The organism is Nocardia arseniciresistens (genome assembly GCF_046764875.1).
In the GTDB taxonomy this organism is placed as follows: domain Bacteria; phylum Actinomycetota; class Actinomycetes; order Mycobacteriales; family Mycobacteriaceae; genus Nocardia; species Nocardia arseniciresistens.
This window is the reverse complement of record NZ_JBKORD010000020.1, coordinates 113,947-164,284: the sequence shown is the minus strand read 5'-3', so window position 1 is coordinate 164,284 and position 50,338 is coordinate 113,947. Positions and strand designations below refer to the sequence as shown.

Genomic DNA, 50,338 nt, shown 5'->3' with positions numbered 1-50,338 from the left:
ATTCTTGCCACCGACCAACTCGGCCGATGTCCTACACCGCTCCCGACACTTCCCGGGAAGCGGAACCGATAAATGACTCCTCAGTGAGCACCACCTCCTGGATTGCCGGGTTCTAACCTGCGTACTTCTCGGTCTTGCTCTTCTTCCTTGCTTCTTCGCCCCTCCCGGCGGTCCGGCCGACTACACCGGATTAGCGCCTCCGCCGGAAGGGACGGCGGAACCTCATTGATCCGGGCAGCTCACCTGCCCGGCCACTGGACTTATCAATTCGAACGACAGTGACTGTATATCAGCCGTCACGGAATGTCTACACCCGACACAACAGATTTTCTACCACCGGTGCATGTGCTTGTTTGCGCTGGTAGACGGGGTTGCGGTAGTGCCTCGAGAGCGTCGGGTCTCGGTCACCCTGGCAAGAACCGGCGAATTCCAGCCCGGTGTCTGGACGCCCTCGGGGGCTTTTTGCCGATCCTGACCAAACTGCGCTCCACGCTGCGCGCAGAAGGTTCCCAGGCCGGGACCTACGTTCCGTTTACGGCAGGGCAACCAACCAGCGGGCAACACCGCCGTGGTGCGAACAGGTGCCCGCGCGGTGTCGACTGGAGCTGTAGGTGCCGTCCTTGCACTGAGCGGTTGCCCCGTCGGGGGCGACGGTACCCCGCTCCGGGCGCGGGACACACACGCTGTCGACGTTTGCGTATTCGCCTGCACTGCAAGCGATGAAGGCCGGGGCGGCGGCGGCTTGCGGAGCCAAGCCTGAAGCCACACCCACGCCGGCAGCGAAAAGCCAGGTCGCGATCGCGACTCGACGCGGCGGTTTGCGCATTCCGGTAAGACCGCTGTGTCGGCCCGCGTCGCTGTTCATTTGTGAGACTCCCTACAGCAGTTCAACTCTCGGCTGGAGGATGCTCCAGCCGAGAGTTGAAACTAGCGCAGAACCCATCCCGGCCTTCCACATCCCGCTTCGATTAGGGGCTGTGGGTAACAGGCAGACCGGTCTTGGACCTGAATCCCCAGGCGACGCAACTCCTTGACCTGCAAGCGGCACCGCCGCGCGGGGGTGTCTACGACTTCCGGATCGATAGGGCCGCCGCGACGGAGGCTGGCGTGGCCATGTCGTGGGCTGTACGAGAAAGGGCCAACAAGAACCGTTGGACAGCACTACTTTTCGACACGTTTATGACAGGCGGCGGGTTAGGTCGACCGAGGCTTCCGGACCACACCACGCCGGGGCGGTGGAGTGTGGGAGAAGCGAACGGTTTACGAACATCTGGATCGGGCGGCGCTGGACTCCGGCCTGCGCTTGCCGCTCAGCTTCTCCAGTGCTCGCTCCCGCTTCATATCCTCAGCCTCGGCGCGACGAGACGGCCCGGTCTCGAACGAACCTCTCGCGGACTCTCAGCTTGACCTCAACTCTTGTTCAGGTCATAGCGTCGCGGCCGGAAGGGAGTTCATCGTGACGATTCTGGTAACGGGCGCAACAGGAAACACGGGACGGCATGTGGTGGCCGAACTGCTACGCAGAGGCCGGGCAGTGCGGGCGCTGACCCGCGCCCCGGAGCGGGCCGGGAGTCTGCTGCCCGCGGGCGCGGAGGTGGTGGTCGGCACGCACACCGAGCCGAGCACCCTCGCTGCCGCACTGGACGGTGTGACCGGACTGCACATCACCGTCACATCGGGGGTAGCCGAGACCGGACCCGAGTTGGTCCGGCGAGCCGTATCCGCCGGTGTCGAGCGCATCACCATCCTCTGGGGCGGGTATGTGGGTCCGGCGGAGACCGCGGTGGCGGAGTCGGGCGTCACCTGGACCAGGCTGGAGCCGCAGGAATTCATGTCCAACGCGCTCACCTGGGCGGAAACCATCCAGGCGGAGGGAGTGGTGCGGGAACCCTTCGATATACCGAGCGCGGTGGTCCATGAGGGTGACCTCGGCGCAGTCGCCGCGATCGCGCTCACCGAGGAAGGTCACGCGTCGCGGGCGTACAACCTCAACGGCCCCGAGGCGCTGACTACCAGCGAGCGGGTGGCCGCCCTTGCCGCAACGCTCGGCCGGGATATCACCTTCGAACGGATCAGCAGGGACCAGGCCGTCGAGCGGTTCCTGCGGGAGGGTGTGTCACCGGCCGACGCCGACTACGTACTCGGCTGGCACGCCGACCCCCCCGAGTCCGCGCGGGTTCCGGACGGCACCGTCGACCGGATACTGGGCCGACGCGCCCGGACTTTCGCGGAATGGGTGACCGAGCACAAGAACCGTTTCTGAACCGCCCGTTCGGCCGACCGCTGTCTTCACGAGCTCGCCGGGCTCCGCCTCGCCGGCGGCGCTGCGTGCGAGCAGAAGCGGTCGGCCACACGGTCACGAAGAGGTGTTCACAAGTCGATGCGGAACCGATCTCGTTGCGCCGCAGGCGTTTCCCGTTTCTGCGCCGACAACCACCGCCACACCGTGCGCTCGCCGACACCCAGCGTCTGCGCAGTCAGCCGGACATGATCACTGGATAGACAGCCGTGCTCCGACAGTTGTGCCAGTCGATCGATAGCAGCCTGCCGCAGCGCGCGTCCGCCCGCGTCGACACTGGCACGGCCTTCCAGATCCCTTGGCCCGCAATGGAAGGCGGACACACCAACAGTGCACCGCGCTTGATTCGATCACATACCCGCCGGTAGCGCCGCCGGATTCACTGACATTCTCATGCGGTCTGGTCGCTGACATTTTCGTGCGGCCTCACAGGTCTCGCCCGTGCGTCTGTGGCTGTTCATTACATCTGTCACTTTTTCACGACAGATGTCACCATAGGTGGTCGTCTCCGGCCGCTGCTTGTGACTCGGAGAGATGGTTGGCCAGTCTCACCGATAGTTGGCCAGGGTGGCAACTTATGACAGACGTCGTTTACCGGTGGTTTCCTTGCTCTGTTGCAGTGTGAAGCGTGTGCCGGTGACGGGGATGTCCGGCGTGGGAAAGTCATCGCTGCTCGACCGTCCGTCCCGTACGGGACGTCCGTTCCCGGAGGTGACGGGACACACGCCGGGATTGTCGGTAGTCCCTGCTTCGATGAGGGGGTGATGAAGGTTGAGTTGGCGGCGGTGCGGGGTGATTTCGAGGCACATATCACCGTTGGGGCGGCCGATCCCGGGACGGCGGCAGCGTTGGAACGGTATGCGGCGCACCATGATATGAAATTCACGCACATCGTGTTGCTGCGCGGACGAACACCTGATCAGCCGATGCTGACCGTGCGTCGATCCGGCACTGCTAGGGCGGTGCGCGATTGGATCGACACGGTGGTTACGGGGCTGTCAGAGGCCGGTTTCGAGGTGACGCGAGTGAAGCTCGAGGCGACGCCGTGGGCCGAGGGCGTCCCCGGCACAGACAACGAGGCCGCGGTCCTGGGGCCGCAGTACTACTTCGAGCATCACATCAAACTGTTGCTGCCCGCCGACGCGGTACCCGAACAGCTGGCCGAAGCGGTCACCGGCCACCGAGCGCACGTGTCCGCGAATGCGCGACGGTTCCGGCCGGACGGCCGGACTGAGCGGTTCGTCACCCAGCGCTGCCGGGGGGTGGGCAACCGGACCGCTGAGGCCCGGCTGGCGGATCTGTTGGCGGTGTTGCCGGATTACCGAATACTGTCCGTCGAGCGGGAATTCGTGGTAATCGACACGAACGAGTCGGTCGACGAGGGCTGGATCGCTGAGTCGGCGCTGCCGCTATGATCGCGCCCCTGCCCTGGTATTTCACCGAGTCCGAGGACGGTGCCGACTGGGTGGCCGCCCGGCGGGAGGCGATCGATCATGTGCTGGCCGCGATCGCGGAGTCGCCGTGGTCGCCGCGTCTGGTGCTGCGCGGCAGCATGCTGGCCAAGGCGTGGTTCGGGGCGTGGGCGCGGGAGCCCGGCGACCTGGACTTCGTCGTGCACCACAAGCGGCAGCGCCCCGACGAGCCATCGGCGGAGGAGATGTTCGACGATCTCGTCTCCGATGCTGTGGCGATGTCCCGTCGTCCGGGCAGTGCGGTCTTCATCGATCGCCGGATGTGGCGCGGCGAGATCGGTGACGATTACCGCTACGGCGGCCTGGATGGCACCCGGTTGATCCTGTCTTGGCACGGGCATGGACGGGTGGGCACCGTGCAGATCGATTTCGCATTCGACGAGCCCCTGTACGACCCGCCGGAACTGACACCGATCCCGCGGTCAAGCCTGCCGGGCCCGCCAATGATGCTGCGGGCCGTGACCGCACGGCAGTCGCTGGCGTGGAAGATCGCCTGGCTCGTCGCCGACGCCCGGAGCCACTTCAACCTCGAGGCGGACGAGGAGGATCACGACGCTGGCAAGCCTGGTCCACTGGGCAAGGATCTCTACGATGCCGTCCTGCTGGCGGAACGGTGCCAGTTACCCGGCAATCTTCTGGACGAGGCTTTGCGGTCCTGCCACCTTCCCGCTCTTTTTGCCCTCGGCGCCCCGCTGGACGCGATCATCCCGGTCGCCAACGATGTCGACTGGCATGCCTTCGCCGGCGAGCACCCGCTTCTCAGCGGCGCGCACGAGCAGTTCGTTTGGCGACTCGTGGTCGGGCTGGCGCCGACGTTCGAGTCCGGCCCGAGCCGGCTCCTGCCGCTGCTGACCGAGCACTGCCGCCACGAACTGCCCGCCCTGCGCGAAGTACTCTCATGCGACGGCATGACCGGCCTCGCCCGATGGTTCGCCGACTCGCGTCATTCGGTCGCCGAACGCATCGTGCTGGTCTGCGAACTCTTCGGTGCGAGTTGCTCGATGAGCCGAGCTGCGGATCTGGTGGCGCGGCTGCCCGCCGACCGGATCCCGGGCGGCCACGCCGATCCGCGCCAAATTGCGCGACGTCTGGCCCCGCAGCCCTGAGTTGGCGGAGCTGCAACCCTCGAAGTGGTCACGAACGGTCCCGTCGCTGGCGAATGCCGGTTCGAGTAGGAAGCCGAGGCAGAAGCCGAGCGAGAGCGAAGAGCACCCCGCCGCCGGTCAAGCCTGCCCGACCCGTGGGGCAGCGCGCCCGCGGTGGGCACCTCCGGGCTAGGCCGAGTAGACGACGAACCACCGTTCTAACTCATAGCCGTCGATTCGGTTCACTTATCGGCAGGCAAGCCACAGTCAAGGCATGCGAGAAGAGCCTTCGGCCTTCGCGATCGAGTTGTCAGGCTTCGTCCTGCCGCGCGGTCGGCCTTGCTGCATCCCTTCTGGATCTGTACTCCGCTTGTCGGCAGGCATCGTGCAGTAGAGGCGCTTGCGTCCACGTTTCCGAGTCCCGTGTGGCGCTACGTTGACTGCGAGGAAGCACGGGCACTGTGTGCACTCGAGTCCCCACAGGTCCGAGAGCCCGGGAAACATCTGTACCGGACTCTCGGGTTTGGGTGCCGGGACTTCGTGCCATCCGTGGCGCGGGCAGTCGATCAGCTCTGCTTTCGGCATCTCCTGCTCGCACCAATACCTGAGGGCTCGCTCGAACTCACTGGCCTGCATCACCGCGCTGCTGTTCATGGTGCCTGCGACAGTGCACGCATCCACCAGAAGCGTGAACTCTCGCAACACCGCCTCGATATTGCCCTCGTACAGCTCGTCGGCGATGACCCTGCGGGTTTCGCCGCGCTGACGGGGCTACTCACCGACGCCGGCGACAACGCCGAGGATCCGATCCCGGTCGCGATCGAGACTCCCCGCGGCCTGTTGGTTGCCGCAATCCGAGCCTCCGGCCGGCCGATTTACGCGATCAACCCTATGGCGGTGGCCCGCTACCGTATCCGGGGAGATCCTTGTCGAGATACCACGTCCAGTCGAACTCGGCGGCCAGGAGCGCGGTTCGAACCGCGCCCTCGATGTCAAAGAGGAATCTTGGAATATTCGACGTTGAGTGGTACGCCCGGTTTGCATTCGGCTGAACCTTATTCAGCCTGTTGTCCGCTCTAGCACTGTCGGGCGCGATAGCCTCGAGCTATGGGTTGCATCTACAGATTCCTGGCCGGAACTGCGGCGATATCGATGGTCGCTGGGAGCGTTTTCGCCGGGGGTGCGCGGGCCGCGCCCGCCGAGCAGCTGTCGTGTGAGGTGTCGTCCGGGCGGGACCTGGAACGGGCGGCTCCGGAACAGGTTGGACTGGATTCGGGACTGCTCGCGGACGCCTTGACGTTCGCCAGTGGGCGTAATCGGTTGAATGTGCAGGTGTTCCGGCACAACTGCCTGATCGGTGAGGGGCCGACGAACGACGAGACCGGCAATGTCGCGTGGAATATCTGGAGTGCGACGAAGAGCGTTGTCTCCCTGCTCGCCGGAATAGCCTGGGATCAGGGGAAACTCGATCTCGAGGCGCCGATCGATCGGTATCTGCCGCCCGGACTCGGTGATGAGAAGCATCGGTCGATCACCGTGGAGAATCTACTGACCGAATCGTCCGGCCTTGCGGCGGATATACTTACCGAGGGTATCACCGGGGTGATACCCATCGATCCGAATGGTGCCGTGCAGGCGCTCGGGGTGCCGTTGAACAATCCGCCGGGTTCGGTATTCAGCTACAGCGAGCGCGATGTCGATCTGCTCGCCTATGTCATCGAGTTGGCCATGGGCGAGCCATTGCAGCAGTTCGCGCAGCGTGAGCTTTTCGATCCGCTCGGCATCGAACGCGGTGATTATTACTGGGCGCGCGATCGCGCCGGGCATACCTACGGTTATGCCCATCTGATGATCCCGCCGAACGATTTCGCGAAGCTCGGTCTGCTGGTGAGCAATAACGGGCGCTGGGGCACACAGCAACTAGTCTCCGAGACTTATCTGCGCATGGCACGCCAGCCGTCACCAGCGAACAAGTGCTTTGGCTACCTGCTCTGGATCGGCCTCGGATGCGAAGAGTCCCAGGACTTCCAGCCCGCCGACGTGTATTTCATGGTCGGACTCGGCATGCAGAACGTCTTCATCGTGCCGAGTCTGGATTTGACGGTGGTGTGGACCGGACTCTTCGGAAGTGTCAGCAACCAGGGCATCGAGGAGGCTCTGGCGGACACCACGGAGCTGGCGCACGAATTCTTCCGCAGATTGTTCGCGGCATTCCAAGACCCTCTGGTGCCCGATCCCGGTCCGTATGTCGAACCGCCGCTGCGCGCGGATTCGAGCCGGTCCGTGGATACGAATCTGCTGATGGCGGTCTTCGGCATCGGGCCCGCGGCATATCCGGGCTGCGATGTCTTCAGCTGCCTGAACTACCCGTTGGCACCGCCGTTCGCGGATACCGCGCCGGGCTGCGTCATTCAAGCCTGCCTCGGTCCGGACCCGCGCACGCCCGGTATCCGCTGAATCACATGCCGAAGAAAGGGATATCGCCTTCCTTCGCGCCGTGCGCGAAGAAATGGTCACCCACTGTTGTGGTCCCCAACCTCGACACACTGGCGGTGCCGCGCTGCGCATCCGTTGAGAGCGCAAACTCAGTCATGACATCTATTCTGCCCGTTAAGCTTTCACTCAGGCCACCAAATGCACGAGTGTCTATGTCCTAATCTACGGGCACACGGGTTACCGCCGAAGTCAGCCGAACACGCACGCGGACCGACTACCCCGCTGACCGAACCGGGTCTTCGCGCGGGCCGCCGAAAGGGCTGAACCCCCACCCAGGAACCGGACGGGGGGCTCGGTAGAGTCTCTACCAGCAGCGATACGTGCGCTGCCCTACTTCTTCGCAGAGGCTAATCCGCTTCGGAATTCGACCCTATTGACAGCTAACAGCACTCTGCGTGTCAAGCGATCGAAGACGGGGCACCACGCAAAGACCGAACACCCTGCCGCGCAACCACTTCGATCCAAATCGTCTACCAGCGACCTGATGCTCGAGCGCTGAAGTCCTACGCTGGGTCTGCGCCGGTCACCCGGGCATCGGGCAAGTCCATTTCGATCAGTTACCGCCGGATCAAGAACGACCGTCTAGCTGCGGTCGGCTGGGTCCGGGCCGCAGTGATGGTGATGAATCCTGGTCCAGCTCAACAGCATTACCGTCAGCGTCGTCAGCATGGTGACCGTCACGCCCCGGCGGTCCGGCATCTGGTCAACAAGATGCTCGGCCAGCTTTATCACTGCCTACAGACCCACCAGGTTTACGACCCGGTGAAGGCCTCGGACACCCCGCCGCCAAACCTGAAACATCGGCCGCGGCTTGACAGTTAGCACGATCGGAGGTCTTCTGCCGCGGATCGCGCGTCGGGCGGTGGTCCAGATTTCGTTGGTCCACACAGCTTCCCGATGCACGCTCATGCCGAATTGAGTTCATCCGGCTGGGTCTGGCGTGCAACGGTGTCAAGTCCGCTCAGATGCCGATGCTGACCCACCTGGTTCGGTTCAATCGTGACCTGCCTTGGCTGTCGAGGGGCTGCGGTGGGGAAGGTAACCCATCCGCGAGCCCGGCTTTGTGGTGGGAGAATTCGTGTAGGTCCGACAGCTTGCCGGATCAGACCCGTAAGGAGTCAGACATGTCCGAGCCCACGCCTGAAACTGAAGCAACGACAATCGATATCGAACCCGCTCCTGCAGAACCCAAGGAGGCAGAGACACCTGTCACCCCGACGGCCAGGGCCCGGTCCTTCGCGGCGGCCGACGGGGTGGCTACTAACGTCGATTTCGCCCAGATGAGCGACGAGTTGACCCGCTAGTCGGTAGATCGTATCGGCTGGCAGCGCACCGCCGAGACGGCCGAGGCTGTTGGCGGCCAACAGCACCACGCGGTGCCGGGTGCCGGCCGGTGCGGCGCGGACCCGAGCACTTTGATTCGACAACGCCGCCTCGACGTAGGCATCTGGATGACTGATCGGGGTGAACCGCCGCGGGAACAGTGGTGACGGCGGTGGAGCCAACATCCGTGTCAGCCAGCGGGATCGGTGCATGCTCGTCGGCTACGCGGTAGCTGCCGTGGGGTAGCTCGGACTGCGCGGCGACGATGTACCCACCGCTGCCTCGGCTGTCGATGCGCCAGCCCAACCGTCCGATGGTGTTGCGCAACAGTCGTTTTCGCGGTGCGCGGTAATAGAGGTGCATTCCCCCCGGCGTTATCGGTGGTTCGAGCTGGGAATCGCATCATCTGTGCTGGTGGCAGCGATATTGCGATCGGTTCAACGATCGACGGCAAGCCGCCACGACTTGGCGGTGACTGCGCGGCGGGGATCCGGCAGAACTTTGCTTTCATGGGGAAGTGCGGATCGAGCTTCGACAGACGAGGTAGGTCAGAGATTGTGACTGCAGGTGCAAGCTGGTCGCGTTAGTCCGGTCAACCGCGTTTCAGTTGGAGTTGTAGGTCGTGGTTGTACCGGTCCGGGTTTGCTGTTTCAGCAGGACCGCGGACGTGGCCGACGCGGGTGCGGGTGAGGCTGCGCGTCTGAAACCTGGGCTCGAGGGGCAGTAGTTTCAACAGTTCGTGCACTGATACGTGAATCGAGGTGGCCACGGACTGCGGGAAATGTCCGGCGGGGCTCGCGTCGGAGGTGCGTGGCGCCGACCGACCGGCCCGATCAGTTCTGGCCTGTTCTAGCTCAAGCCTGTGATGCTCCGAGGTCCGGCATCAGCCATGTTGCGCAGATCCTACCCATGAAGTCCGTACGCAATCGCGGCTAGTACTCCAGCAGGACTTCGTGATCATGTGAGTCGGTCGGTTCGTCGCTGGTAGTGGCTGGTTTTGGCGCGGTGTTGGTGTCGTCGCCGCCACGTCGACCAGTGCAGTCGGTGACCGATTGCCTGGATCGGTGCGAGTAGTAGGACAGTGAAAAGGTGCCGAAGCTCGTTGCGGGTGAAGGTGATTAGATCAGTGGCTGTCGGTTCGGTGGTGTGTTGGCCGATGGCGAGGACAGTGAGGAAGGCGTGGGCGAGCATGGCCAGCAGGGTCCAGCGATGCCAGGAGCCCCAGCGGCGGACCTGGTGCTGGTCGAGCCCGGTCAGTGTTTTGGCGGTTTGGAAGTTCTCCTCGGTGGACCAGCGCCGTCCGGCGACTTTCACCAGCGTGGCCGGTGCCGGGTTGTAGCAGCGGTAATAGGCCAGCTCACCGGTGCGCTGGTTGCAGCGGACCAGCAGCCATCGATACCTGGGCGCCGCGGTGGTGGTGGCGTAGGTCAGATACACCGCGACCTGGTAATTTTCGATGCGACCCGCGGTGCCGGAATACTGCCGCTGCACTCCGACGGTCATCGTGCCCTTCTTCAGATCTCCAGTTTCGTCGACGACCAATGTCGCCTCGCGGTCGCCGAGATACTCGATCACGTAGTCACGCAAGTCATCTCGCAGACCACCCTCGTCGATGACCGCAGCCGACAGCAGATGCTACATCGCATCCGGGGCTCCGATCCCCGGCATGTTCTGCCAAGCTCCAACAGTTCTTGTTCGGCAGCTCCGACACCATCCCGACCAGCATCTTCCGTGCCGTGCGTCGGGTTTCGACCCGGCCGAACCGTGCCCCGATCACGACCTGCCAGATCCTCGAAATCCCCTGCCACCGCCAATTCAGTTGTGTTCCACACAAATACGACTTGATCACGCGGTGGCCGCCCTGCTGTCAGCAGGGCGGCCACAATCACCACAGGACACGAAGTCCTGCTCGAGTACTATGGGGCTATGTTACAAACTTAACCCCGGAGCTGGCCAAGATGCCGGGCCTCTTGCACCAACAGCGCCGCCTCGCGCAATCCACGAAGCTGGCCAGGTTGCCGGTACGCATCACACGCCAGCGCCGCTTCGGGGGCCCTCAGCGCCCAAGGAGAATCTCATGCCGTTTGCACGCATTGATCTACTCAAAGGAAAATCTGACGAGTATCGCGCCGCCGTGGCCGAGGTCGTTTACCAGGGCATTGTCGATGTCCTGAAGGCTCCGAAGGGCGACCGCTTCGTAGTCATCGGCGAGCACTCGCCCGAAAATCTAATTTATGATCAACATTTCCTCGGCTGGGATCGGTCGCCTGACTTCATCTTGATCCAAGTGACCAGCACTGTCGGAAACAATAAAGATTCGAAGCTGGCCTTCTTCCGGTACATAGCCGACGAACTAAAGACCAAGTTATCCGTACGCCCTGATGACATCATGATTAACACGGTCTTCGTTGACCGCTCTGATTGGTCGTTCGGCAACGGCGAACCGTGGGTCTAGCAGTTCCCTCCGTGCAAACCGCGCCCAACACCATTGTGCCACAGCAAGCTTCGGCACCATACTCCCGCGCCAGGTACAACCGCCCGATCCCGTCACGGTGTCGCGAGACGGGAGGCGATCCCGCGTGCCGTCAACCGGAGGTCGCAGGGCGTAGTCGCCCTGAAATGTGCGGCGGGCGCTAAATCAGGTCGGATCGATCCAGTGCTGTCGCTGAGGACCCGGCAGACGGGGCGGCACGGCTTACACCAAGGGTCGTTGTGGTGGTCGTGGGGCCGATATTCCACTGGCTGGTGGCCGCTCTGCTGAAGCGGCGAACCGGCCGACTCACATGATCACGAAGTCCTGCTGGAGTACTAGGTAGCCTTGCTCCGAGTCCAAATATTGGAGAAAAATGGGGATTGGGATTTTTTATTCGAAGAAATTCGTACCTCAGGTCAACTCCCGGCCTTCGCGTTGGATCAGTTTTCGCTGGTGCTCTCGACCGACGAGGTTGCCGCTTGTAACGTAGCTAACATGACGCAACAAAAGCTGTATATCACGCAGCAAGAATCCTACAAGAAAAGACTGCGAGACGCATTAGCTAAACCTGGTGGGGCAACTGTCGTGCTTGGAACTGGCGTTTCTGCGGCACTGAGCGGAAATCATCCGGTTGCTACATGGAAGGGACTCCTCCACGCTGGACTGGATTGGTATGAGAGTGGAAATCCCGAGATGGCTGATAATGTGCAGCATTTCCGAGACGTGCTCAATAACTCGAAGAACCCTCCGAACACGGAGATGCTTGTTGCTATCGCGCAGTTCGTCGGGGGACAGTTCCGAGAAGCGGGTGGAGGTCAATACCAGAAGTGGCTGGACGAGCAAATCGGCAACCTCAAAGTCACTGAAAATAACAAACTTGTCGACGCTCTACCTCACGTGACCCGGATTATGACGACAAATTATGACGACCTTTGGAAGGCGTCATACAAAAATCGTGAATCTATCACATGGTGCACTCTGGGTGCGCATGAGAAATTTGTGAGCGATCCAGAGAAGTATGTGTTCCATCTTCATGGGTCCTTCTCCGACCAGGCATCCGTAGTCCTTACCGGAGAGGACTATGGACGTTTGAGGGAGGTGGCTGTTTCTCAAGAATTACTCCGCGAGCTTGCGAGGCAGTCGTCACTGGTAATGATTGGTTACGGCAAAGGTCTGGACGACCCGAACTTCTCGGAACTTATCAAGTGGCTGCGTTTCGCCCAAGTAACTTCCACCAAGACCCATTACACCTTGGTGACAGATGACGGTCTGTCGAAGTTTAGCTCCCAACATTCCGGGCTAGTCGCCGTGTCCTATGGTGAAACATATGACGATCTAGGTCCTTTTCTTAAGGAAATTGCACCGAGAAGGGAGTCGCCTGCCGGGAGTGAGCGCCGATCCTGTGAACATCCTCCGGCTCTACCGAAAGGGCAGCAACGGTCGGTTCTTCCAAGCCGGAGTACAGGGTTTAACATTAATCCGCAACGGGACAAAGAAAATGATGCTAGTTGGACCAGGTATGCGGATATTCATGTTCGACTTCATGACGATCGGCCGATGGGCAGTGATCGATTTGCCTATCTGATTCCGAGTGGCATTGCACCACTCAGTCTTCATGATCCGGCGCATTGGCTTCCGGGTAACCCTGAACGAAAAATGAAATTCTCCGAAGACTGGTGCAAGCTGAACAAGGGGAAAATTTTGCGTGGGTATGTCTTCGATATGATTACTGCTGATGGACGTAAGAAGACGCGGATATACTGCGACGACTACGACCGATATTTGACTGAACAAGACAAGGAGTACCCCGAGTAATCCTGGATGAGGATCACGATGATGCAGATGTGAAACATTGCGAAATCGATCAGCGATGCAGGTCAGGTCGGGGGCGGCGCGGGGAGCAGGCAGTCCCGCTGTCCGGTTCCAGTAGCGTGGCTGCTGACCATGGGAAGGCTGAGATCGACTGTCCAGGAACGGATGCCGTGCAGGCCGTCGGCAAGATCAGCCGACGATGGTCCGATCTCGCCTGAGTGTCTCGTCGATGTGTGGTTACTGCGTTGACGGTGCTGGGTAAGAGTGGCTCGGCCAGGTGCCTCCGCGGCGGGTCAGCTCTCGGCGGAGGTCGAGGTTCTCGCCGTGGGCTTCTGTGAGAGCGTCGCGTAGCTCGTCGACCTGTTGGCGGTGCAGCTTCTTTAGTTGGGTGATCTGGCTGGTGAGGGCGAGGACGAGGGAGCTTTCGGAGTCCGGGGGCAGAGCTGGGGTGTGGCGAGTGGGTTGGCTTTGGGTGCGCAGGTGCTCGATGCGGGTGCGGAGTTCGGGGTGGTTGTAGAGGAAGGCATGGGAGACGCGGGCTTCGCGTTGGACCGATTGGAAGGTGACGGGGTCGCCGCACCAGCGATGAGGGTTGCGGAGCCACCCGCGCCGACAGGTGCGCCAGCAGTCCCCGCGCGGGCTTGCGCCGTGGTGCGCCACGCGGCAGCCGACCGGCCACCGGCACCGCGGTGACGGTTCCTGCCACCGGCAGAACGAGATCAACGCCGCCAGTCTGGCCTCGAGCGTGTGTGGCGACGGCTCGGTATCGGCGGTGACGAGGTTATGTTCGACGGTGCGGCCATTACGAAGCCACGACACGAATCCGAGCACGGTCGAGACCTCGGCATCGTCCCGGTCGGTCGGCCTCACCGCGTAGCTCGAGGAAGCTCCACCAGTGCGCCAGCGCGGTGGCATATCCGCGCACCGTGTTGGGCGACCACACCGTGCGGTGCGCCTCGAGCCAGCCCTCGATCGGCGCGACCGTGCGGTGTGAACAATCGATCACTGTCCACGTGCGCCGCCCGGACGAGGGCCGCACTGCCAGGGCATACGCCATCCAATTTCCCGCCTCGAAAAGCCGTGGGGTAGAGCCAGATCGGAGCACACGGTAATCCCTGACCGGCGAGCGTGACGGCGGATTCCCTCATCCCGAATGCTGATCTACTGGTGAAGGTGATGTATTCGGGGAGTGCGCTATTTCCTACGTAGCCATGCTGGTGTGTTCCGGCGTCGATCACCGGTCGGCCTGTGCGTCACCAAGCGGACGTTGAAGGGTCGCCAGGCCAGTGAAAAGTCGTGTCAGCGGCGGAAGCGTCCGACGAACGCGCGCTATGCCGAATTCCGAGCTTTCCACGGTGGTGTCGGTCCTGACATTGCGGAAGTCGCATTCGGTGGTGGTAGGGGTCGGCCACGAGTCAGATCCTGGCCTATCTTGCGATGAACGAGGATGGCCTCGCCGATGGCGTGCAGGACGCTGTGTTGGGGTCCGGTACTTCTTGGGAAGAGCTCGCGCAAGCCAAGATGGTGGCCGGTCGGTGGTCCGACGAGGACAGCCGTTTGGCCCCGCTGCCTGAGCGCGTGCGGGAGTACTACGTCAACGACGCCACGCTCAGGGGATACCTGCCGCCCGGGACGGAATGGAGCATGGAGGAACTGCGGCAGGCCGAAGCGAAGTACTACGACGAGAATCTGTAAACCAACTCAATCCTCGCACCCTTCTGCCGCCTAGCGCGCGTTTTGGTGGTCGCTGGGGAGACATCAATGAAGGTCAAAGGTTCCTAATTCGGCGCGGAAACTGCGCGCCATAGGCGATGCCGTCGTCGATCGTGCCCCGCACCTCCTGCTCGGTGTAGTCGGCGACGCCGAGATGTTGAGCGGAAGCATGTTCCAGAACTGCATGGGCCGTTGATTCGGCCAGTTCACCGGCGGCGACCAGCCGTCCCAACTTCACTGCGGCCCTGAGCAGGGCATTGTGGCGGGAACCGACCTGTGCCCGTGCAACTTTGCGCGATTCGCCGTCGAGAATCGCTCGGAGGTAGGCGTCCGCGCGCGGGGACGGTAACTGCATCGGCGGCGTTGCTGTCGGCGGCGGTGCGGGCATCAGCCGATGCGCGAGCCATTGTGGCAGCTCCACGACTTGCGAGTCACGCAGGACACGGTAACGGCGACCATCCACGATCGATCCTGCGGCTACTACATACCCGCCCTGCGCCCGTGTGTCGATCAGTCGGCCGAGCTTACCCGTGGTGTTGCGTAACTCGAACCCGGCAGGAGCGCGGAAATACAAATGCAACCCGCCCGGCGTGACCACGGTGAAAGTGGCGTCGGGGAACACGGCGCCGACACCAGAGGCCAAGGCCGCCAACGTATCACGGCCGTGACTTCTCCCAGAAGAGTGTGGCGGTGAATCACCGGAGAGGTCGTCGTCCAAGTCGACCACCACCAGTCCCGACCTGCCGGTGGCAACGCCGACGTTGTAGCGCGCTGCGGATGCCCAAAGCCGGTGGATCGCCGCGGAGTCGGAGGTCGCGCGATCCTCCCAGGACCGTATTGCCGGCGTCTTCCTGCCCGGAACCAGAGGAAACACACACCACCCACGGGCCCCCGCGGCCAACGCCGCATCGAGGAGATCACGGCTGGACACGCACGACCACCTCTTCCAGCCGCCGCACGAAACCGGTGACGTGATCGTCGTTGCCGCCCTGCTGATAACGCTGCAACAACGAAGCCAAGTCCGGGACAATCGCTTCGTTGATGACGTTGTTGCAATGACCGAACCACCTGCTGATAACGGATGGTGTCGAGACGGTATAGGTGGGGACCGGGATCGGTTGACCGACCTCGGCGGCGAGCTGGGCCAACACGTCGCGGGCAATCGCGGGCGTGGTCCCACGGCGGCGGGGGTGGTTGGCCGTGGCTGGTGTCGAGGTCGAGTACATGCAGGTCCGAGGGTCCGCAGGCCACACGGCGCTCCACGCCGCTCCACGCCGCTACCGCCGGATGCTCCCTATCCCCGTTGGACCGCCCGTACCTTCTGCCTACGACATGAGCCGGTAGTCCGCGATCTCGACTCGGTGGGTGCGTCGGTCGTATTCACTGACCAGTCCGGGCCAGTTCGTCGAGATCCGGCCGGTTTCGGAGCGATACCAGCTCGCACAGGACGCCCATACCGTCGAGGCGAGCCTGCGCTGCACCTCGGTATCGTAGCGTCGCTCGACGTCGGCGCGAACGTCGAGCGCGGTTCCCGGACGAGTGTCGAGATGCTCGATGAGTTGGCGGATGTAGCGCGCTTGGCGTTCGAGCATGTAGATGATCGACCCGGAGCCGAGATTGGTGTTCGGGCCATACATGATGAACAGATTCGGAAACCCGGGAACCGCGATGCCTAGGTAGGCCCGCGCGCCTGCGGCCCACACATCGTGCAGATCGCGACCGTTGTGATCTCGGATCTTCATCGGCGCCAACAGTTCCTGCGCCAGGAAACCTGTCCCGTAGATAATGGCGTCGACGTCGTGCTCAACACCGTCGGCAGTCCGGATTCCTCGGGGGGTGATCTCGGTGATGGCCTCGGTCACCACGTGCACATTGGTTTCGGTGAGCGCGGCATAGAAGTTGTTGCCGAATACCACACACTTGCACCCGATCGGATAGTCCGGCGTCAGCGCCGCCCGCAGTTTCTCGTCCGGAATTTGTATGCGCAGATTCCATTTCGCGATCCAGCCGACAAAGCGTGCGATGCTTCGATTCCCCACAAGGCCCAAGGCGGCAAGTTCCCCGCCCGACCAGCACAGCAGCCGCTCCGCGCTTTGCAGCAGTGGCCTCCGCCGAAAAGTCAACCGGTGCAGACGACCGTACGCGGTGTCCGGCTTCGGCAGGATGTAAGGAGCCGATCGCTGAAAGACCGTCAGATCGGCCACCACCGGCTGGATCCGCGGCACGAACTGGACGGCGCTCGCACCGGTTCCGATGACCGCCACCCGCTTGCCGGCGAGTTCGTAGTCGTGATTCCACTCCGCGGAATGGAAGCTGACGCCCGCAAATGACTCCCGGCCCGAGATTGCCGGAATTGCCGGTCGGGACAGCTGGCCGGTGGCGGGCACGAACACGTCAGCATCCAAAGTCTCGCCAGTGTTCGTCTCGATTCGCCACCGTCGCGTTGCCGCATCGAAGTCCGCGCCGGTTACCTCTGTGTTGAACCGGATGTGCGGGCGCAGACCGTAGTCATCCATCAGCCGGTTCAGGTAGTCCTTGATATCGCGCTGCTCCGAATACCGTCTCGGCCAACTGGGATTCGGGGCGAATGAGAACGAGTAATACGGCGACGGAACGTCGCATGCCGCACCCGGATAGGTGTTCTCCCGCCAGACTCCCCCTGCCTCGGATGCCATCTCCAGGATGACGAAATCATGGTGACCGGAGCGCACGAGCTCCAACGCCATCGCCACCCCACCGAATCCTGCACCGACGATGACTACAGCCACAGACTCAGCCTAGCGCCGCATCCTCTGATGCGCTGGGGCTGTGATGACCAGTCCACCACCGGGATTGGCCGCCCGGTACGGAGGGAGTGGCGGCACTTCGCCCGCTGGTGCGCCGTGCACGACCGACCGATGTTCCCTACCGACACCGATACGCTCACGGGTTATCTCTTACTACGGGAAAGTCAACGCTGATCGGGGGAGGTTTTCGCCCCAAAGGCACTCACCAACCGTCATCACTCCTATGGCGGAGACGTCAAAATTGGCCGTTACCAACATCTTCCGCCTCAGGGTGGTGTCAAATTGCCATTGATCGGCGGTAGATGACCGATGTGCCCAGTCAGGAGTGTTTGCGTGCCACGTGAAATCGATTCGGCTGTCTTCCCACATCTGGATGCGGACCTCGACCGCGTCCGTGACGTTCTCGGCCCCGTGCAGTTGCGGGGCAGGCCCGAACTGACCGCACTCACAGACCAAGGACCGGACACCTCTCGCCGCCTGGTCCGTCCCACCTTGACGTTGCTGTCGTATTACCTGCTCACCGATCCCGCGATCCCGGCCGAGGACCGGGCGGTGCGCGCCGCCGCCGCTGTCGAGTTGATGCATCTGGGCTCGCTGTATCACGACGACGTCGTCGACCACGCGTACGAGCGTCGAGGCCGGCCCAGTGCCAACGTGGTTTGGGGTTCGCATATGGCCGTATTGGGTGGGGACTCGGTGACGTTCTCGGGCATCCGCATGCTGGCCGAACTCGGCCAGCGCGAAGTTCTCGCGGCGACGATCGCGGGCGAGGAGATGTGCGCGGGCATGGTGATCGAGGCCGCCGACCTCTATGTGGCCTCCCGCAGCGAACAGTCCTACCTGGACACGATCGACGGCAAAACGGCGGCAGTGCTGTCGTTGGCATGCCGAGTGGGTGCGATGCAGGCTGGCCGCTCCGCGGATGAAGAAGAGGCGTTGGCGCTGTTCGGCCGCCACTTCGGGCTGGCCTACCAGCTGTATGACGACATCCTCGATCTGACTTCGACCGCAGAGGAAATGGGCAAGCCCGTCAACGCTGACCTGCCCGAGGGCATCTACACACTTCCCGTGATCCGCGCCGCTGCCCGCAATCGGGACCTTGCCAACCTGCTGCGCAGCAGAATGACGGGTGAGCAAGCCGCACGCGCTCACGAGCTGGTCATCGCCTCCGGCGCTGTGGACGAAGCACGGGCTGTGGCCGAGGAATTCATGCAGCAGGCCGCCGGTCACCTCGCCGCCGTGGCCGCTGCACCGAGCGCCCGCCACGCTATGACCGCCTACGTCCGGTCCATCCTCGACCGGCGAACTTCTGGTCACGCGGTCCCCGCGCAGGTGACGCAGCCGCCCGGGGCCCACAGTGATGGGCTTCCGCCGCAGCTCGCGCAATGGCTGAGGAGCTGGCTGGTGGACACCGGCCTTGCCGTCACCCCGGCCGAGGCCGACTACCACCGGTGGATAGGAGCGATCTGGAGCCCGGCACAAACCTTGGTCCCAGCGGCGGGCCCGGCCCGTGAACAGACCGCCTACGCCATGGCCGTGCTGACCCTTATGTGGGACGACCTCTTCGAGGATCCGCAGCTGAGGGACCCGGAAGCCGTGACCGCGCTGCGGCGTGGCCTGGTAGCAACGCTGCGCCAGGACCCGGAGAAACCGTGGCGGCCCGGCGCGATCCCGACGGCGTGGGCGCGTTTATGGCCGCGCCTGCGCGAGGGCCGCAGCACCCGCTGGCAGGAACGGTTCCTCGACGGCATCGAGGAATGGTGCGAAGCCGCCGAACGCGAAGCGCACCATCGCCTCAACGGCTACATCCCCTCCACGGCCGACTACCTGCCGTTGCGGACGTCGACCAGTGGGGGCGAAACCGCCCTCGCCACTGTGGAGGTATACCAGGACCGGGAACTGCCGTCGAAGCTGCGCAACCACCCCGTGATCCGTCGTCTCGAGGAACTCGTCTTCTTTGTGACCTTCGTGGAGAACGACCTGGTGGGGTTGGATCAGGACGAGGCAGACCAAGTCCCCTACAACCTGGTGCGGGCGGTCCGGCACGAGACCGGCTGCACCCGCCGCGAAGCCGTGGAGCAGGTGCAGCGCCAAGTGGCCGAGCAACGCGCCCAGCTCGAGGCGCTGATCCGCTACGTCCCCGCACTCTTCCGCGTGCTTCCCGGCATGTCGGGCCGGGGGAAGAACTACGCGGAGATATACGTGAACCTGGCGAACGTGGGGCTCTGGGGGCGTGAGAGCGGTCGGTACGAGCAAACCTCCGCTTCCGCGGCGCCGGATTTGGAACGCTTGCGGCGTGAGATCTACCTCCCGGCCGACGACCTGACTCCTACCGCGGGTGTTTAGAACGATGACCAGGCAATCAAGTGCGATCGGATGAGTGGGGGATAGTCGCATGCCGAGTCAGAGCATCGCCCGAATTCGGTCACCCGTGCGGATAGCGTTCTGGGGTACGAGTTCGACCGAGCACCCTGCGGCCGTCGGCGCCCGTTTCATAGATCAAGCCAACCTGCCAGGAGTCGGAGACGCCGTGGTTGTCGAGGCCATCCAGTGCCGAGGCTATGTTCACCGCGTCGAGGTGGCTCTGCGAATCCAATTTCCTACCAAGGTATTTCAGATCAATCACGGCAGTCCTGAGCGATATGTCACACCCCGGGGTTACCGCCTGTTCTCGGATGTCGCGCAGGCCTCGGAGACCGTCCTCGAGACGCGGTCCGGCAAGACGAAGATCGTGGCCTTGCCCGATACTTCGACGGTGCGCTCGCTTCCGGTCACGAGGGTGTGATGATCAAGTCGTTGAACGCGGGTGGTGGGTCAGGGGCGGTAGACGTGGATGTAGTCGACCTGCGTCGACTCCTGGGTGACTGTGGGTGGGACGCCAGCGTAGACGAAGAGGTCGAAAATCAGGGCGTCACCCGTGCCGGAGTACGGGCCTTGTTCGCAGATCTGGCGGCCGTCGAGGTACCAGGTGGTTTTGTTCGGGCCTAGGCGTTCGGCGATCGTGTGCCAGTCGGTGGTGAGGTCGGTCGGGGATTCGTACGGGCAACTGCCACCGCCCGACTGGTGATTGGTCAGGTACAGCTTGCGGTGGTTGTCGCTGTAGAACTCGTAGGTGTCCTGTTCGTTCGAACCGTTCCCGTTCCACGTCCAGGTCGACGGCCAGAACCCCGTCGCCGCCGGGAGCTTGAGCCGGGTCTCGACGTAGTCACCAGGCTTCACCGCGAACGAGTGGGCCGGGTCGTGCCCGCACGTCTGCCCGGTGGTGATCAGCCCGCTCGACCACTCGTACCCCGGTTGCGGGTTGTCCTTGCGCGCAGTGACCGTCAGTACGCCGTTGCCGACCGACAGCGCGTCCCAGGTGTGCCACTCGAGCTGCTGATTGCCTTTGTTCCCGAGGCACTGGTCGGGCTCCGCGTTCGAGTGGATGGCCCATTTCGACTGGTCGATCACAGTACCGTCGAACTCGTCCGCGAACACCAGTGCTCCGGGGCCGTCCGCCGCCGGCTGGTCGGCCGACGCAGCCGGGCCGAGGATGGCGACTGCGATCGCCGCGCTGGCCAAGCCCGCACCAATGGTCCGTAACGTACGTATCAAGGATCACCTCTCATTAGAAATCAACGGTCAAACGTTCGCTTGATGCTCGCGGATTGTCAACTGGCCGAGGAGGTCAGGGACTGGGTGTCGATCACCTCGAGAAGCCTGATGGTGATCGGAAGGGGAGCCGATAGTCGTGCTACCCAGTTGCGGTGGTCCAGGATTCGTGCCGGCCGTGCCGACGAGCACCTGATCGTCTGCACTTCGAGTGTTCCGGGAGCTAATGGATCAATGATCACCAGACGGCGGCCCGATGTCCAACGGACTGTCCGCGCGCGCCAAGGTGTCCAGCGCAGCGTCCAATAGCGCTGGTACAAGCCGGTTTTCGTGTTGGTGCTGCATACGCCCCCGGCGCCACGAACCACAACCTCCACCGCGCCGACCATCATCATCGGCAGCCGAGCCAAGCACCAAACATACTGCCCCATAGCCCAAAACGACGGACCACTCCTGACCAGGGCTATGCCACATCCGTTGTTTTTCGGCGATTACTCGACCGTCAGTTGAACCCAAGCGGGTCGAGCAGTTCCTGCTCGCCCGTCGGACGGATTATCAGCGCGCGGAACCGCTTTCGATGAATTCACGGATGAAGCAGAGCGGGCAGATGGGGTCGAATGGCGCGGTGATCTCGGTCGAGGCGGTGGTTGATGGTGCCACCGAGGGTCCGTTCGGCGCGGCCGCGGCGAGCGCGGGCTGCAGGGCGAGCGTGACAGCAAGCGCGCCGCCGGCAATGACATTCAGCACGGGACGGTACAAGAGATCCTCCACGTTGATGCGATGAGCCGTGAGGGTAGCAAGGCCCGTCGCTGTGGTCATGCCCCCAATCCCAGGTGCAGCGCTGCCGGTGCAGCTCTCGCACCGAGGCCGCCGCATTCGAGGGTGGAGAACATGGTCAGCCGGCACGAACATCCGCTACTGCCGCTGATCGCGTTGACCGAACCGGTCGGCGTGTGATCGCTTACGGGATACAGTCGTAGCCGTTGACGTAGGCCGGAGCATTCGCGATGTTGCCGGAGATGGTGACGATCTCGATGGGTTTGCCGTCGAGGCCAATGATCGCTGGAAGTTGCTTTCCGCAGTTGTAAGTGATCGGTGTCGGGCTGCGTTGGGTGATCTGCCAGGGACCTCTCATCGTGTTGTCTTGTCCGACAGTGCCTTCAGTAGGTTGGCAGTCGCCTCGGCCGGTGATCACGACGGTGTCTCCATCCTTGTACCCCAGCGGTCGCACGACGATGGCCTCATCGCATACGTACGTGGGGATGTGGGCGGGTCCGGCGTGGCTGTCGTCGGCTGGCGCGGTCGCGGTGGTGGTTGGTGCGCCGAACTTGGCCGCGGTCGTCGTCGTGGATGTCGGGGCTGCTATCGGTGAGGTGCTGGGATGCGTCGAGCAGCCGGTGAGCGTGACCGCGAGTAGGCCGAGGGCGAGGTAGGCGGGTTTGGTCACGAGGTGGTACCCCTGTCGTTGAGTGCGAATGCCGGGCGATGCTAATCGAGGCCGTCACAAAATCCCATGTCTGTCAGAAGGTTGCGGGTTCGGTGACCGATTCCGATTGCCCAGCTCTGCCGCCGCGCCGATCACGGTTCGGTACCTGCCAGCCCTTGCCGGCACAAGCTTTGGCTGGCAGTAGCGTCCACGCATGCCGCTTACCGCGCATCGGATCAACGGTGCGTACTGGGCAGCCCGCCGGTGCCGCATCAGCCGGAGTTCGCCGACTGCGTTGTCCGGGCCGGTCGGCGTCTGCGCGATGGAGCGGCGTAGTTGGACCATCGAATAGGCAAGGGTGACATGGCGTTCGCTGTCGATGAGGTCGGCCTCGAGCAGCGCGTCCCGGGCATAGGCGAGTTCCGAATCGCGCGCAACCAACTGCTCGTAGGTGTCGGGCACAGCTTTGAGGAGGTCTTTCATCGCGGCACGGAAGGTTTTGTAGCCGCGGTGCTGTCGGCCACTCAGCGGGGTCGCAACCTCTGGCGGCTGCATGGTGGGGCGGACAGCCGCCAAATAATAGTCCACCGGAATCGTGCTGGCGTGAATCATCGCAGTAGTAGCTCAACGGCGGTTCGCCGGAGGGAGCCCGGCAACGTGGCCCTTTCCGTGCGGGCCAGCGGCGTTCAGCATCGACGTCCGCTCATCAGCGTAAGGCGTTTTGTGTCAAGCGGTTGGTCTGTGCCTCGCCCGTGTCGTCCCTGCATAACCGATGTCCGCTGTCACTGGGCGCGTGCAGCTCTCTTCGTCAGGGGTCCGCGCAACCGCAGCCTACCGTGAAATCGCCACTAGGCGTGGCAGTCCCGGTTCGCTGCGCGATCGCCCGGTTCCGCTCCAGCGCGGCGTGCAGCAGGTCGAGTGCGTGGTCGACGTCGGTTGCGGCGATGGCCCCGTATCCGACGATAAGGCCGTCGGGACCGTCGCCCATGCGATACCGGGAGATCGGGAAGATGCCGACGCCGTCCGCCCGTACCTGGGCGGCGACGGCAGCCGCGTCGACACCGGGCTGGGTCCACGCCGACACGTGCAGGCCCACCGCTGACGGAATGACCGTCAGCAGGTCGGCGAAGCGCGTGGTCAACAGTTCGACTATCCGGTCGTGGCGGGCCTGGTACTCCCGGCGCATCCGCCGGATGTGTTTGGCCAGCATCCCTTCTTCGATGAAGCCGAGCAGGGCGACCTGCGCGGGCTGCGGCGAATGCCAGTCGGTCACGAACTTCGCGGCGCGCAATGCCGTGAAGAGCGGCGCGGGGGCGGCGACGAAACCGATCCGCAGCACCGGAAGCATGACCTTGGAGAATGTTCCCACGTAGATGACCCGGCCTGCTGGGTCGATGCTGTGCAGCGGCTCGAGCGGACGGCCACCGTAGCGGAACTCGGTGTCGTAGTCGTCCTCGATCACCACTACGTCGCGGCTACTCGCCCACTCCAGCAGCGCCCGCCTGCGCTGGGCCGACATCGGCATACCGAGCGGAAACTGATGCGACGGAGTGACGTACACGATCCGCGTGCGATCGGGCAGCAGGTCGACCCGCAAACCCTCCGAGTCCACGTCGACTCCCACGACGTCGGCCCCGAGGCTGCGAAACAGCTCCCGCACGAGCGGATAGCACGGATTCTCGATGACCACGCAGTCGCCCGGACGCAGCAGCACCCGCCCCACCAAGTCCAGCGCCTGCTGGATGCCCTGCGTGATGATGATGTCGTCCGCGGTCACCTGTACGGCCCGCGAGACCCCGATGTGCCGGGCGATGGCCGCCCGCAGCGCAGGTAGCCCCGCCGGGTCGATGGGCATTCCGGTGCCGATCGAGGACGCCCGGAACGCCTGCGAGGTCAACCGCCGCCACGCCTCGTACGGAAATAGCCGCACGTCCGGGATGCCGGGCCGTAGGTCGTACGGCGGCGCGTCGGTGAAGAAGCCGGGCTGGGGCACCCTGATGTCCGCCCACGACGGCGACGGGTGGACCATCGCGACCGATGTGGGCGTGGCCGGGTGAGGCCGCTGCCGCGCGGCTATAGCGCGCACGAAAATGCCTGCGCCGACCCGGCTCTCGGCCAGACCGTCGGCGACCAGTCGGTCGTAGGCGCCGGTCACGGTATTGCGCGACACCGCCAGCCTGCGCGCCAGTTCCCGGGAAGGCGGCAATGGTTGGCCCGGTAGCAGCCGCCCGTCCAGCACGGCGGCCTTGATCTGCCGGTATATCTGGGCGCCGAGGTCCCCGCGGCCGGTGAGGCTCACGTGCACATCCACGGGCGATCTCAGCGGTGGGTCGACTGCGGAACATGGGCAAGGCCGGTAGCCCGCAAGGACTGCCCGGCCTCGCGCGGGGCAACCGACAGTGCCGCGATCACGCGTGAATCCAGCCGAGCATGCCTGAGAGTAATCAGGCATGCGTTGGCGACGCAACTTCTCGGCTATGCCGGGCTATGCCGGATGCGAAATTCGACGATTCCCTAATGCTGCTGGTGGCGCGACCCGCCCGTCACCATCGGTGATCGCGGAGTAGACCCAGGTCCACGGGAGACCGCAGGCACCAGATACGAGGCGACGCTGCCCAACTTCTCACAGGTTTCCTCGAATTCCCGATCCGGCCGTGACTGGGCGACGATGCCGGCGCCCGCTCGCAGCCATGCCGTGTCCTCGTCCTGGTATACCGCGCGCAACACCAGGGTCGCCTCCATCGAGTCGTTTTCCGAAAGTGCAACCACCGCACCGGAATACAGTCCGCGGGCAGCGTCGTGGCGGAATACGGCGTCGACACCCGCCCGCTTGGGGATGCCGGACGCGGTGACCGCCGGGAACAACGCGTCCAGCGCATCCCACCGGGTCCGGTGCCGGGCGAGTCTGCCGCGCACCGTGGAGGCCAGGTGCTGGACGCTGCCGCGCTCGCGCACCGCCATGAACTCGGCCACCGCCGTGGAACCCGGTTCGGCGACGGCGGCGATTTCGGTGAACGACGTCTTCACAGAGACGGCGTGTTCCACGATCTCCTTCGGGTCCGACTCCAGCTCATTGCGGGCGGCCAGATCTGCCGCGACGCCCCGCCCCAGCGCCCGGGTGCCCGCCAGCGGTTCGGTGGTGACGACACCCTCGTCGTCGACCGACACCACCAACTCCGGGCTGAATCCGGCCGCGGCCAGGCCACCGAGCCGCAGCAGGAACGACCGGGCGGGTGTGTTGTGCGCCCGGCCCAGGCGGTAGCTGGCAGGCAGGTCGACCCGGAAGGGCAGCTCGACCCGGCGAGACAGGATCACCTTCTGGTAGTCGCCCGCAGCGATCTCCGCGACGGCCGCCGCTACCCGTGCACGGTAGCCACTGGCGTCGGCGCGCACGTCGACCGGATGCGGTGTCGGCAGCGGCTCGGCCGGTGGCAGCAGCAGTTGCTCGATCACCTCGATTTCGGCAGCGGCCGCGCCGTCGACGGTGACCTCCGATTCGGTGACCGTCACCTCGATTCGCGGAATGATCATGTGCGCCAAGCTCGTTCTCTCGGTGAGGTGCCGTTGCGCGCCGAGCGCGTTGGCGCAGAACTCGAAGGCGATCCAGCCGTAGGCGGTGCCCGAGGCTCCCGCGCCGCAGGCCACCCGCAGCGAGTCGAACGCCCGCTCCAGAGCGTCCACGGGTCTGCCGGTCCAGCGTTCGCGAGTGGACCCTCCGGCCGCGCTCACCCGCAGCTCGTCGCTGTCGAGCTCGATCCGGCCGAGCGGGTCGGCGGCGAACACCCATCGGCCGGGCCGCTCATAGACGATGTGGTCACCGAAGCGGCCGGAGCCGGCCAGCCGCGACACCGCGGTCACGGGATCGACCGCGCTTGTTATTCGGACGGATTCCGGGGTGGTCACGTGGTTCTCCATCTTCAGGAATTCGGGTCCGCACCGCGCATGCGGTCGACGAGTTCGCGGACATTCGCCAGCGATGTCAGCGAAGCGACCTCGGTCTCCGGAATCGCGACGCGGTAACGCTCCTCGATGCGGGTTGCGAGCTCGAGTTCGAGCAGCGAATCGACGTTCCATTCGTCGACGAAGTTTGTGTGGTCACCGATTTCGGCGGCAGGCACTTCCAGTACGCGCGCCACCAATTGCCGCAGGTCCTCCGGGTCTACCCGCTCGGGAATGCTCCGTGTCATCGTTCCTCCAGGTCGAGTTCGTGGTTTCCGACCCTGCTTCCGGCCGAGACGGATGCCGCCGCGTGCGGTGCGCGCAGCTGTAGGGTCACGGCCTCGTCGCCGTGCGGATCGCTACAGGTGGCGTACACCGGGTTCCGGTCGCCGCCGTCCAACTGCGCTACCGCCGCCACGCACTGGAGCACTCCGAGCGCGCCCGAGCACTCCCCGAGCCGTCGGGTCAGATCCAGGACCCGGATCGGCGAGCCGAATTCCGGCAACACATCCGCCGGTGTCAGCCACAGTCGCGGCGGCCGAGCCGCCGTGCGGATCGCGGCGACCACCTGGTCGACACTGTCGCTGTGGCAACCACCGTCGATCAGCGCCCGGACGATTGCCTGCCGATTCGCCGCGTGCGCTTCCGATTCCAGGATCACCGCCGCGGCTCCGTCGAGGACCCGCCGACCCGGTCCGTGCAAGCTGCGCACCGGTCCGGTGTCCGGTTCGACCCCGACGACGACCGCAGCGTCGGCCCGGCCCGCCCCGATGAGCGTGGCGGCCCACACCAGCGCGTCCAACCCGCTGGTCCGCCCGCTGCACAAGGTGAGGTTCGGTCCGCGCAGCCCGTGCCGGATCGCGATCCACCCGGCGATGGCGTTGGACGACACGTGCGGCAGACCCAGTGGGCTGAGTGCGGCAGTGGAATGCTCGGCGATCCGGTCGGTGAACTCGCAGACGCTGTCGAGGTTGCCGAAGTTGGAGCTGACCACGGTGGCTAGCGTCGTGTGCTCGCGACCGGTCGACTCGGCGGCCAGACTCGCGTCGTCGAGCGCCTGCTCAACCGCGCGTAGCGCCAGTCGCGACGCACGGTCCTTGTGTCTCATGTGCCGTCCCGTGAGGTCGGGTGACGGTCCGGCTCCCGGCTCGACCGGATCGGTCGACAGCAGATCGGCAGCGGTCCGCAGGCCCGTGACGGCGAGGCCGACTCCGGTGACCACCGTCGCACGGCCGGTCACCGGGTCCCCTTCCCGATGACGGCGACCGCATTGATGCCGCCGAAACCGAACGCGTCGATCTGCGCCACGGCCAGGTCCGCCCGCACGACGTCGCGAGCCAGGTGCAGCCCGGCCGCCTCGGCGATGGGATCGGTGAGACCCAGAATCGGCGGTACCAACCCGCGACGCATGGCGACGGCCGCGACGATCAGACTCAGCAGCCCGGACCCGCCGAGTGTGTGGCCGGTCATCGACTTGATCGCGGTCATCACCGGTGGCGCGGCGGGCCCGCCGAACACGTCGGTAAGAACGGACGCTTCGACGGCGTCGTTGAGTCGCGTTCCGCTTCCGTGCAACATCACCAGGTCAACGTCGGCGGCGTCGATGCGGGCCCGTTCGTGGGCGTCGGCGATGACCTCGCGGATGCTCTCCCGGTCCGGCGCCGTGGCATGGTGGGCGTCGCAGTTCATGCCGACACCGAGCAGGCGCGCGTGTCGTGCGGTGTCGGTCCCGGCCCGGCCCACGACGACTGCCACCGCACCTTCGCCCATGATCATGCCCGCGCGCGCGGCGTCGAACGGCCGCAGCGCCTGCGGCGTCCCGCTCTGAACGCGGTCGATGGTGCCGAACGCGCTCTCAGTGATCGAGTCGGTGCCTGCGACCACCACGGTCTCGGCGAGCCCCAGTTCGATCATGTCGGTCGCCATTCCCAGCGCATACAGCGACGCCGCACAGGCGCAGGCAACAGTGTGCACCCGTCCGACCTGGGGAAGGTCCCGCAAGGCGGCCGAGAAGTCGAGTCGATCGGGATCGATCCCATTTCCGGGCTTTCCGCCGGTCTCGCGCCACCAGAGTTCGGCGGAGCGTTGTTCCCGCAGGGTGGTTCCGACCACCACCGGATACCGCTCGGCAGCCGCCGCGAGGCCCGCGTCGGCCAGCGCCGCCTCGATCACGGCGCGAAGCCACTCGGTGGCCCGGAACGGCCGGTCACCGTCTGCCGTGCGGTTGTCGACCTCGTACGCGTGGCACGTCCGGTACTTCGCCGCGTCGAACGCGCGCAGCTTCGATATTCCGCTCCGCCGTGCGCACAGCGACTCGAAGATCGCGTCGGGCGTCTCCCCGATGGACGCGACAGCCGCCATCCCAGTGACATCCCACGGCATCAGTTCGCCCCGATCGCCCGAAGCCGGTTTCGCGCAAGCTTGCCGGTCCACGTCGTCGGCAGGGCATCGACCAGTTCGACGCGGCCGGGGCGCTTGAACGACGCGACCTCGGCACGCAGACAGGCGATGACAGCGCGACGGACGGCGTTGGGCTCCCGGTCACCGTCCACGACGACGAAAAGCACCGCCTGCTGCAGCCCGTGGCCGTCCGCCACCCCGACTACGGCGCAATCGCGGACCCCTGCGACAGCGCGGACGACACCCTCGATCTCGGCGGGCGCCACCTTGTTGCCGCCGAGATTCAGAAAGTCGTCGGCTCGACCGAGGTAGTGGATCGGACCGCCGCGGGCGCGCTGGACAATGTCACCGGTGTACGCGCCGCCGTCGGCGAAGGTTTCCCGAGTCGCTTCCGGCCGGTCGAGATAGCCGGCCGCGACGGACGGACCCGCGATGTGCAGGCGACCCTGCACATCGTCACCGTCGAGAATCCTGCCGTCCTGGTCGCGCACCGTGGCCCGCACCCCGGCAACGGGCACGCCGATGGTGCCGGGACCGGGTTCGGCGGGTGTCGTTGCCAGCACGATGTACAGCGCTTCGGTCGTCCCGAGACTGTTCACCAGCGGAACCCCGAGTCGCCGCATGACCCGTTCGCTCAGGTCCGCAGGCAGTGCTTCGCCCGCCGAAACCGCCAGCCGCAGCCTACTGTCGCGGTGGTCGAACGATTCGGCCAGAGCGGCGTAGAGGCGCGGCACCGAGAACAGCACGGTCGGACGGTGACGGCGCAACGCGCTCGCGACGACCTGGGCGTCCACCCCGCCGTTGAGCAGCACGGTCGTCGCACCCGCGCGCAGCGGCAGCAATAGGGAATTGCCGAACCCGTATGCGAACGAGAGTTTGGCCGTCGACAGCACGATGTCACCGGGGGCCAGCGCGGCTACCCGCCCGAACCCGGACGGCACCCACTGCAGTGCGCTCGCCCGATGCGCGACACCCTTCGGCGCGCCGGTGCTGCCGGAGGTGTACTGCACCAGGGCTTCCTGATCGAGCAGCCACTGCTGCTGCGGTGCGGGCAGCTCGTCGGAGCGCTGTTGCCGCAGTATCGACTCGCGGATATGGTCCCCATCGAGCTGCCCGATGTCCGGCAGCACCGCGGCAAGTCTGTTCCGACGCGTCCCGGACACGTCGACGTATCCGAACTTCACCCCGCTGTCGGCCGCGATGAACCCGATCTCCTTATCCGACAGCGCCGGATTCACCGGTACCGCTGCGCAGCCGTGCCACCACAGCCCGAGCACCGCCACCACCGTGGCAACCGAGTCGTCCGCCAACACCATCACCCGGCTGCCCGGCACGACTCCATTGTCGGAGAGCAGATTCGCGAATGCGCCCGCGGCGCGGAACAGTTCGGTGTAACCGACCTCGCCGAGGTCGGAATCGATATAGGCGGGCACGTCCTTTCTGGGCGAATCGAGGTGCCTTCCGACAAAGAATTCGACGAGGTTCACCGGCGCGCCACAATCCGAGCCGTCGATGACCGCCAACGCGTCGCCGACCGAATCCAGGCGCGCAATCGAACCGTCCGAAAGCGTAACCGAGAATTCACGTTCTATACGAGCGAGTATTTCGGCCTTTTCCAGCGAGGACGCGCCAAGATCCTCGTAGAAATGCGCCCGAACATCGACACCGTCGACGTCCATCTCGAGCACTTCGGCGGTAATGGCGCGAAGCCGGTCGCAATTCCTGTCACTGCCGCGGTACCACTCTTCGGATCCGACCATCTTCATATCCTGACAATTGTTCATGCCACCATTGACGAGGGACCCGGACTACGGTCTCGTACCGGATAGTACGACATTGTTTCCCGCAGCGGTGAACAAGAATTCGTCCACCCGATCGGCTATTTCTTTCCTCGTATGGTTGCACCATATATTTCCGAACCTGCACGGCAAAGTGCCAATATCGACGAACCGCAGTGGTCCGGTTGCGTACCGAATGAACGCAGGGGTCCTGACAGGCCGCCATGCGACCGAGGGTGGATCGGACAGAGCAGTCGGCGGCCGGGATCCGGCAGTTCATGGAACGGTTGGAGGCGAGGGTCGCTGAGATCAACACCGATCCCGTCCAGCGGGCCGAACACGACCGTGAATCGGAGCTCATCGATGCAGCCGAGCGCGCACTTCGAGCGGGCCGGGCGGCCGAAGCTTGCGGCGAGTACGCTGCCGCCGTCGGCTTTTACGGACAGGCCGCCGAGAAGCATTGGGGCGAAGCGGCACTGCGTGTGGTGGTCTGCCGGGTTCGGCGATCGGCACCCTTGTCGAACGCTCGACCCGCTACGCCATGCTCGTCGACCTGCCCGACGGCCGAAGCTCCGAGCAGACGCGAGAGGCCTTGCAGCGCACCGTTACTCGGCTTCCACCGCATTTGATGCGGTCGTTGACCTGGGGCGTGATCCGGGATCGGCGTGACCCGCGTTTCTGCAGTCGATACAGGGGTACGCCTGCATCCGCGAACCATGTCGATCCCGTATGCCATAGATCGTGCCGACGAAGATGTACGTTCGTAACCGAGTTCGGCCACCACGTCATCCCAATGCGTTGCCCTCCGCAAGACACCGGGAGCCCTGCGAGGGTGCTACTCAGGTCCGTTCGGCCTGTTGCTCGGCAACCCACCTTGCGATCTGGGCCCGGTTCACGAAGCCGAGTTTCGTGAGGACCTTTTCGACGTGGTGTTCGGCAGTCCGGCGTGAGATGACCAGTGTTGCCGCGATCTCCTTGTTCGACATGCCCTGGGCCACCAGGTCGGCGACCTCGCGTTCGCGGCGGGTCAGTGTCGGCGCGGGACGGGGGGCTTCGGGTGCCGGTTGCGGTTGTTCCCGCAGGGCCAGCGCGATTGTTTCCTCGGTCGTCAGTGTGCTCCCACGCCGGACTGCCGCCTCGAATTCGGTGTTCCCGATCGCTTTTCGTGCCATCTTCTCGAACCGGTCACGGTGCGCGAGCAGGTGCACCGAGCCGTGGAGCAGGGGGCCGATGGTGTGCCACAGCATGCTGGCCCCGCCGAACAGGGTGGCTGCTCGCTCGGCGTCGCCCTCGGCCGCCGCTGTCCAGGCGAGTGTCTCGAATGCGTGCGCCAGGCCGAGGGTGTCGTGGAAGGCCCGTTTGATTTCGATCGCTTCGCGGAGGTCGGTTTCGGCCCGGTCGAGTTCGCCGTGAATCAGCTCCAGGAGGCCACGTATCCACAGGGCGTAGGACAGTTGCCAGCGTTCGCCAGCGGCGTGGCAGCGTTCGAACAGGTCGTCGACGACCGCGGCGGCCCGATCGTCCTGGCCTAGGAGGACAAGAGCCAATGCCAGATCGATCAGCAGCAGATTCGGGTAGCCGATCGGCACGTCGGACTCGGCGTAGAGCTCGAGTGCCTTTGCGTACAGAGGGATCGCGCTTGCCAGGTCGGCGTCCAGGAATTGGAGTAGGGCGCGGGAGTGGGTGACGTAGGCGGTGACGGCGGGGTCGCCGAGCCGGGCGGCGATGTCGCGGGCCTCGGCGAGCAGTGCCGTGGCGGCCTGGGCGTCTCCCAGATGGGTTGAGTTGTAGGAGATGGTCGCCAGGGCCCAGGCACGTTCGCGGGTGGGTTCGGTGTCGAGTGCCAGCGCCCGCTCGAGCCAGAGCTGGCCCTCGGTGAGCTGTCCCATGGCCATCCAGAGCCATGGGACAGCGGCCATGCGCAGGCCGGTGTGTGCCTTGTCGAGGTGGGACACGCAGTATTCGAGCGCCTGTCGCAGATTCGGGTGTTCGAGTTGCAGCACGCTCGCCAATTCCTGTTGTCGCGGGCCCACCCACTCCACGTCGACGATTTCGATGAGCTGCAGGTACCAGTCACGGTACCGCTGTGCCAGCGCGGGGTCGTCTCCGTATTCGGTGAGCCGCGCCTGTCCGTAGGTGCACAGGGTTTCCAGCATCCGGAAGCGGGCGTGTTCTGCGTTTTCTTCGCGGAGGAAGATCGATTTGTCGAGCAGTCCGGCGACGCTGTCGAGGACGTCGTATGCGGGCAATGTGTCGTCGGTGCATACCGCTTCGAGGGCGTCGGTGGTGAAACTGCCGGCGAAGACGGATGCGCGGGCCCAGAGTGTCTTTTCGGCTGGGCTGCACAGGTCGTAGCTCCAGTCGATGAGTGCTTGCAGGGTGCGGTGTCGTCGAGGGAGGTCGCGGTTGCCCTGCTGGAGGAGGTGGAATCGGTCGTCGAGGCGTCTGATGAGGTCGTCGACGGTAAGTACCCGCAGTTTCACTGCGGCGAGTTCGATGGCGAGGGGGATGCCTTCCAGGCGCTGGGAGAGACGGATAACGGTGGCTTCGTTGCCGGGGGTGAGGGTGAATCCGGGGGCGACGGCGGCGGTGCGTTCGGCCAGTAGCAAGACCGACGGGTACTGGATGGCTGTGCCGGGCCGGGCGCCGGCGTCGGAGTGGGGGACGGGCAGGGGCGAGACCCGGTAGACGTATTCGCCGGAGCCCCTGAGTGGTTGTCTGCTGGTCGCCAGGATCCGGACCTGTGGTGCGGCGCGCAGGATGTGGTCGGTCAGGTCGGCGACGGCGTCGATGAGGTGTTCGCAGTTGTCCAGGACGAGCAGTGTGTGCTTGGGCTGTAGGTGGTCGCACAGGACGGTCAGTGGTGGCCGGGCGGATTGGTTGCGGATGGCGAGGGCGTCGAGCACGGTGTGCGGTAGTAGGGCGGGGTCCTTCAGCGAGGCGAGCTCGACCAGGCACACACCGTCGGGGAAGGCGCGTTTGACCTGGCCGGCGACGCGGAAGCCGAGCCGGGTCTTGCCTACCCCGCCCATTCCGGTCAATGTCACCAGCCGGGTGGTGGACAGCAGTTGCCGTACGGCGGCCACATCGTGGCGGCGGCCGACGAAACTGGTCAGATCCGGGGGCAGGGTGTTGGGATGCAATGCAGCGGCTGTCTTGGGTGCCGGTGGCCGGTCGGTTCGGCGGGGTGAGTGTGTCACCAACGCCATTTCGTCGACGGGTAGGTCGAGCGCTTTTTCAGCGGCGCGGAGGAGGTCGCCGAATTCTGCGGCGGTGGCAGGTCGCAGGTCGGGGTCGTGGGCCATGGCGTGTTCGATGGCAGCGGACACGATGTCGGGTATGCCGTTTTCGTGGAGGTCGGGCAGGGACGTGGAGGTGATGCGCACGAATTGGGTGACCAGGCGTTCGCCGGTGTGGCGTTCGAAGGCGGCGTGACCGGTGATGAGGCAAAACAGGGTCGCGGCCAGTGCATAGACGTCGGAGGCGACGCTGGGTGGTGACCCGTTGATCAGTTCGGGGGCGGTGAAGGCGGGGGTGCCGGTGAGCACCCCGGAGGTGGTGTGGAAGCCGCCGGGGATGCGGGCGATACCGAAGTCGGTGAGCAGGGGTTCACCGAATTCGGACAGCAGCACGTTGCCGGGTTTGACGTCGCGGTGCACGATCCCGGCCTCGTGCGCGGTCTGCAGCGCACCGGCGAGGCGGACGCCGATGTGCATGGCTTCGGAGACGGTGATGGGTCCGCCGGTGCGCAGGCGGGTGTCCAGGGATGTGGGGTAGAACGGCATGACGATGAACAGGCGGTCGCTGGTAGTGGTGCCTGCCTGGTAGACGTCGACGATGTTGGGGTGGCCGCTGACCCGGCCCATCGCTTGCTGCTCACGCAGGAACCGCGCCCGGTCCTCGTCGTCGGCGTCGCCAGTGAGGACTTTGATCGCGATGACGCGGTCCAGGGACGGTTGCGCGCACCGGTAGACGACACCGAACCCGCCGCGGCCGACCTCGGCCGCGGCGGCGAATCCCAGCCGGGCCAGCTCTGCGGGTATCGGTGGCCGGACATCGGGTTGTGTAGCCCCAGGATCTTCGTCCGTCCTGCGCTCAACGCCCCGCATCGAGCGCCGTACCATAGACCAAGGCTAACCCCCGATCCGATATCGGACACGGCAAAATAGCTGGTTCACTGGGGACAAACCATAGGCAGGTTCCCTGATCATCCGTTGCGCCGCCGAGGATTTGCTCGGCTTCGCTCGATCCCGGCTGCCGCGTGCGTCGGTGCCGCGGTACGTGGAGGTCGTCGACGACATGCCGCGCACCCCGACCGGCAAAATACTCGAGCGAACCCTCCGTGAGGACTGGCGGACGTCTACGACGTACGACGGCGAAACCGGCGACCTGATGAGTGCTACTGAGGTGCCCTGATGATCGCGGCCGTGTCTACGAGCCACCGCATCTCGGTCTGTCCTTTCACGCGGGCACCAGCTGCGATGGCAATGTCGGAACGTACCGGTGAACTCAAAACCGACCGAGAAGAGCGCGCGAACTCGACAGCAGGCATCCGAGGGTGGCCGCAGGCGGGACGGTCCATCCGACCAGCAGAACTTTCAGGCCAAGTGCGCTGACAGTAGCCAGGCTGGTATCGACTTGCGGCCGTTGCTCTCGTCCCGAATATCGGTGCCGACGAAGTCCTGGAAGCCCTCGAAGTTCTCGAAGTTCTCGGGGATATTGGCGTGGATGCGGGCCGGCCGGATCTCGTCGATTGCCCAGTACCTCCCCACTACCTCGCGCAACTCTTCAGCGGTGACAGGGTTGATCGGGCCTACGGGCACGGTGGTTCTGTCGAACACCAGCACGAAGTAGGACGCGCCGGGTGCCGCAGCGCGCACGATCGACTGTTGGTAGCCCTCACGCAGTTCGACCGGGATCGAGTGGAACAGGGTGCTGTCGATGATGGTGCCGAAACGGCCGTCGTAGCCGGTGAACGCGCTGATGTCGGCGACCTCGAAGCTGGCGTTGATCAGGCCGCGCTTGGCGGCCTCGTCACGAGCGAGCTTGATCGCAGTCGGCGATTGGTCAAGGCCGACGGTGGTGAAGCCCCGCTCGGCGAGATCGAGCGACACCGCGGCCTCACCGCAGCCGGCGTCGAGGATGTCGCCGTGGAACTTGCCTGCTTCGCCGAGCGCGGCGATCTCGGGCTGCGGTTCGCCGATACTCCACGGCGGCCGGATACCCAGCCCTATCTCGACCGCCTCGCCGCGATAGGCGGATTCGAATACCGCGTCAGAGGAAGGAGTTGTCATAGTTGCCATGCTAGGCCTCGGGGGTCAGCCGCTGGGCTATCTTCTACATCGGGGTTGCCGGAACGTTGCGCACTGAGGTGACGGCCACGGTGTCAGAGCCGTCGGGTTGGCATTCCCGAGTACAGGTGGTTGAGGAAAACTTGCCCGAGAAGTAGCTATATCCAGGGGCCGCCCACCCGCACCAAGAAGCGGCGTCGGGCTAGGTCGAGAACTCGTCGGCCAGGGTGTTCCAGAACATGAGCTCGTAATTCTGGAAGAGCCTGGCGTATAAATGCGCCTCGTTCGGCTTCAGCCGCCCGGTGTCGAGTCCGGCTTGGATGGCGGCGAGGGCTCGCTGTTCGATCTCGGGGACTTCGGCGGCGAAGAAGTCGAAGAACGCGCACGCAAGGTCGTCGAAGTCGTAGTGGGTGCGCATCGCTTCGGCTACGGCCTTGCAGTAGCGGCCCCATGCGGTGAAATTCGAGTAGATACCCGCTGCGGCGGCGGAGGGTTCGGCGTGCATCGCCAACCAGGCGACATAGGCCGGATACGCCTGGCAACCCGCCCTCGGCAGCTCCATACCTTGGTCGGGTCCCGCCGCGGCCACCAGCGCGTCCAGCATGCCGTTCGCCTGCCGTTCGCCCGGTGGGAGCCCGCCGAAGAAGACTCTGGCGTGCGGTTCCTCCGCCCGCGCCGCTATGGCGTGGAAGCTGCGCCAGTCGCTGCTGGTGATGCGCTGCTCCTCCGCCGCGATCGCCGCGAAGACCGCCAGCGGCGCCTTACCCGCCGTGATCAGCGGGATCAAGCGGTTGTCGTCGTCGTGCGGGCCCAGCTCCGCCTGGATCCCGTCGAGCAGTGCGCGGGCGGAAACAGTCATCGGAACCTCCCTGTCGGACGAGTATCTCTGTCTATTCAACCGCCCGGCGACAACTATCGCGGTCATTCGCGGGGCCGGGGCGGCTGGGCGTGCTGGGCTGGGCGGACATCGCGATCATTCGCATCATCAACCGAGCCGTCGGACTCGGGCGGCAGTGAAGCCGGTCTGCACGGCTGGTCATTAGAACGAATCAGCGTTGGATTCGATCACGTCGTTGCGCGAAGGTAAAAGGACAAGTAGTGCGACCGAACACCTGGCACCGAAAAGGAGGAAGCCCTGATGGTGCGCGACGACGACCTCGCTAGCGAATCGCCGACCGCGGTCGCCTTCCATGACAGCGTTGATGTGATCGTGGTCGGCGGCGGCCCCACAGGCATGACCGCTGCCGGGGATCTGGCGCGGGCGGGCCGGTCGGTCGTCGTGCTCGAGCGGTGGCCGCAGATCAACCCGGCCAGCCGTGCCTTCGCGACCATGGCCCGCACCCTCGAAGTCCTCGACGCGCGCGAGCTGGCCGACGATCTGCTCGCCCTCGGGGCCACCACACCCGCGGTGCACCTGTTCGCCGGTGTCACAGTCGATTTGACCCGATTGCGGTCGCGGTACCGGTACGGGTTGATCATTCCGCAAACCAATGTCGACCAGGCCCTGGCCCGCTACGCCGAGCAACATGGCGCCGTGATCCACCGCGGCGTCGAGGTCGTCGCGCTCGACCAGGACACCGACGGCGTCACCGTCACTACTCGCCCCAAAGACGCTTCTTTTCGTGATGGCGAAACACGCTGGCGAGCAAGGTATTTGGTGGCCGCAGACGGCGCGCACAGCAGCGTCCGCGGCTTACTGGGCATCGAGTTTCCCGGCAAATCGGTGCTGTCGTCGGTGGTGCTGGCCGACGTGCGCCTCACCGCCGGACCGACCGGCGGCGGGCTGACTCTCGCCAGCACCAGAGACTGCTTCGGATTCCTCGTCCCCTACGGCACGGGGCCCGCCGCCGGTTGGTACAGGTCGATGACCTGGGACCGCCACCACCAACTCCCCGACACCGCACCCGTCGAACCCGCCGAGATACGGGATGTCCTCAACCGCGCGATGGGCCGCGATGTCGGAGTCGCCGAAATCAGCTGGCACTCCCGGTTCCACTGCGACGAACGACAAATCCGCCAATACCGGTGTGGGCGCGTATTTTTTGCCGGAGACGCCGCGCATGTGCACTCCCCGATGGGCGGGCAAGGCATGAACACCGGCATCCAGGATGCCGCTAACCTGGCCTGGAAACTCGATGCCGTCCTCGGCGGCGCCGACGACCGAGTGCTCGACACCTACCACACCGAGCGCCACCCCATCGGCGAACGAGTGCTGCTGCAGAGCGGGGCGATGATGCGCGGTGTCACCCTGCACCCGCGCCCAGCCCGCTGGTTACGCGACCGCATCGCCCGCATCGCCCTCGGATTCGGGCCCATCGCGAACACGATCGCGGGCAGCTTCGCTGGAACCACGCTGCGTTACCCCCGCCGCCGCGACGAGCACCGACTGGTCGGCACTCTCGCCACCGAAACACCCCTGACCGGCGATCGTCTCACCGTGCTGCAACGCACACCGGGATTCGTCCTCATCCGCGAGCACGGTGCTCCACCCGTCGACATCGATCTACCGCAGGCCGAGCGGACCGACCGCGGTCCGGCGCTGTTGGTCCGCCCCGACGGCTACATCGCCTGGGCCGGACCCTCTACCCACAGCCGGGCTCTGCGGCAGGTGTGGCAACGGTGGACCGGCTCGCACGCCCCGACACCGCATGACCCTCCATCAACGCGACCACCACGGAAGGGATCACCATGACCGTCACCGCCATCCAGATCGGGCTGCACCCCGATGCCATCGACTACACGTCGCCCGACTTCATCCAATTCCCCGGGCTGACCAAGGAAGTCCTGCGCCGCGCCAACGACGATAACGTCGCTGCACTGCGCTCCGCCGGATACGAAGTCGACAACTGCCTGATCGAGTTCGGAACCGCTGGGGCCGAGACCGCCCGCCGCGCGCTGGCGGCCAAATCCTACGACGCGGTCCTCATCGGTGCCGGAGTCCGGCTCGTCGCCTCCAACACCCTGCTGTTCGAGACCATCGTCAACGCCGCCCACACCCTGCAACCGTACTGCCGGTTCGTGTTCAACTACTCCGTCACCGCCACCCCTGACGACATCCGTCGCTACTACCCCACACCTCACGACAGCACACCCGCCCACTGACCGAACTGATGAAAGACGGCGGGCGGAGTAGCAACCGGTGGGCGTTCGGACCGGTCGGCTCGACCTTGCGATCGTCGACAAACACCATCGTCCGATGCGTGTAGGCCGTACTCTCGAAAAGCTTCTCCTGCACCGGATTTCACTGGAGGTCTACGCCTTCGATCCCCGCGCGACCCACCGGGGCCATCCAGTCTCCTCGGGCTGAACCGAACTAGGGGGTGGGTTTCGATCGACGCTCCAGCACCGCCATCGCGACAGTCGGCACGGTTGCCACAACCGCGGCGGCGAGCACCCAGGCGAATGTCGTGCCGAATGCGGAGGCCTGGTCGCCACGTTGAACTCCGTTATCGCGCAGGTAATTACCGAGGACGGCCACGAATACCGCGGTGCCGATGGAGCCACCGATCCGCTGCATGATGTTGAGTTGCGGTGTGGCATCACTGAACTGATCCGGCCGCAGGGTTTGCAGTGCGACTGTCATCGCGGGCATCACGGCCAGTCCGATTCCCGCGCCGCGCACCACCATGGCCGCCCCGAGCAGCCAGTAAGAGGTACCGGCGGTGATCAGCATGAACGGCAGCGTGGCGACGACACTGACAACACTGCCGAGCACGCAGATCCGGCTACCGATTCGGTCGAAGATGCGGCCCGAAACGGCCATCGCCACCGCCGCGCCGATACCCTGCGGCGCAAGCAACATCCCGGTGTGTGCGGCGTCTTGGTGACGGACGAGCTGAAAATACAAGGGCAGCAACACCATCGCACCGAAGGTGGCCGCACCGAAAACGAAAGTGGCGACCGAGGCCGAACTGAACAGCGCGTTCCGGTAGAGCCGGATATCGAGCACCGGGTTCACCACCCGCAGCGAGCGCACCACGAATGCGGCGATCATCACGATTCCGGCCGACAACGGAATCAGAACCTGGAGCGACGAAACCCCCCGCGAGCCGACCTCGGTCAGGGCGTAGGTGAGGCCGGTCATCGCAAGCGAGGCGAGTGCCAGACCGAAAACATCGAGCGGCCCGGCGGATTCGGTCTTTTTGTCGGCGGACAACAGCCGCACGGCGAGCACGAGCCCGAGCAATCCGAGTGGCGCGTTGATCAGGAAGATCCACTGCCAGCCGGCATTCTCCAGCAGGAGACCGCCGATCGTCGGGCCTACCACGGGGGTCAGCACCATCGGGATCCCCACGGCCGCCATCACTCTCGCGAGCCCCCGGGGGCCCGCGGCGGTCATCAGGATCATCTGTCCTGCGGGGACCATGAGACCGCCACCGATCCCTTGGAATACCCGGGCACCGATGAGCTCACCGACATTGCCGGCAAGGCCGCAGCCGATCGAGGCGACAACGAACAGCAGCATGGAAACGACGTAGAGCCGTTTGGCACCCATCCGCCGCACGGCCCAACCGCTGAGCGGCAGGATCGCCGCCTGGGCGAGCATGTAGACGGTCACCACCCATTGGATGGTGTCGAGCGAACTGTCCAACGTGGTGGACAGCGATTTCAGGGCGACATTGACGACGGTGGCGTCCAGGAAGGCGAGTATCGCGCCGATCAGCACGACCACCACCGCTTTGCGTGCCTGCGGCGTGAGCCCCGGTTGTTCGGTAACGCCGTCGCTGAGGTCGGAGACTGTCATCCCGGAAGTGTCATCCCGGAAGGCGATTGTGTCAACCCGTGGGATGATTAAAACATCCTTCGGGATGACCGGTGCGGTACCATCACTGCATGACGTCCGGCCACGCATCCGATCGCCGCCAACGCCGCTCCCCGGCCTCCGCGGAGCGCATACGCGATGCCGAACGCTCGCGGCAGGCACTGCTGAGCGCGGCGTTGGACGAGTTCTCCGAGAAAGGGTTCGATCGCACGCGCATCCAGGACATCGCCGACCGGGCGGGTGTCAACAAGCAGCTGATCGCCTACTACTTCGGTGGAAAAGAGAATCTCTACCGCGAGATTCAGCGCAGCTGGCAGGAGAGTGAGGCCATCTTCGCCGATCCGGCGCTCCCATTGGAAGAGGTGGCCGATCGCTATTTACGTGCCGGGCTCGCCGATCCCCGCGCGGCCCGTCTGATGGCGTGGCAAGGCCTGACCGGCGGCGATCCTGGAACCGACGAGACCGCCGAAACCGACTTGGCCAATCTGAGCAGGGCGGGGGAGCGCGGCGAGATCGCCGCGGAGCTCGACCCCGCCTTCGTTCGAATCGCCTTGACAGCCCTCGTGATGGCCCCCGCCGTACTTCCCGATGCCATCCTCGCATCGACCGGAGTGCGTCCCGGCACACCAGAATTCGAGGACTACTACCGCACCCAGCTACGCCGGCTCACGCGGCGGCTTGCCGAGGATGCCGGGCCCGAGCGCTAGTCGATTCGGACCGGTAGGGTCCGGTTCTGGGACCTACCGCGCGCTCAGCGGCATTTCCATGTGTTGCCGGTTGACAGAATCATTGCCGCGAGCGCACCTGGATGCACCGATTTCGGTAGCGCGGCAAGAACATTCGACGATTTGTGGAACCACCGGTTTCGACCGTCCTCGTCGAACTGGTCGGCGAACCGCTCGACATACGCGGCAACCTCGGCCGGAAGGTGCGTCGATGCTCGAAATAAACGACGGTGGCGTGCGGGAGAGCCCCGCCGTTGCCCGAAGCGGTGTTGCGCCCCGGGCGGCACTCACGCGGTACTTCGGCGCACTCACCGCGTTCCACAATCGGCGCTCTTCGAACTCAGGTCGGCGAAATCGGCTGGAAGGGCCGGATTTCGTCAGCGCCGGCTCGGACCAGCCTCGCCGATGATTCCGGCACTTCGTTCCACGCACCTGCCAGGTCGCGAAGCAGCGGCTCGGAGACCACGAAACGGGTCTGCTCGCCCAGGTGGCGCAGAACCCGCACTTCGGGATGGAGAGCACGCAGCTTCGAGATCTCGCTGGAGTAGAACAGCGACCTCGTCCGCCCCTCGCTGGAGTAGCGGAAGATCCAGAAGGATTCGCCGTCGCTGGTCGCGACAGTCATCTGTACGGGGTGGTCGATCCCGTACGTACGGCCGACATCTTCGACGAAGCCGACCGCACGGGCAACACCGCTGAAGGGATCGTTTTCGAGACCGAACGTCAGCGCGAGGAAGAACAAGGCTTCCGAGTCCGTCGAACCTTCGATGTCGGGGAACAGAGGCGGGTCGACAGCCATCAGCAGGTCGCGCTTGATCTCTTGAAAGCCGTGGAGGAGACCGTTGTGCATCCACAACCAATGCCCGTGCCGGAACGGGTGGCAGTTGCTGCGCTGCACCGGTGTGCCGGTCGAGGCCCGCACATGCGCGAACAACAGCGGCGTTCGCATCTGACCGGTGATCTCGCGAAGGTTCCGATCGTTCCAGGCTGGTTCGACGCTCTTGTATACCGCCGGTTCGCTGCCCTCGCCGTACCAGCCGACACCGAAACCATCGCCATTCGTAGTCGTCGCCCCGAGATGGGAATGCAGACTCTGGACGATCAGCGAATGTGCTGGACGGAACAGCAGATCCTCGGCAAGGATCGGCTCACCGGAGTAGGCCATCCACCTACACATATATCCATTGAAGCAGCACCATCACTGGTTGCGCCAGCAAACCGGGAGCGCGCCATCCGCACGCCGAACGGCCCTGCATTGACCCTTGGCTCTGATCGAGCCAGGGCCCTATCTGCCTGACTCGTGCGAGACATGGTGACCGAGTAGTTCCCTGAAGATATGGGCGAGACGGCGCAATTTCACCGCCGAGTACAAGATGGCGATCGTCGCCGACAGAGTCAGCCCGAGCCGGATATCGGACGTCCCTGTCAGGCGGCGATACAGTGAGAGTTAGGAGAGGTGGGCGCATGAGTGACTGTCGTGCTGAGACGGGCATATCGGGTCTCATTTGATCAATGACCAGCGATGATCAGCTGCGGACACAACGTGAGTTGCCGACGCTTCTCACGGAGTTGGATGCGGCTGGTTTCGAGGACGCTGTCGAGATCGGGCGGGGTGGTTTCGGTGTCGTGTATCGCTGTCGGCAGGTAGCGCTGGATCGGATGGTGGCGGTGAAGGTGCTGACCGCGGAATTGGATGAGGATAATCAGTCACGATTCCTGCGGGAGCAGCGGGCGATGGGCCGTTTGACCGGGCACCCGAACATTGTCACCGTGTTGGAGGTGGGTACCACCGCCAGTGGGCGCCCTTTTCTGGTGATGCCTTATCACCCATTGGATTCTCTCGATGTGCGGATACGTCGACATGGTCCGCTCTCTGCGGAGCGTGTGCTGTGGATCGGGGTGAAGATCGCTGGCGCACTCGAGACCGCGCATCGCCTCGGGATTGTGCATCGGGATGTGAAACCGGGAAATATTCTGCTCACCGCATACGGTGAGCCGGCTTTGACCGACTTCGGTATCGCGCACATCGCCGGTGGGTTTCAAACGGCCGCGGACACGGTGACCGGCACGCCTGCGTTCACCGCACCAGAGGTGCTGGAGGGTGAAACACCGACGGCGTCGGCGGATGTCTACGGACTCGGAGCCACTTTGTTCTGTGCGCTCACTGGTCATGCGGCCTTCGAACGTCGTAGTGGTGAGAACGTGGTGACGCAGTTCTTGCGGATCACGACCCAGCCGATGCCTGACCTGCGCGACGACGGCATCGCCGACGACGTGTCGGCGCTGGTGGAAAAGGCGATGAATCGAGAGCCCCGCGAGCGGCCCTCTGCCGCGGAGTTGGGGGAAGCCAGTCGGGAGGTTCAGCGGCGTCGCGGATTCTCGACAGGCGAGATGGCTCTGCAGAACGAACCTGTTCCCGAACACGAGGTCCGCAAAATACCGGCGCCGGGACGGCGCAGGCTGGCCGCGGTTGGTCGCAATGGCGGCGGCAATCTTCCGCTCGAGCTGACCGGGCTTGTCGACCGGCGTGCCGAGTTGGCGGAGGTGAAGAATCATCTGTCCGCTTCCCGCTCAGTGACATTGACCGGAGCCGGAGGCGTCGGAAAGACGCGTTTGGCACTGCGGGCGGCCGCACAGGCGCAGCGCGATTTCTCCGATGGGGTGTGGCTGGTGGAACTGGCCGATGTGTACGACACCGCGCTATTGGTCGATGTCATGGCGGCGACCTTGGGTGTGCGGGACGACTCTACGAGGCCGTTGCTCGAGGTTTTGGTGCATTATCTGAGCTCGCGCGAAACATTGCTCGTCCTGGACAACTGTGAGCAGCTGGTCGAGGCTGTCGCCGAACTGAACGAGACCCTACTGCGGTCCTGTCCGGAGGTACGAATTCTCGTTACCAGCCGTGAACCGCTGAATACCGCTGGGGAAGCGGTGGTGCGTGTAATGCCGCTGAGCGTCCCGGATTCGGATCGCGATACGTCGCTGCAAGCACGGCCACGCTTCGACGCGGTGACACTGTTCGTCGAGCGCGCCGCGGCAGCCGTGCCAGGGCTCGAGCTCGACGAGGGCAACAAAGACACGGTGACCAGGATCTGCGCCAGGTTGGACGGCGTGCCGCTGGCGATCGAGCTGGCCGCGGCTCGCATGCGCACGATGTCGCCGGAGCAGATCCTGCACCGGCTCAGCGATCGGATGGCGCTACTCACCACCGCCATCCGCACCGCGCCACCGCGGCAACAATCACTGAAGCTGTGTATCGACTGGAGCTACGAGTTATGTTCCCCGGCCGAGCAGCGACTGTGGGCTCAGCTGTCGGTATTCGCGGGCAGTTGCGGACTGGACGCCGTAGAGCAGGTGTGCGGCGATGCCCAGGCGCCACTAGGTGTGCTCGATGTGCTGTCTTCCCTGGTGGACAAGTCGATCCTGGTCCGGGAGGAATCGGGCCCTGTCGTACGGTTCCGGATGCTGGAGATGCTGCGGGAATACGGCCGGTCGAAGCTGCAAGCCTCCGGTGAGTACCAGGAGTTGCGCCGACGCCATCGCAACTGGTGTCGGCGGTTGGCGCTGGACGCGGAAGCCGGGTGGATCAGCAGTCGGCAACCCGACTGGGTTGCCCGGCTCACCCGTGAGCAACCGAACCTGCGCGAGGCGCTCGAATGCTCCCTGTCCGAGGACACCGAGGAGGCAGCCGATGCAGGGCTACAAACGGCTTCGGCATTGTGGGAGTTCTGGGTCTTTCGCGGTCTGTACGGCGAAGGACGATCCTGGCTCGACCGCGTCCTCGCTCATCCCCGTGCACGATCAATCCCTCACCGTGTGAGCGCACTTCGCGTCAGCAGCCAGCTGGCCACGTCACACGGCGATTTCCCGTCCGCGGCATCCTTGCTGGAGCAGGGACGAACACTTGCTGAACAGGCTCCTACCCCCATGGCCCAGGCGCAGATGGACCATGCCGCAGGCGCCCTCGCCCTTGGCCGCGGCGAACCCGCGCTGGCGGCCTCCTTCCTCGAGCGTGCCATCGAGGTCTTCAGTTCGGATAGGACCGGACATCTCCATGTTCATGCATTGAACTTGCTCGGTTGGACATACGAACTGCGCGGCGATACGTCGAAAGCGATCGTGCATCAGCGAAATATCATCTCCATCACCGAAGAGTGCGGTGAATTGTTCTATCGCTCGTTGGCTTTGCGGGGTATGGGCGTTGCCGAATGGCGGCGCGGCGATACCGACCGGGCGCAAGAGCTGCTCGAACAGGCGCTACGCGTCGATAAGCCGCTGAGCAGTTCGATCGTGATGGCGTTCGGGCTGGAGGCACTGGCATGGATTGCCAGTGACCGCAACGATATCGAGCGGGCGGCGGTCCTCATGGGAGCCGCACGCGAACTGTGGCCGGTGAGAAGCAGTCTCAACAGTGTCTTCGATAATTTGTCGCGCTTTCATGAGGGATGTGAAAAATCGGCGCGAAGAGCCCTCGGTACGGGCAAATTCGAGGCGGCCTTCCAGCGCGGCCGGGCAATGGATACTGCCGCCGCGAGGGCATACGCACTCGGTGAACAGGGTATCGACACGGCACCCGCAACAGACCCGACCACGAAGTTGACCAAGCGTGAACGGCAGGTCGCACTCCTCATCGCACAAGGACTCAGCAACAAACAGATCGCCAGCGAATTGTTCATATCGCCACGCACCGCCCAAGGTCACGTCGAACACATTCTGACCAAACTAGGGTTCACCTCGCGCGCCCAAGTCGCGGTCTGGATAGTGGATCAAGCGAATCAGGGCAGCTCTCGGCAGTGATTGTTCGAGGGCGTCGGCAGCGCGTTCGGAGCGGTCGTTTCTCATGCAGGTCGGTCAGCATGTTCATACACGTCAACGCATCAGGTGACAGCAACGCGGATTCGGCCCGGGACTCTTCCGAACGAGCAGTACCTTCAATGTGGAACTACACCGACTACCCCGCATGAAAGGACTTGCCATGACCAGTTCCCCCGCCGACCTCATGCGACGCAACCTTCTCGACGTCTTCAACGAGCCCGACCCGGCTCGCCGGGCCGCAGCCATCGCCGAGACCTATACCGAAGATGTGGTGTGGCACGAATCGGACCGAATTGTGCACGGGCGCAAGGATCTCGAACGCCGCGCCGAAGAGTTGCGTGCCGAAAACCCGGACTGGGTCTTCCAGCCCGCAGGCCCTGTGTCGGAGCTCGACGACATCGGCCACCTCGGCTTCCAATACGGCCCTGTCGACCAACCGCCGGTGGTCAGCGGCATGGACGTCGCTCGTATCAAGGACGGCGTCATCATCGAGCTCTACACCATCGTCACCGAGATGCGTCAGCCGTCCTAGCTCGAGGCCGTGCGAGACCCGTTCCACGGGTCTCGCACCCAGTCGGGGGTTCATCGGCGCGCAAGCCCGCAGGTCTGCAACGGTGTACCGGGCTCACCGAAACCCTGTTGTGACGCCGCGTGCTCAGGAGAATGGGTTCAGGCTTGTAGGCGTGCGCCCAGCTGGTGAACCAGCGAGAACAGGTCGGCAACACCCCAGTGCTCGACGATGCGGCCGTCGCGCACGCGCATGGCATCGACGGTTTCGAACTGCACCACGCGTCCGGTCGGCGCGATACCGAACAGCGACCCGAGATGGGTGCCGTGGTAGGTCTTGTAGGTGGTGACCACGTCGCCTTCGACGGTCTGCCAATGGATTTCCGGGCGGAAATCCGGAAAGGCTTCGCGTAGGCGCTGATACAGCACGCGCACGCCGTCTTTATCTGGAGTGGTATTCGGCTGTGGAGTGTGGTCGATGAAATCGTCAGCGAACAACTCTTCGAATAGGGTGAAGTTGCCTTGTCCCTGGACCTGTTCGGTGTTGCGCCGGACGACGGCCTTGGCCGCTTCTCCGAGGTTCGTCCGGTTCATGACTTGCCTCTCCTCCTTGTTACAGGGCTGCGGTCGAGTAGCCAGGCGATTCATTCGAGAACCTCCGGCTGGGCGACCGGTGCCCGCGCCGCCGGGCCATCCGGTTCGTTCCGCACCACCGCCACGGCGGCCGGATACCCAGCCCTATCTCGACCGCCTCGCCGCGATAGGCGGATTCGAATACCGCGTCAGAGGAAGGAGTTGTCATAGTTGCCATGCTAGGCCTCGAGGATCAGCCGCTGGGCTACCTTCTACAACGGGTTGCCGTAACGTTGCGCACCGGTGTCAGAGCCGTCGGGTTGGCGTTCCCTCAGTAACCCTCGATGTTCGAACCGACACCAATACCGTCGCGATCAGCTGATCTCGGTGAGTCCTTTGGCTGAGCGGTCGTGGACGAATCCCTTCACCGCCCTACACAAGAAGCCAAGTTTCAGAGAGGGTCTATCTCACTAAAGTCCAGGGACGAGATGAACTGCTCCCACGCGTTCTCCCAAAGCCCGCTGGACGCGATCGAACCAGAAGATGATGCCTAGGCGAGAGAACTGGCAGAATTACATACAGAATCACGCATCCGCCGCCTCGTCGCCCTACGTTTGGAGCTCCGTGATCGATGAAGGAGACCGATAACTGTCCGGCCCCGGTGACCGTCGAGTCGCTCGCTTCTGCCGTCGCAAGACTGGCCGACGAGGTGTACCTGTCGCTAGCAACCATCGGGACCGCGTTGACGACCCTGTGGGATGGTCTCACCGAGAAGCTGGGGTCCGTTCCTCGGTCGACTGATCTAGCACCGCTGCGCGAGACCATTGTCGGAGAGCTCGAGCGGCGTGGGAATCTGTTCGACGGGGCAGGCGTTGTGCTGGCCGAGGGCCTTCTCGTGGATCAGCCCCGGCATCTGGAATGGTGGCTTCCGGACGTGCAACGCGGACCGCGACGCCTGATGCTCGAATTGAATCCGCAGAGTGAATACTTCTACGACTACACCGGAATGGATTGGTTCGTGATCCCGCGCGACCAGGGTAAGCGGTGGGTGGACGGGCCGCACCGCGATTACGCGTGCACCAATCGGTGCGTGTGTACGTTCGCGATACCGGTCACGACCACATCGGGAGCCTTCCTCGGAATCGCTGGTGCCGATGTGTCGGCTGCCTCGATCGAGGAGGTCCTGCTTCCGCGTTTCCAGGTATTCGGTCAGCGGCTAGTGCTGGTCAACAGCGAAGGCTGCGTCATTATGGGGACCGATTCCGAATTCAGGACCGGGTCCAAGACGAGCCGGACGGACCGATCTGCTGCGGCAGTGCCGATCGAGGCGATGCCCTGGTTGTTGCAGCCGCTGGGATCCATACCGTCCCACTGACGCGCAGCACGCTACCTACCGATGTCGCGGCGATCTCGCCGCACCTGGCGCTGGTGGTAGCCGGAGCCCGAGCCTTGGTTTCCGGACCCGAGGACTGGCGCGGCTCGATATCGAAAGACGATGGGACCGCCTTGGTCAGCGACGTGCCTGGTCGATCTCGGCGCACTGCGCGCGGACTCGATCGCCGCGCTCGCCGCTGCCTGCGATGTGGTGATCACCATGCTGCCCGGACCGGCACAAGTGGAGGCGGTCGTCCGGGAGATGGCACCGCTGCTGCCGACCGGTTCGGTGTGGGTGGATATGTCCACTTCCACGCCGGCGGCGGCCCGGGTGGCCGACGAAACCCTCACCGAGCGTGGGGTTCACCGGCTCGACGCACCGGTTTCCGGTATGGCCAAGGGTGCGGCCGCGGGTCTGCTGCAAATCTTCGTCGGCGGTGCGGCCGAGGTGCTGGCCCGGGTGCGGCCGCTGCTCGAGGTGATGGGCGATCCCGAGCGGGTGCTGCACGTCGGTGGTCTCGGCGCCGGGTACACCGTCAAGCTGATGATCAACCCGCTGTGGTTCTCACATCTGGTCGCCAGCGCCGAGGTACTCACCGTGGGGATGAAGGCCGGGGTGGACCTGGCCGTATTGCACCGGTCGCTGCTGGCCAGCCCCGCCGCGAGCGCATTCCTCGCCAACGATCTGCCGTCGGTCTTCGGCGGTGATTACGACGATTCCTTCGCGATGAAACTGGCCTGCAAAGATCTCGGCCTGTCGATCGATCTGAGCCGCGACGTCGGCGTCCCGGCACCGCTGTCGGCGCACGTCGAGCAGATTTATCGCACCGCGCTGGCCAAATGCGGTCCCCACGCCGGAGAGATGACGCCGATCCGGCTGGCCGAGGACAACGCCGCGCTGCAACTGCGGCTGACGGTAGCGGCAGAGGGGACGGCGGCATGAGCGAGTCAGGGCCGCGGGCGGCAGCGGATCGAATGCCTGACCAACACGGCGTAATGTCCGAACACTATTGCGGCTACGCGCGTTCCGTGCACGCCGAGAATTGGGATATCAGCACCCACACCCGGGTGATCGCCGGTGCCGGATCGGTCGCGCGGCTCGGCGGGTTGCTGCACGAGCGCGGTGCCCGGCGGGTCGTGATCGTCACCGATCCGGGCCTGCGCAAGACCGGCATGGTCGACGATATCGCCGCCGCGATCGGCGCGGCCGGGCCCACCGTGACCGTGCACAGCGAGATTCCGGCGAACCCATCGACCGCGTCGCTGGATGTGGCCACCGCCGTCGCGCGCGATGCCCGCGCCGACTTCATTGTGGCGATCGGCGGCGGTTCCGCGCTGGACGCCGCGAAGGCCGTCGCATTGCTGACCCATACCGCGCTGTCCGCCGAATCGCTGGACGGTTCAGAGGAATTCGACGCACCGCCGGTGCCGTTGGCGGCGATTCCGACCACCGCCGGAACCGGTGCGGAGACCAACGGCTTCGGCGTCATGGAAAGCGCCGATCACCGCAAGGTCTATATCGGCACCGCGGCGACCACCCCCGAGTTGGTCGTTCTCGATGCCGAGCTGACGGTCGAACTGCCTGCCGCGGTGACCGCCGCGGCAGGTTTCGACGCCATCATCCATGGCGCGGAATCGCTACTGTCCCAGGGTGCTACGACGCTCTCGCGCGCTTATGCCACCGAATCGCTGCGGCTG

43 protein-coding genes and 2 pseudogenes (1 of these 45 cut by a window edge) are annotated in these 50,338 nt (G+C 64.6%); 20 read left to right on the top strand and 25 right to left on the bottom strand.

What is annotated here, in order from left to right; all coding sequences use genetic code 11:
- Window positions 1–532: 532 nt before the first annotated feature.
- Window positions 533–865, bottom strand: a complete 333-nt coding sequence (locus tag ACLMAJ_RS32005) for a DUF3761 domain-containing protein (RefSeq protein ID WP_412017605.1) — start codon at window positions 863–865, stop codon at window positions 533–535.
- A gap of 591 nt (window positions 866–1,456) precedes the next feature.
- Between ACLMAJ_RS32005 and ACLMAJ_RS32000 the strand changes: the two genes are divergently transcribed.
- Window positions 1,457–2,263 (top strand): NmrA family NAD(P)-binding protein, encoded by an 807-nt coding sequence (locus tag ACLMAJ_RS32000; protein ID WP_412017604.1) that lies wholly within the window; start codon window positions 1,457–1,459, stop codon window positions 2,261–2,263.
- A gap of 107 nt (window positions 2,264–2,370) precedes the next feature.
- On the opposite strand, the gene ACLMAJ_RS31995 is transcribed toward ACLMAJ_RS32000, so the two are convergent.
- Window positions 2,371–2,622 (bottom strand): hypothetical protein, encoded by a 252-nt coding sequence (locus ACLMAJ_RS31995; protein ID WP_412017603.1) that lies wholly within the window; start codon window positions 2,620–2,622, stop codon window positions 2,371–2,373.
- 441 nt (window positions 2,623–3,063) lie between these two features.
- Here ACLMAJ_RS31995 and ACLMAJ_RS31990 point away from each other — a divergent pair, with 441 nt between their 5' ends.
- From ACLMAJ_RS31990 to ACLMAJ_RS31980, 3 genes are all read left to right on the top strand, one after another.
- A complete protein-coding gene (locus tag ACLMAJ_RS31990) occupies window positions 3,064–3,714 on the top strand; it encodes a hypothetical protein (RefSeq protein WP_412017602.1) in 651 nt (216 codons plus the stop codon).
- Window positions 3,711–4,877: a nucleotidyl transferase AbiEii/AbiGii toxin family protein gene (locus tag ACLMAJ_RS31985; RefSeq protein WP_412017601.1), complete on the top strand. Its 1,167-nt coding sequence runs from the start codon at window positions 3,711–3,713 to the stop codon at window positions 4,875–4,877. Before ACLMAJ_RS31990 ends, ACLMAJ_RS31985 begins: the two co-directional genes overlap by 4 nt.
- Window positions 4,878–5,963: 1,086 nt before the next feature.
- Complete coding sequence (locus ACLMAJ_RS31980; RefSeq protein WP_412017600.1) at window positions 5,964–7,313, top strand: serine hydrolase domain-containing protein; 1,350 nt, start codon at window positions 5,964–5,966, stop codon at window positions 7,311–7,313.
- Window position 7,314: 1 nt separating this feature from the next.
- Here the strand turns inward: ACLMAJ_RS31980 and ACLMAJ_RS31975 are convergent, their stop codons facing one another.
- Window positions 7,315–7,449, bottom strand: a complete 135-nt coding sequence (locus ACLMAJ_RS31975; protein ID WP_412017599.1) for a hypothetical protein — start codon at window positions 7,447–7,449, stop codon at window positions 7,315–7,317.
- A 308-nt stretch (window positions 7,450–7,757) separates the two neighbouring features.
- Here ACLMAJ_RS31975 and ACLMAJ_RS31970 point away from each other — a divergent pair, with 308 nt between their 5' ends.
- Together ACLMAJ_RS31970 and ACLMAJ_RS31965 are read left to right on the top strand one after the other, a co-directional pair.
- The gene (locus ACLMAJ_RS31970; protein WP_412017609.1) at window positions 7,758–8,174 is read left to right on the top strand and encodes a transposase; all 417 of its coding nucleotides are present in this window, start codon (window positions 7,758–7,760) and stop codon (window positions 8,172–8,174) included.
- A 302-nt stretch (window positions 8,175–8,476) separates the two neighbouring features.
- Entirely contained in the window at window positions 8,477–8,656 is a 180-nt protein-coding gene (locus ACLMAJ_RS31965) for a hypothetical protein (protein ID WP_412017610.1), read from the top strand.
- On the opposite strand, the gene ACLMAJ_RS31960 is transcribed toward ACLMAJ_RS31965, so the two are convergent.
- The gene (locus tag ACLMAJ_RS31960; protein WP_412017598.1) at window positions 8,613–9,038 is read right to left on the bottom strand and encodes a bifunctional DNA primase/polymerase; all 426 of its coding nucleotides are present in this window, start codon (window positions 9,036–9,038) and stop codon (window positions 8,613–8,615) included. The two genes, ACLMAJ_RS31965 and ACLMAJ_RS31960, sit on opposite strands and share 44 nt — an antisense overlap.
- Window positions 9,039–9,632: 594 nt before the next feature.
- Window positions 9,633–10,494 (bottom strand): annotated as a pseudogene (locus ACLMAJ_RS31955) (transposase).
- Window positions 10,495–10,752: 258 nt separating this feature from the next.
- On the opposite strand from ACLMAJ_RS31955, the gene ACLMAJ_RS31950 reads away from it, so the two are divergent.
- Window positions 10,753–11,130: a tautomerase family protein gene (locus tag ACLMAJ_RS31950; RefSeq protein ID WP_412017597.1), complete on the top strand. Its 378-nt coding sequence runs from the start codon at window positions 10,753–10,755 to the stop codon at window positions 11,128–11,130.
- Window positions 11,131–11,511: 381 nt separating this feature from the next.
- The gene (locus ACLMAJ_RS31945; RefSeq protein WP_412017596.1) at window positions 11,512–12,963 is read left to right on the top strand and encodes an SIR2 family protein; all 1,452 of its coding nucleotides are present in this window, start codon (window positions 11,512–11,514) and stop codon (window positions 12,961–12,963) included.
- A gap of 234 nt (window positions 12,964–13,197) precedes the next feature.
- On the opposite strand, the gene ACLMAJ_RS31940 is transcribed toward ACLMAJ_RS31945, so the two are convergent.
- A complete protein-coding gene (locus ACLMAJ_RS31940; RefSeq protein ID WP_412017595.1) occupies window positions 13,198–13,830 on the bottom strand; it encodes a hypothetical protein in 633 nt (210 codons plus the stop codon).
- 567 nt (window positions 13,831–14,397) lie between these two features.
- On the opposite strand from ACLMAJ_RS31940, the gene ACLMAJ_RS31935 reads away from it, so the two are divergent.
- Window positions 14,398–14,655 (top strand): hypothetical protein, encoded by a 258-nt coding sequence (locus tag ACLMAJ_RS31935; RefSeq protein WP_412017594.1) that lies wholly within the window; start codon window positions 14,398–14,400, stop codon window positions 14,653–14,655.
- A gap of 73 nt (window positions 14,656–14,728) precedes the next feature.
- On the opposite strand, the gene ACLMAJ_RS31930 is transcribed toward ACLMAJ_RS31935, so the two are convergent.
- From ACLMAJ_RS31930 to ACLMAJ_RS31920, 3 genes are all read right to left on the bottom strand, one after another.
- Window positions 14,729–15,604, bottom strand: a complete 876-nt coding sequence (locus ACLMAJ_RS31930) for a bifunctional DNA primase/polymerase (RefSeq protein ID WP_412017593.1) — start codon at window positions 15,602–15,604, stop codon at window positions 14,729–14,731.
- Complete coding sequence (locus ACLMAJ_RS31925; RefSeq protein WP_412017592.1) at window positions 15,591–15,899, bottom strand: hypothetical protein; 309 nt, start codon at window positions 15,897–15,899, stop codon at window positions 15,591–15,593. Before ACLMAJ_RS31925 ends, ACLMAJ_RS31930 begins: the two co-directional genes overlap by 14 nt.
- A 99-nt stretch (window positions 15,900–15,998) precedes the next feature.
- Window positions 15,999–17,441: a flavin-containing monooxygenase gene (locus tag ACLMAJ_RS31920; RefSeq protein WP_412017591.1), complete on the bottom strand. Its 1,443-nt coding sequence runs from the start codon at window positions 17,439–17,441 to the stop codon at window positions 15,999–16,001.
- A gap of 351 nt (window positions 17,442–17,792) precedes the next feature.
- Between ACLMAJ_RS31920 and ACLMAJ_RS31915 the strand changes: the two genes are divergently transcribed.
- Together ACLMAJ_RS31915 and ACLMAJ_RS31910 are read left to right on the top strand one after the other, a co-directional pair.
- Window positions 17,793–19,805 (top strand): polyprenyl synthetase family protein, encoded by a 2,013-nt coding sequence (locus tag ACLMAJ_RS31915; protein WP_412017590.1) that lies wholly within the window; start codon window positions 17,793–17,795, stop codon window positions 19,803–19,805.
- A 49-nt stretch (window positions 19,806–19,854) separates the two neighbouring features.
- Entirely contained in the window at window positions 19,855–20,244 is a 390-nt protein-coding gene (locus tag ACLMAJ_RS31910) for a hypothetical protein (protein WP_412017589.1), read from the top strand.
- A gap of 29 nt (window positions 20,245–20,273) precedes the next feature.
- Here ACLMAJ_RS31910 and ACLMAJ_RS31905 read toward each other — a convergent pair whose 3' ends face one another.
- From ACLMAJ_RS31905 to ACLMAJ_RS31860, 10 genes are all read right to left on the bottom strand, one after another.
- Window positions 20,274–21,053, bottom strand: coding sequence for a glycoside hydrolase family 16 protein (locus ACLMAJ_RS31905; RefSeq protein WP_412017588.1), 780 nt, complete (start codon window positions 21,051–21,053; stop codon window positions 20,274–20,276).
- Between the two features lie 552 nt (window positions 21,054–21,605).
- A complete protein-coding gene (locus tag ACLMAJ_RS31900) occupies window positions 21,606–21,869 on the bottom strand; it encodes a hypothetical protein (RefSeq protein WP_412017587.1) in 264 nt (87 codons plus the stop codon).
- 142 nt (window positions 21,870–22,011) lie between these two features.
- Entirely contained in the window at window positions 22,012–22,497 is a 486-nt protein-coding gene (locus ACLMAJ_RS31895) for a hypothetical protein (protein WP_412017586.1), read from the bottom strand.
- A 54-nt stretch (window positions 22,498–22,551) separates the two neighbouring features.
- A complete protein-coding gene (locus ACLMAJ_RS31890) occupies window positions 22,552–23,088 on the bottom strand; it encodes a hypothetical protein (protein WP_412017585.1) in 537 nt (178 codons plus the stop codon).
- Between the two features lie 196 nt (window positions 23,089–23,284).
- Window positions 23,285–24,775: a MocR-like pyridoxine biosynthesis transcription factor PdxR gene (gene pdxR / locus ACLMAJ_RS31885; protein WP_412017584.1), complete on the bottom strand. Its 1,491-nt coding sequence runs from the start codon at window positions 24,773–24,775 to the stop codon at window positions 23,285–23,287.
- 215 nt (window positions 24,776–24,990) lie between these two features.
- Window positions 24,991–26,391, bottom strand: a complete 1,401-nt coding sequence (locus tag ACLMAJ_RS31880) for a salicylate synthase (RefSeq protein WP_412017583.1) — start codon at window positions 26,389–26,391, stop codon at window positions 24,991–24,993.
- Between the two features lie 2 nt (window positions 26,392–26,393).
- The gene (locus ACLMAJ_RS31875) at window positions 26,394–26,663 is read right to left on the bottom strand and encodes an acyl carrier protein (protein WP_412017582.1); all 270 of its coding nucleotides are present in this window, start codon (window positions 26,661–26,663) and stop codon (window positions 26,394–26,396) included.
- Window positions 26,660–27,655, bottom strand: coding sequence for a beta-ketoacyl synthase N-terminal-like domain-containing protein (locus ACLMAJ_RS31870; RefSeq protein WP_412017581.1), 996 nt, complete (start codon window positions 27,653–27,655; stop codon window positions 26,660–26,662). Before ACLMAJ_RS31870 ends, ACLMAJ_RS31875 begins: the two co-directional genes overlap by 4 nt.
- Entirely contained in the window at window positions 27,652–28,797 is a 1,146-nt protein-coding gene (locus ACLMAJ_RS31865) for a beta-ketoacyl synthase N-terminal-like domain-containing protein (RefSeq protein ID WP_412017580.1), read from the bottom strand. The genes ACLMAJ_RS31870 and ACLMAJ_RS31865 overlap by 4 nt, the downstream gene beginning before the upstream one ends.
- A complete protein-coding gene (locus ACLMAJ_RS31860; protein ID WP_412017579.1) occupies window positions 28,797–30,575 on the bottom strand; it encodes an AMP-binding protein in 1,779 nt (592 codons plus the stop codon). The genes ACLMAJ_RS31865 and ACLMAJ_RS31860 overlap by 1 nt, the downstream gene beginning before the upstream one ends.
- 517 nt (window positions 30,576–31,092) lie before the next feature.
- On the opposite strand from ACLMAJ_RS31860, the pseudogene ACLMAJ_RS38050 reads away from it, so the two are divergent.
- Window positions 31,093–31,239, top strand: a pseudogene (locus ACLMAJ_RS38050) (IS30 family transposase); the annotation flags it as partial.
- Window positions 31,240–31,432: 193 nt separating this feature from the next.
- Here the strand turns inward: ACLMAJ_RS38050 and ACLMAJ_RS31855 are convergent.
- The 3 genes from ACLMAJ_RS31855 to ACLMAJ_RS31845 all read right to left on the bottom strand — a co-directional run bounded on the left by ACLMAJ_RS31855 (window position 31,433) and on the right by ACLMAJ_RS31845 (window position 36,743).
- Window positions 31,433–34,702, bottom strand: a complete 3,270-nt coding sequence (locus tag ACLMAJ_RS31855) for a protein kinase domain-containing protein (protein WP_412017578.1) — start codon at window positions 34,700–34,702, stop codon at window positions 31,433–31,435.
- Window positions 34,703–35,191: 489 nt separating this feature from the next.
- Window positions 35,192–35,887: a class I SAM-dependent methyltransferase gene (locus tag ACLMAJ_RS31850; protein ID WP_412017577.1), complete on the bottom strand. Its 696-nt coding sequence runs from the start codon at window positions 35,885–35,887 to the stop codon at window positions 35,192–35,194.
- A 199-nt stretch (window positions 35,888–36,086) separates the two neighbouring features.
- Window positions 36,087–36,743 (bottom strand): hypothetical protein, encoded by a 657-nt coding sequence (locus tag ACLMAJ_RS31845; RefSeq protein WP_412017576.1) that lies wholly within the window; start codon window positions 36,741–36,743, stop codon window positions 36,087–36,089.
- Between the two features lie 279 nt (window positions 36,744–37,022).
- Here ACLMAJ_RS31845 and ACLMAJ_RS31840 point away from each other — a divergent pair, with 279 nt between their 5' ends.
- Together ACLMAJ_RS31840 and ACLMAJ_RS31835 are read left to right on the top strand one after the other, a co-directional pair.
- Window positions 37,023–38,576 (top strand): FAD-dependent oxidoreductase, encoded by a 1,554-nt coding sequence (locus tag ACLMAJ_RS31840; RefSeq protein ID WP_412017575.1) that lies wholly within the window; start codon window positions 37,023–37,025, stop codon window positions 38,574–38,576.
- The gene (locus ACLMAJ_RS31835; protein ID WP_412017574.1) at window positions 38,573–38,986 is read left to right on the top strand and encodes a hypothetical protein; all 414 of its coding nucleotides are present in this window, start codon (window positions 38,573–38,575) and stop codon (window positions 38,984–38,986) included. The genes ACLMAJ_RS31840 and ACLMAJ_RS31835 overlap by 4 nt, the downstream gene beginning before the upstream one ends.
- A 211-nt stretch (window positions 38,987–39,197) precedes the next feature.
- Here the strand turns inward: ACLMAJ_RS31835 and ACLMAJ_RS31830 are convergent, their stop codons facing one another.
- Window positions 39,198–40,628 carry a DHA2 family efflux MFS transporter permease subunit gene (locus ACLMAJ_RS31830; RefSeq protein WP_412017573.1) on the bottom strand — a complete coding sequence of 477 codons (1,431 nt, stop codon included), beginning with the start codon at window positions 40,626–40,628 and terminating at the stop codon, window positions 39,198–39,200.
- Between the two features lie 89 nt (window positions 40,629–40,717).
- Here ACLMAJ_RS31830 and ACLMAJ_RS31825 point away from each other — a divergent pair, with 89 nt between their 5' ends.
- Complete coding sequence (locus ACLMAJ_RS31825) at window positions 40,718–41,353, top strand: TetR/AcrR family transcriptional regulator (RefSeq protein ID WP_412017572.1); 636 nt, start codon at window positions 40,718–40,720, stop codon at window positions 41,351–41,353.
- Between the two features lie 358 nt (window positions 41,354–41,711).
- On the opposite strand, the gene ACLMAJ_RS31820 is transcribed toward ACLMAJ_RS31825, so the two are convergent.
- The gene (locus ACLMAJ_RS31820) at window positions 41,712–42,548 is read right to left on the bottom strand and encodes a class II glutamine amidotransferase (RefSeq protein ID WP_412017571.1); all 837 of its coding nucleotides are present in this window, start codon (window positions 42,546–42,548) and stop codon (window positions 41,712–41,714) included.
- A gap of 335 nt (window positions 42,549–42,883) precedes the next feature.
- Here ACLMAJ_RS31820 and ACLMAJ_RS31815 point away from each other — a divergent pair, with 335 nt between their 5' ends.
- On the top strand, window positions 42,884–46,168 hold the full coding sequence (locus ACLMAJ_RS31815) for a protein kinase domain-containing protein (RefSeq protein ID WP_412017570.1): 3,285 nt from the start codon (window positions 42,884–42,886) through the stop codon (window positions 46,166–46,168).
- A 178-nt stretch (window positions 46,169–46,346) separates the two neighbouring features.
- Window positions 46,347–46,718: a nuclear transport factor 2 family protein gene (locus ACLMAJ_RS31810; RefSeq protein WP_412017569.1), complete on the top strand. Its 372-nt coding sequence runs from the start codon at window positions 46,347–46,349 to the stop codon at window positions 46,716–46,718.
- A 137-nt stretch (window positions 46,719–46,855) separates the two neighbouring features.
- Here ACLMAJ_RS31810 and ACLMAJ_RS31805 read toward each other — a convergent pair whose 3' ends face one another.
- Window positions 46,856–47,341 carry an ester cyclase gene (locus ACLMAJ_RS31805; RefSeq protein ID WP_412017568.1) on the bottom strand — a complete coding sequence of 162 codons (486 nt, stop codon included), beginning with the start codon at window positions 47,339–47,341 and terminating at the stop codon, window positions 46,856–46,858.
- A 556-nt stretch (window positions 47,342–47,897) separates the two neighbouring features.
- Here ACLMAJ_RS31805 and ACLMAJ_RS31800 point away from each other — a divergent pair.
- From ACLMAJ_RS31800 to ACLMAJ_RS31790, 3 genes are all read left to right on the top strand, one after another.
- Complete coding sequence (locus tag ACLMAJ_RS31800; protein ID WP_412017567.1) at window positions 47,898–48,641, top strand: PDC sensor domain-containing protein; 744 nt, start codon at window positions 47,898–47,900, stop codon at window positions 48,639–48,641.
- 120 nt (window positions 48,642–48,761) lie between these two features.
- Window positions 48,762–49,583, top strand: a complete 822-nt coding sequence (locus ACLMAJ_RS31795) for an NAD(P)-dependent oxidoreductase (RefSeq protein WP_412017566.1) — start codon at window positions 48,762–48,764, stop codon at window positions 49,581–49,583.
- 53 nt (window positions 49,584–49,636) lie between these two features.
- A protein-coding gene (locus ACLMAJ_RS31790) for an iron-containing alcohol dehydrogenase family protein (protein WP_412017565.1) crosses the window boundary here: on the top strand, window positions 49,637–50,338 show its 5' portion. Its footprint extends 465 nt past the window's final position; the window shows 702 of its 1,167 coding nt (coding positions 1–702); it begins with the start codon at window positions 49,637–49,639; the stop codon falls past the right edge of the window.

Bases quoted from the DNA above. Each gene is read 5' to 3' on its own strand.
- ACLMAJ_RS31925 (WP_412017592.1), bottom strand. From the start codon at position 15,899: ATGTACTCGACCTCGACACCAGCCACGGCCAACCACCCCCGCCGCCGT.
- ACLMAJ_RS31855 (WP_412017578.1), bottom strand. From the start codon at position 34,702: ATGCGGGGCGTTGAGCGCAGGACGGACGAAGATCCTGGGGCTACACAA.
- ACLMAJ_RS31875 (WP_412017582.1), bottom strand. From the start codon at position 26,663: ATGACACGGAGCATTCCCGAGCGGGTAGACCCGGAGGACCTGCGGCAA.
- ACLMAJ_RS31950 (WP_412017597.1), top strand. From the start codon at position 10,753: ATGCCGTTTGCACGCATTGATCTACTCAAAGGAAAATCTGACGAGTAT.
- ACLMAJ_RS31910 (WP_412017589.1), top strand. From the start codon at position 19,855: ATGCCGAGTCAGAGCATCGCCCGAATTCGGTCACCCGTGCGGATAGCG.
- ACLMAJ_RS31980 (WP_412017600.1), top strand. From the start codon at position 5,964: ATGGGTTGCATCTACAGATTCCTGGCCGGAACTGCGGCGATATCGATG.
- ACLMAJ_RS31820 (WP_412017571.1), bottom strand. From the start codon at position 42,548: ATGTGTAGGTGGATGGCCTACTCCGGTGAGCCGATCCTTGCCGAGGAT.
- ACLMAJ_RS31960 (WP_412017598.1), bottom strand. From the start codon at position 9,038: ATGCACCTCTATTACCGCGCACCGCGAAAACGACTGTTGCGCAACACC.
- ACLMAJ_RS31840 (WP_412017575.1), top strand. From the start codon at position 37,023: ATGGTGCGCGACGACGACCTCGCTAGCGAATCGCCGACCGCGGTCGCC.
- ACLMAJ_RS31890 (WP_412017585.1), bottom strand. From the start codon at position 23,088: ATGATTCACGCCAGCACGATTCCGGTGGACTATTATTTGGCGGCTGTC.
- ACLMAJ_RS31835 (WP_412017574.1), top strand. From the start codon at position 38,573: ATGACCGTCACCGCCATCCAGATCGGGCTGCACCCCGATGCCATCGAC.
- ACLMAJ_RS31865 (WP_412017580.1), bottom strand. From the start codon at position 28,797: ATGCCGTGGGATGTCACTGGGATGGCGGCTGTCGCGTCCATCGGGGAG.
- ACLMAJ_RS31815 (WP_412017570.1), top strand. From the start codon at position 42,884: ATGACCAGCGATGATCAGCTGCGGACACAACGTGAGTTGCCGACGCTT.
- ACLMAJ_RS31845 (WP_412017576.1), bottom strand. From the start codon at position 36,743: ATGACTGTTTCCGCCCGCGCACTGCTCGACGGGATCCAGGCGGAGCTG.
- ACLMAJ_RS31880 (WP_412017583.1), bottom strand. From the start codon at position 26,391: ATGGAGAACCACGTGACCACCCCGGAATCCGTCCGAATAACAAGCGCG.
- ACLMAJ_RS31985 (WP_412017601.1), top strand. From the start codon at position 3,711: ATGATCGCGCCCCTGCCCTGGTATTTCACCGAGTCCGAGGACGGTGCC.
- ACLMAJ_RS32005 (WP_412017605.1), bottom strand. From the start codon at position 865: ATGAACAGCGACGCGGGCCGACACAGCGGTCTTACCGGAATGCGCAAA.
- ACLMAJ_RS31850 (WP_412017577.1), bottom strand. From the start codon at position 35,887: ATGACAACTCCTTCCTCTGACGCGGTATTCGAATCCGCCTATCGCGGC.
- ACLMAJ_RS31795 (WP_412017566.1), top strand. From the start codon at position 48,762: ATGGGACCGCCTTGGTCAGCGACGTGCCTGGTCGATCTCGGCGCACTG.
- ACLMAJ_RS31800 (WP_412017567.1), top strand. From the start codon at position 47,898: ATGAAGGAGACCGATAACTGTCCGGCCCCGGTGACCGTCGAGTCGCTC.
- ACLMAJ_RS31810 (WP_412017569.1), top strand. From the start codon at position 46,347: ATGACCAGTTCCCCCGCCGACCTCATGCGACGCAACCTTCTCGACGTC.
- ACLMAJ_RS31900 (WP_412017587.1), bottom strand. From the start codon at position 21,869: ATGACCACAGCGACGGGCCTTGCTACCCTCACGGCTCATCGCATCAAC.
- ACLMAJ_RS31830 (WP_412017573.1), bottom strand. From the start codon at position 40,628: ATGACAGTCTCCGACCTCAGCGACGGCGTTACCGAACAACCGGGGCTC.
- ACLMAJ_RS31935 (WP_412017594.1), top strand. From the start codon at position 14,398: ATGAACGAGGATGGCCTCGCCGATGGCGTGCAGGACGCTGTGTTGGGG.
- ACLMAJ_RS31860 (WP_412017579.1), bottom strand. From the start codon at position 30,575: ATGGTCGGATCCGAAGAGTGGTACCGCGGCAGTGACAGGAATTGCGAC.
- ACLMAJ_RS31965 (WP_412017610.1), top strand. From the start codon at position 8,477: ATGTCCGAGCCCACGCCTGAAACTGAAGCAACGACAATCGATATCGAA.
- ACLMAJ_RS31990 (WP_412017602.1), top strand. From the start codon at position 3,064: ATGAAGGTTGAGTTGGCGGCGGTGCGGGGTGATTTCGAGGCACATATC.
- ACLMAJ_RS31975 (WP_412017599.1), bottom strand. From the start codon at position 7,449: ATGACTGAGTTTGCGCTCTCAACGGATGCGCAGCGCGGCACCGCCAGT.
- ACLMAJ_RS31825 (WP_412017572.1), top strand. From the start codon at position 40,718: ATGACGTCCGGCCACGCATCCGATCGCCGCCAACGCCGCTCCCCGGCC.
- ACLMAJ_RS31805 (WP_412017568.1), bottom strand. From the start codon at position 47,341: ATGAATCGCCTGGCTACTCGACCGCAGCCCTGTAACAAGGAGGAGAGG.